The sequence below is a fragment of the Nostoc sp. genome (assembly GCF_036917395.1).
Lineage (GTDB): Bacteria > Cyanobacteriota > Cyanobacteriia > Cyanobacteriales > Nostocaceae > Nostoc.
In genome coordinates, this window is record NZ_JBALDI010000029.1 from 288,358 (window position 1) to 336,948 (window position 48,591).

Genomic DNA, 48,591 nt, shown 5'->3' on the forward strand with positions numbered 1-48,591 from the left:
TATAAGTGAAAAATAGATACTAATCAGATATGAAGTCTAGGGACTGGAGACTAGGAAAGAGTTTTCCAATACCCAATGTTGAATCCTTTCAAGCCAACTAAAATACCAATTTACTAAACCCAAAAAGATATTTTTGGAAGTAGTGTCATCTCAAGTTTTAATACTAAATTGGTGTTTTAGGAGGTTGACAGAACAACTTCCAATTATCTTACTTGCTCAAAGAAAGTAAGACTTACAACTTAAAAGCTAAAACTTACGAGGAAAATCGCAACTCATGAACAAGCCATTTCAACCACAACGCCGTACAGTCTTAAAGCGTATTGTCCAATATTCTGCATTGGGACTGTTTACTTTATCATCTTCCTTGGTGGGTAGCCTTGTGCAAAGCACCCAAGCGCAGACAGCCAAAGTAATTAACTTGGCGTATCAAAGTTCTGGTGATATTGTCAAGTCCAAAAAAGCTGTTGAGCCAGTTTTTAAAAAATTGGGTATAACCGTGAATTGGGTTGGGCCATTCGCAGCAGGGCCGCAATTGATAAAAGCGCTGGATGAAGGTAAAGTGGATATCGGTACTGTCGGAGAAACACCTCCAATATTTGACCAAGCTGCACGCCCAGGCCTCATCCCTGAAGTTGTCTATCTTACTGGACGCACGCCCACCGATGGTACAAACCAAGGTATTGTAGTGAAAGCTAATTCTCCCATTAAGAAAGTGGCTGATCTTAAAGGTAAGAAAATTGCTTTTCAGGTAGGGTCGAATGCACAGTATTTATTAGCAAAAGCGTTGAAAGAGGTAGGGTTAAAAATTAGCGATATTCAAATCGTTGCTTTGACTCCAACTGAGGCCCGCGATGCCTTTATTCAAGACAAAGCTGACGCCTGGGTGGGTGGCGATCCCCTTTTAGCTGCTGTGGAAAGTACTACCCCGATTCGGAATCTGAGAAATGCAGCAGGAATTAACATTCTCAACGGGTTTTATATTGGCAGGCGTGCATTTGTCACCCAAAATCCGCAATTGGTGCGAGTGTTTTTAGAGGAAGCAGAGAAGGTAGGAGAACAGGCTGAAAAAAACCCAAGCGATTATGCCAAAATTTTAGTTGATGAACAGAAATTAGCTCCAGCAGTTGCACTAAAGGTGGCAAGCCGTCGTACTTATAAATTGAAAAAAATTACACCTGCGATCATTGCCCTACAGCAGAGCGTTGCTAATTTTTATTTTGATGAAAAAGCCATCTCGCGTAAGATTGATATTAAACAAGGGATTCTTTCTGATCTAGTGTATAAAGCGATCATACCTGATAATATCAAGTAACGGTAAACAGGTAGAGGCAGGTTTATTCAGCTATTAACTTGGCTAGCTATTAGACTGTAGCGGAAGTTTACCTAACTTTAACAAAGGGCTTAACAAGTTGCTCAATTAACTTGTTAAGCCTATTGTCTGGTTAAGTAAAAACCGAGGAAGGAACAAGCGATCGCAAATCTTTTTACAGATATGATTTGGGACTAAAATGTTCCACTCAACGTATCAAGTAACGGTGAACAGGTAGAGGCAGGTTTATTCAGCTATTAAGTTGGCGATCGCTTCTACTAACTCGGCTGGCTCTATTGGTTTGGCAAGATGCTTGTCAAATCCGGCTCCTAGTACCTGCTTGGCGTTAATTTCTCCAGCATAGGCAGTAAGTGCGTAGTTTACCGCCGTAGGCATCGCCCGAATTTGCCCTCCCTGCTCAAATAGGATTGCTATATGCGTTGTCTTTTGAGTTTCTTGCAATCACTAAACACTCATTTGGAACCCTAGTAAGCATATTGTTAAAAGCTGGAGTATAACGACCATCTTCACCAACAACCTTGCAAAGAGTATACTCCCCAGCCCTAGAAAGTCCGCCGAACCAAACGTTCTTTCTGTGCCAGATATCTCCATTGGAAGAATTTTTGTCTTGAGACATTGTAAGATTTACAATCGATGTTGAAATTTCTATACCTAGCAAAAAAGGGATGATTTGAGCTTGCTGCAAAGTTTCATCTCTAAACTGAATTTTGTAAGTTACTTTAAACCATTGAATAAAATGTAGTAATATCCAGCCACCAATCGAGTTATGAAAAGTCCACTGCAACGGTGCAAAGACTGGTAAATTCAAGCTTCTTTGCTGTGTATCCCATTCTAAATTGTACATAGTGATGCAAGTATCTGGCAGTGGATTACCATCCAGAAAAAATACACCTTTAAGGACAGATGGTAAGTTTGTTTGTTTAATTGGAATCATCCAGGTTGCAATATTATTGAGTTGCTTTATCTCGATTAATTCAGCCATAATAATTTGTAATTCCTACTTCGTAAGTAATACACACAAAAAATAAAAATGATTACAGGCTTATAAGAGGATGTCTAAAAATTTGGCGATACACCAAACTGATGAATATTACCGTGACATCCTCTTACACTGTACTCAAAGAGTCAGTGTAGGCTTCCAAGACAATTCTCTAACTCTAAACCTGACATTTTCACTCACAGCCGTGGAGCAAAACCTTGTAGCACTAAACTATTAGGAGTAACGGCAGTCACTTTTTCAAAATCCCACTTGACTTCTGTAATTGAGTCCCATTGATAGTTCTTGAACAGATGTAAACAGAAAATCTTGATAAAGCCAATTGATAAGGTTCTACCAGGACAGGCTCGCTCATGCCCTTCGCCGTTCCAAGATAAGATATCTGAAAAATTCCGTGTTGTGTCAAAATCATCTGGATTTTGGTATCTGTTAGCATCCCGATTAGCTGTTAAAATAGAGCCAAGCAAGCGAGTACCTTTTTGGAATGGGCATTTTTTTTCTCCAATCTCAACTTCACCTGCTTCAGTGGTGAGTTGGCTAACAAATCGCACAGGTGGATAAAGACGAGCCGTTTCCAAAATTACTTGATTGAGAAATGTTGACTGTTCTAGAGCGTCTGGGTCTAAACTTTCCTTGGCATTCCAAACAGCATTGACTTCTGACAATACATCATTTCTGAGAGCATTATCCAGGCATAGAACACCAATAACAGATCCCAAAAGCCCACTTGTGCCGGCAGTACCAGCAATATGAATCATATCGAAAAGGCTATTAGCGATTTGGTGTTCGTTCAACTGATACTGAGCGCCTGTTTCAAAGTAAGATGCCCATTTGGCAGATTGTTTATATCGCTTGGTTAAATGCTTACGATGCCGAATATTTGGCGCTGTTAATATTGCCAGCAGATACTTGCTAATAAAATTTGGCAAGGATGCGAGAACTAAACCTTTAATGTAACTACTCGATGCTGTGATTTCTTCCTCAGATAAAGATATCTGAAAAACCAGTTGGTGCAAAATCGACAGCATAATCTTTGGCAAATCGTTGCCGATGTGTAATTTGCTCTCTCTAGCAGCCTCTAACAGGCTTTGCTCAACTAGATACCCTAAAAAGTCTATCTGTTCAGACGGTTCTGGTAAGGCTTGTAAGAACACAGCACGCAGTCCTGTGTGTTCGTTACCGTTAGTTCCTAAGCTCAGAGGATTATCTAGCAGGTAGCTAGGAGCTAATATTCTGATGATACCTAAATCATTTCCCCGCAACTGTGGTTGGGTTTGCATTAGTTCCTTCACCTGGGAGTGAGAGGAATGCATAATTGCTTGATCCACGGCAAAATACTTGTCTCCAATATTGTCCTTTCGGATGTAGAGAAAGTCTCGCCATGCGTTGAGCATGATTGAGGCATCCATGTAATAAAAAACTAAGCGCAGAAACTTGCTGATCGCAGTGTCATAACCTACTTTGGCTAGTATAGGTGCAAGCCAAAGCTGGCGATCGTGACCTTGTAGGACTTTATCTTTAAGTGTCATAATATTTACTTTGGAGTTTTAGTGGTCATTGTTCATAGAACATTGGGCATTAGTTATTTCCTTTTTTTCCTTATCTCCCTTCCCTGGTTCCCAGTTCCCAGTCCCTAATTCAGATATTGATGCTTTGAGGAATTTTAGAAGGAAGCAGATACTCATAAATTGGACGGTGCAAATTACGTTGCTTGATGGTATCTTCTACCCGCTGAAGATTACTCTGGAATGCCTGTAACAATGGTTTTACTTTCTGGTCTGTAAAGTGTCCTTGCTGATACTCGCCCAGCTTGTTATAGTATACAGATCCCAATAAGCTGAGTAAATTGTATTGCCGTTGCGCCTGATCTAAGGGGGGGAGCAAATTCAGGTAGTCTTGCTCAGTAACTTCTCTTTTGAGAGTTGAGGCTGGTAAATAACCTGCCATTGGGATGGCCGCGGCATAGCTCATGAAATCTTTTTGCGGAAAATTAACCGCAGCATGTTGAGCGCTGGCGGTGAAAATAATCAGCGTAATGGCATCATTCAGGTAATTGAGCGTTTTGATGCCCCCATTCTCGCCAAAATCGGGGATACGACCACCATCATAAGCTGATATTTCAGCTGCCCATGCTTGCAGGGCTGTGTCTTTCTGAATATCTTCATCGGTGAGGTAATATAAATTCAGATAGTCCCAAACCCATTGATGAATCGCATCCCAAACTAATAGTGCATCATCCCGATAAGGATAAACAGGCAATAGGTTGGGATCATCCACACCGCGCTGTTGGAATTGCTTGGGCAAGATAGCACTATTGAACCCATAACTTTGCAACCCTAGTACCGTTAAAACGCGGGAGTTATCGATTGATGCTGAGAGTAATCTATCGACACCACCGCCAGGAGCAATCAGAATCCGTTGGGCAGCATCGTTAATTGCTAAGGTACTGTCAAAATGCGGGCGCAGCAGAATTCTTAGGGGATGGATAAGTGGCAGTTGTCGATAGGTTGCGATCGCAAAAACACCAACTAACAGGTGAGTTCTTGCTAGGTGAGTAATAGGTTCGTGGAAGTTGGCATCTGCTATTTGGACAACTGTTTTGGCAAAAAGCCAAGCGTATTTACCGGAATTAGGGGTAATGATTGGATAATCTGATCCTGGGGTTTGACCGCATTGAATGGCTATCGGCCGCAATAGACGGGTGGGGTCTGAGCCTTTGGGTAAGGCAAACAGTGCTAGGGGAGCATAGACATATTTTTGCTCATGTGGGAATGTACCGTTGATCGCACCGGATAAAATTTTATAATCAGCTAAGTACAGCCTTCCTTCAAGTCCTGCGGCTGCTAATGAATCGTCAGTTCCCATCACTGCTTGGTAATGTTCGTCTGTGACTGGGAAGCGATCGCCTGGACTGGTTACTCGCTCGATCATCACGGGATTGTAGCCAGCTACTCGCATGTAGGCAAATACTTCATCTTCCTGATAAGTTTTGGCGATCGCTGGTACACCAATCACCACAAACAAATTTTCGTAGTCCTTGAGACTGGTTGCATGTCCTGTGGGTTGTCCTTCATATAGAAGGGTAATTACCTGATTTAGAGCATCTCTGAGGATCACAAGTCCGTTTTCTTTAAGAATAGAAAAGAAAAGATCGTCGAGTTCTCTAACATCCTGAGATATCTGTTTAAGCAAAAACTGGGGGATAATTTGTAGGATTCTCACCAGAATGCTGATTTGGGCTGGTATTGCTCCCTTGATTAAGGCTTCTAAAATAAACCTTTCGACATCATCACGAATCGATTCAGAACCCTGATTTCCTCTGTTAACAATCAAGGTATTCACAAAAAGAACTCGTAACTGCTGGGCTAATAAAAAATACCAATTAGTGGTGAACTCTTCCGCAGCAGAAACCTGATCCACCATAGCAATGGATGGAATATAGGTATAGTTATATTCATACTCTTGCCTAGTAATGTATAGACTATGAGTACTTGGGGAAGTTATCGAATTATCTGATGATGAAGCAGTCATTGCCCCTATTCACGTGTAGTGGTTTAGATAACTTTAACAGTTGAGGATGCACAAATTTGAGTTAGCTAAATGTATTATCGCAATCAAATTGAAGTTTTTGATTTTTCTCAAAGAAATTTTATATAATTTATCGCTCACTCCTAACTCATTTATAATAAACAAAATCCTCATATTCCCTAGTAACCAGAGATTTATAGCTTTCATTAAAGGAATTTCAACTAAAAACATATTCAAAATAATAGTGGCACGTTACAGCGTTGAGCCTTAGCCAGATTCAAATAGCGCGAGGCTTTCATGATTTCTTTAAATCCGACCTTTACGGTATTGACATAATTCAATGCCAGTCAATTATTTAATCTGACTACTTAAGGGGATAAAATTGCTCAAAAAGTTCTCAATCGGTTCAGTTTAACTGTTTAGGGAATTTGCCAACGGTATCCGTATCCCGGCTCAAACTAGAGTAATAGATGAAACCGCTACTTTTGTCAACGAAATCAAAAATTTGTGAGGGAACTGACTTTTTTGGTTGATTACTTTGTCCTGGTGTCACATACTCGATTGAGAGATTGATGGTATTTTATTTTTGCACAAACTCCTTTATTCCAATTGCAATACAAGCTATGACACTCAATTTATATTTACTGCGACATGGAGAAACTACTTTTAGTCAAAGTGGTAATTTCTGCGGTAAAACTGATGCGGAGTTGACAAAAGAAGGGATGCAGATGGCAGAGAGTTTTGCCGATGTTTATCAAAAATTGAAGTGGGAGGCTGTTTATGTTAGCCCGATGAAGCGCACAATTGCTACTGCCAAGCCATTTTGTGATACTATCGGTATGGATATGCAGTTGCGTGACGGACTTAGAGAAGGTAGTTACGGCGAATGGGAAACTAAGAGTAAATCGTTTACCCAAGAGAATTACGCAGAAAATTATGTAAATTGGTTGACAGAACCCGCTTGGAATGCACCCATTGGTGGAGAAACTGCGGTAGAGATTGCTAACCGTTCTATGACTGTAATTGCTGAAATTCAAGAAAAACATTCCCAAGGTAATGTTTTAGTAGTTTCCCATAAAGCCACGATTCGGATTATGCTTTGCAGTTTACTGGGAATTGATTTGGGACGCTATCGCTATCGGGTGAATATTTTGGTTGCGTCAGTAAGTATGGTTAAATTTGACGTTAATGGTCCTTTGTTAGAAATATTGGGCGATCGCCATCATATACCCGATCATATTCGCTTTCGTCCGGGAACATAATAGTCCCTACTAGTAGTTTGTCAAGAAACTATTGACATGATATCTGCGGAGGCGGCAACAAAATCTAACTTTCCAGCTTCAGTTTTCCCTATCTCAAAAAAACTGACATTCATTGGACTTAGGCAAGAAACCTAAGGGCAAGAAAAAGTAATTAATCTGAAGTTACCCCATCTTAGCTGGTGGTTTGTAAGGTGGTGTATCAATGTCTACTGCACTAGAGGCCCCGGTATAGGCTACCAATTTTGATATCAAAGTCGGAATTTACAGATTTAACATGACTAATGTCCCTAATGTGTTGGTACAAGCAATTATACCAATCGACACTTTATATCACGTAAAAGCATCCTGCAACAATGGCTATGAGCGTGCCAACCAACCTACTAAGTATTAATGAGTTTAAAACTTCAGCCGTTGGCCAATGGCACGCTGCTTATCTTCATTTACATTTAGATATGCACAAAGTAAAGTTATTATCTAGATTGATGTTTTTTTAACTAAAAAAACAAAACTTAACACCAGGAAAACAAGATTAAATTAAAAATTAATTTCGCTATTTTCTAAGTTTGCAACTTTAAACTTAATAATTCATATTCGTGTTTTTCCTTGTCAATAACAGGAGATAATATCACATAGTCTTGAATAGTTGCCACATACACTATTGTTTTAGTAATAGTTTCTACGTCTTTAATAGCAGAGTCCGCTATAAAACATTTGTATTTTTTTCTAGAACCTACTTCTTGTAAAGTTGTTGTTCTACTACTGTAATTAATCTGAGTCAATATTACATTTACATAAATTTCTGTTTCTGCTCTGAGCTTAGTATTTTTGATGACATCAAGAACCTTAAACATAGTTTCTAATTCTATTTCTCCGGTTTGCACCTTTTTACCAGGAGAAGCCCAGTCTATGTGTAATTTACTGATTCCAATTCTAGTTAAAGCTTTTAATAACTCAGTATACTTGAAAACAGTTTTGCTTTTTAATACATTCAATTTAGGTGGTAATTCCTCTGTGTTTGCCCCAAGATTTATTAACTGTATAAATTCTTTTAAGCATTGCCCTAAGAAAGACTCTCCTAAGCCTAAACTATCTTCTTCATATACATTACCTTGTAGGCGCATCCCAAATGAACCACTAAATACACCAGACATAACCACTTGAGTTTTTTGCTTTACTTCTTGTTGTATTATGTGGCTTTCTGATTTTCCTTGCTTTATTTGTCCTATAGCATCAATTGTTTCTTGTAATGAATATAAAATTAATCCCAAATCACCTACAGGAGCTTCTGCAATCTCTTTCTCTGGAAACTGTAAAACAAAGTCTAGAATTTCTCTTCTTCTTTGTGTAGAAACTGTTTCAATATTAGGATCATCATAATTATCTTTAGATTGAATTCTTTGACCTAATCCTGGCAAATATTCATCTTGTATTTCATTGCAATCAACAGTTTTAACAACAGCATTCAGATCATCTTCATAAGGAATTTCTACCTGATAGACAAAAGCATCTTCTGTATAAATAAATATATCTCTAAGCTCAACTCCGCCTTGGACTACGCTCTGAAATCGAGATGAAGACATGGAAGCATATAACCATATCTCCGCAAACTCCGAACTATCTACACAAAGTACAATAAAAATTAATCCAGATTTATTTTTACAGGAAAACAATACTGGCTTATCATAAAAGTCATAAACTTCTATGATTTCAAGCTGTCCTAATATTGTCCTTTCCGGCAAAAAACTCATCTTTATAACTGTTTATGTTTTAGTGGAATCTTCTTGGTTCGCATCAATTAGTTCAAAAACCTTACAAGGTTCGCTATCCTCTGGTATCCACCAAGTATGATGAGATTTTCCATTCCTCGATGGAGTATGTTTTATCCTTCCCAGTCCATCACTCAAAAGAGCCTTCGCAATTTTCATATTCTTAAAACGCGGGATTCTAAGAGATAAATTTTTGGCATCATCCAATGACGAATAAATTGATACTCCACAGGCTTGACACTCGGATAGACCCGTAGGACATTCCTTGTCTGAAAATTCTTGCCGCCAAGATATAAAATCTTTTTGGTGCGGTCTTTCATGAGCCTTTTTAATAAACCTGTAAAACTCCCCCGATGCAATATCAGATTCTGATGGAGGACAGTTATCTGGGAAGTGTTTTGAATACGTCATCCTTTGTTTTTTGGATACAAAAATAAATTTATTTGTACATTTATAAATTATTTACTAGACTACTAGCATTAATTTACTACAACTGGTAGATAAAATCTGTAAAGTTTCTGAGCCTTTACTTTTTGCAGATGAAGGTAGAGGTAGGTTTATTCAGCTATTAAGTTGGCGATCGCTTCTACTAACTCGGCTGGCTCTATTGGTTTAGCAAGATGCTTGTCAAATCCGGCTTCTAGTACCTGCTTGGCGTTAATTTCTCCAGCATAGGCGGTGAGTGCGATCGCCCGAATTTGCCCTCCCTGCTCTGGTGGCAGTGTTCTCAACTGTCGCATAAACATACATCCATCGACTTCTGGCATCCCAATGTCGCTTAAAAGTATATCTGGCAAGGATTGGGTTAAAGCGGCTAGGGCTTTATCTGCTGATGTTACTGCTGTCACATTTGCCCCATACTGCTCTAGTAAGAAGACAATAAATTCTCGCGTATCTACATCGTCATCCACTACTAAAATTTTTACCCCATTCAAATTTGCGGATGGCTCTGAGTCGCTACTTTCCTGTTTAATCTCTGATTGATTTTGGATCAGCGGTAGTCTTACAGTAAAAGTTGCCCCCTGATCTTCCCCCCTGCTTTCTACCTGGACTGTCCCGCCATGCAGTTCGACTAAGTGACGGACGATCGCTAACCCTAATCCCAGTCCACCAAATTTTCTGGTGGTGCTACTGTTCTCTTGGCGAAAATATTCAAACACGTAAGGTAGGAAATCAGGATCGATGCCTTTGCCTGTGTCGCTGACTGTGATTTGAACATAAAATATAGGGTTTAGCATCGGACTATTTTCTGTTTCCTGTGCCCTGTGCCCTATACCTTTTACGCTTTCCAATCGGATATCCACCCGTCCTTCCACAGGTGTAAACTTAATTGCGTTTGAGAGCAAGTTCCAGACGATTTGCTGCAATCGGTTGGAGTCGCCCAAAACTTGTCCCAAATTTGGTTCCAAGCTGATGTGCATCTCAATTGACTTAGCTTCTGCCGATAGCCGCACTGTCTCCATTGCTGCCGAAATCACAGATGTCAGGTCAACCGGGTAGATATTTAAGCTGAGTTTACCTTGTAAAATCCGGGAAATATCTAACAAGTCTTCAATCAGTTGAGCCTGTAACTTAGCATTTCGCTCAATAGTCTTCAGCGCTTGAGGAATTGTCTTTTCATCAAGTTTTTTGGTTTGGAGTAGCTTTGACCATCCTAAAATTGGGTTGAGTGGCGATCGCAACTCATGAGAAAGGACTGCCAGAAACTCGTCTTTAATCCGGTTGGCGTTTTCTGCTGCTTCCCGTGCGGTTTGCTCTGCCTCGTATAGACGGGCACGTTCCATCGCTTGAGCGCACTGCTGTGCTAGTGCCAGGATAAAGGTATGGTCATCCTGGTTAAACTCCTGAATTTCGGCAAAAGCTAGAGATATTCCACCTATGGCTCGTCCCTCGATAATCAATGGAATCGAAATCCAAGCCCCGTAGTTGTACTGAGCATCCTCCTGAGCAGGATGTGAGTAACGAGCCACCCTTGTTGTTGTTGGCTCTTGCCAGATCGGCTTTTTGGTTCGGACTGCTTCTGCCAGTGGTGCGGATGCATTAATAGAGAATCGACGCCATGAATCTACCGTTTCCTGTTGATAACCTACTGCCCGCACAATTTCTAGTTCAGTGCCGCTTTTAGTCATTAGTGCTACTAAAGCAGAACTAGCTGCCAAAGCTGCCATACCTTGCTCTACAATTACTTCAGCAACCTGTGTCGGAGTTAGAGATTCAGAAAGTGCAGCAGTAAGAGCTTGCAGACGGGCAGTGCGAGATGCTGCCTGTAAAGCCGCCTGTTGAGATTGCTGTGCTTCTTTGTAGAGTCGGGCATTATCAACAGCGATCGCCGCCCGACAAGCTAACTCCTCTGCTAACATCAGGCTTTTGGTGTCATAGCGACGACCTGAAGAAGATACCAAAGTTATAGCTCCCAGCACTCGTCCCCGAACTATCAGTGGTACACTCATACCAGATGTCGGATTTAGTTCTTGCAATATTTTTCGGTGAGCGGCGTTGTGGGTTGGCACTTGCATCTGTTCCTCACGAAAATGAGTAATTTGTGACTTGCCTGTGCGTATTACCTCAGCAACACCTTCTGTTTGTGTCAAATCAGGCGGATAATTTTCTAAATCTTCTACCAATTCTTGTTTCCCTTGATTGGCATGAACTGTTGCTACCCGACGGACTGATTGATTCTCACAAATAATATCAACTAAGCACCAATCAGCTATTTCAGGCACTGCTAAACGCGCCAAACTGGCTAAGGTTGTCTCATAATCCAATGATGCAGCCAAAATCCCACTAGCCTCAGCGAGAAAACGCTGCTGTTCCTCCACCTGCTTGCGCTCAGTAATATCTCGCGAAGACGTCTGCATCTCTAAAATTTCTTTAGTTTGGCGATCGCGAATAGCTCGAAGAGTTGTTTCCAACCAGATATAATGCCCGTCTTTGTGACGACCCTGGTGAGTAATAGTACAAATATCTGGTAAATTGGCATTGACTGGGTAATTCTTCGTAATCTCTGCCAGATCGTCAGGGTGAACTAACTCATAGCTGAGACGACCGACTAATTCCTCGGGTTGATACCCCAGTACTGTGTAGCAAGCTGGTGAAATGTACAGAAGAGTTCCATTTACTGTATGGCGTGAAATAATATCAGTTGAATTCTCAGCCAGCAGCCGAAAACATGCCTCACTCTCGCCCAGTTTTGCCTCTGAGAGTTTGCGTACACTAATATTACGGAAATAAAGTGATAACCCTGTGGGTGAAGGATAGGCGCGAACCGCAAACCATGCATCCAAGGGTGGGTAATAATCTTCAAGCTCAAGCGGCATTCCTAGAGTAACTGCCCTTTGATAAAGCTGACCAAAGCTAGTAGCAGCAAGTTCTGGGAACTCTGACCACAAATTTTTTCCGAGCAGATCCTCGCTGGAACGCCCCAGATTTCTGCTTGCTTCATGATTGAGGTAGGTGAAGCGCCACTCACTGTCAAAAGCAAGAAAGCCGTCAGTGATCCTCTCCAAAATTTCGGTAACTTGCTCTTTGGCGTCCTCAGCTTCAACACGAGCCGCTTGCTCCCGCTCAAATAGCTGTTCACACTCTGCTTCGGCAAGCTTACAATCGGTAATTTCTTGGCAGATTGCGCCCACCCAAGTAATTTCATCGGGTAGTTTAATCGGATAATAATTTCCCGACCAATACCGCTGCTTTCCAGGCGCGGCGGGTGTCTCCCCACTAGTATCTTGGGCAATAGATTCTCCTGTCTGGATCACATGCCGCAAAGCTTCCATCACCGCAGGATCTATCCCAGGTAGCAGTTGGGCGATGGTCTTACCGATATGCACCTCTGGGGGAAAACCGTTAATCTCAGCTAAAGCGTCATTCAACCGAACGTATCTCAATTTCTCATCCCATAGGCCAATACCTATAGGTGCGTTATTGAAGAGGGTATCAAGTAGAACGTTAGCTTTAATCAAGCGAGTCTGCTCTGTTTTCAGTAGTATCAGCAGTTGCTCACGGTCTGCCTCAGCCTGCTTGCGTTCGGTAATATCTACGCACATTCCTACCCATTCGCGGATTTCGCCTGTGTCGTCGAGTATAGGCACACCGCGTATATTCATGTAACGGTATTCGCCATCATGTCGTAGAACACGATACTCGGCAACTGCAACACTGCGTGTAGGAAATGCCTGTTTCCAAATTGCCACCATCGAGGAACGATCTTCCGGGTGCAGCGCCTCAACCCAACCCCATCCTTTATATTCTTCGGGACTTTGCCCTGTGAACGCCTCCCAGGTTGGAATATGATCAACAACGTTGCCCCAAGGTGCCGCCCTCCAGACTATCGATGCGCTAGCTTCTGCCAGTGAACGGTAGCGTGCTTCACTATCGCGCAGCGCAGCTTGCTGTTGGCTCAAATCTTGCCGCAAATCTGTAACCTCTTCAGCTTTCAGGTGATCAATTAAATCTTTAACAATGGTAAAGTCTTCCTCGCCAATTGAGACACCTGGGGTTTCAAAAATTCGGCGATATTTTTCCTCGCTTTCTTGCAGTAACAACTCGGTTTGCTTCTGCTCAATGAACTGACCAATTTGAGTGGCGATCGCACTGATCATTTGGAGTAAATTGGTGTCAGGCTGTGAAATTTGGTCGCTGAAAAATTCAATCACACCTAAGATTTTATTACCCAACCGAATCGGAAATCCGATAGCGGCAGCAAAAAAATTCTCGTCTTGGGCTTCTGAAATCCAAACGGGTTGACCACTTGCCCAAACTTGACCAGGTAAACCTTCATTAAAAGCAATTGTCTGCTGGTTGAATGGTTCTTTCTCCAAGTCAGATGAATACCAACTACTTATGCGGTGCAGAACATTAGCTTCATCGTCTCCACTCCAAATTATCCCAGCTTGCCATCCTAAACTTTCACAAAGGGATTGGAGAATAGCTGGAACCGCATTCACAAGCGTAGTCGCCTCAGAGAGGATGTGAGCGATCGCATATTGTATAGTTAGAAGCTGTTGGCTGCGTTTGCGCTCAGTAATATCTGTAATTAAGATTGATACGCCAGTTTCTGAGGGATAGACGCGGTTTTCCAACCAGCGATCCCATTTTGGATAGAAATACTCAAAATTTACTGGAACTTGTTCGGCAACAGCGCGGTGCAGTTCAGTGTAGAGTAGGCTATTAACTTTGTCAGGAAACTCCCAAATACTCTTGCCTAAGAAGTCTTCCTGATTGATCCCAGCTAGTTCAGCTAGCTTGTCATTAACGTAGGTGTAGCGCCATTCACAATCCAATCTGATAAAAGCATCGCTGATCCTAGCTAAGACCTGTTCAATGTCTTGGGTGATAGTTGCTGGAACATCAGCAGTCACAGTCTCTGCTCCTCATTTTTGAAAGTATTTGGCTAAAAGCGCCTCACCGGGTTCTTCTATCTGGTATATTAGCTAGCTTTTCAATTTCTTTCATAGCCAGTGGGGAAGGTCGTGTCCGTCCGTTTTCCCATCAGTTTATATTGTGGAACGAAACCCCTAACATCGTTGCCAGTTTTACCTGTGAAAGTTTGAGGCACTGCCAAGTCTTTCAAACAACTGTGCAATCCTTAACTGTTCGATTGCAGGCATAAGGTAAATATATTTTTATTTTTCTCCCAGATACTGGAATATAGCATCTGCGATCACTCTGACTGCATCTATCTACAGTTATAGAGGTTGTAAGTAGGGGATCTTGGCCAAGATCCTCTAAAAATGTACAAATAGTTTTGGATAATTTATAAAATCTCGTTTCCAGTCTCTGGCTGGAAATGCATACCCTGGTGGCTCTGCCGCCAGGAGAAGGAGGCGGCAGCCCCCGAACTGGTCTATTCCCAGTCGGAGACTCTTAACGAGGCAACACGAGGCAATCTCTGAAGGGTTTATCTAGAGAGGCTTTTACCTTAAGTTGACACCAATGAAGGCCAAGATCCCCTACAAATGTACAAATAATTTTGGATAATTTATTTTTTATCAGTCCCTTATGCAAACTATTTAAGCTAGTAGTAATAGAGTTGTTTCAATCCAGAGAATAAAAATATGAAAGTTTGGCTTGCCTGCTTTTTGGTGCTGTTTGCCTTGGCAGAACTGTTTGACTGGTTGCAAGAATTTAATCTACCATTACCTATCTATATTTTGGGTGGCGCTTTTTTAGCTGTTGCTTCTAACTATGATAAAATATTTGGCTCCTATTTCGATGATTCAAGCATCGAAGCATCACTCGAACAACCTCAGCTAGATTCACTAACCTCATCAACTAATCCTATTTCTTTCCCAATTGCCAGTCCTGTTGAAGATGCTCAAACTTCTCTTACAGATGATTAGCCGCATAGCGCGATGCCAAATAGCCCGCCCTTAGACATCGCTTGTCTGATTCTGTGGGTGAGGCTACACGTAGCTAAAAGTAGGAATACACCAAGGTTTCTAAGCAGCAAGTAAATTGCTACATTAATAGAGAAGCTCAGATTAATTAGCTTTTCACCTAAAGTCAGAAAATTAACTTCTGCGCCTGCAACATCTACCCAATTCAGGCTACCGTCGCAACGCCGTGATTAGTGAACTATTAGAAAAACTTCGTGTCCCCTTTGCCAAAGTTCAGGATTCCCGTAAAACTTCCAAGAACAAAAGCTGGTTGCAAATTATTTTGGTTACCAGTGTAGGAGTTACCGCCTTTATATGGGGAGTTCGGGAACTGAAATGGTTGCAGTCTTGGGAGTTAATAGTTTATGATCAAATGTTGCGATCGCGTCCGACAGAAGCACCTGATCGGCGGATTTTGCTGGTAAAAATCACTGACGAGGATCTCAAAATAGAGAAATGGACTCTCTCAGATCGTACCATAAATCAGCTGTTAAATAAAATTGAGTCTTATCAACCGCGAATTGTTGGTTTATATCTTTTCCAACCAGAAGACAACAATTTGGCAGCTAAGGAGCAAAATCAAGATAATATCATCAGCACCTGTTTGTTCAGCAGCTTGGGTAGAGATGAAATACCACCACCACCCAATTTTCCTATAGATAATGTTGGGTTTAGTGATGTAGTTGCTGACAATGAAAACGACCAAATTCTCCGCCGCAGTTTGTTATTTGCTAACTCTACAGACAAGAAATGTACAACATCATTTGCATTTGGGGCGCAAATAGCAATTAATTATCTGGAAAAACAAGGCATTGAATACCAATTTACAAATAAAGGAGAATTTCAGTTAGGTAAAACCCTCTTCCCGCGTTTACAAGCTAATTCTGGTGGCTACCAACATCTGGATGCAAATGGCTATCAAATATTATTAAATTACCATCACCCCAACAGCCTTGCCAACCAAGTAACCCTTACACAAGTCCTCAGTGGCCAAGTCAACCCCAATTTAGTCAAAGACCGTCTTGTAATTATTGGCACCACAGCAGCTAATTTTTCTTCAGGTAGCTTTTATACACCTTACAGCGCTTTGCCAGATCAACCAGCCAGAATGCCTGCTCTGTTTATTCATGCACAAATAGCAAGTCAACTCATTAGTACAGTGTTGGATGGGCGACCTCTAATTTGGTATTGGCCAGACTGGGCAGAACTTATTTGGATGTGGGGCTGGTCACTCTTAGGTGGAATTATCGCATGGCGGTGGCAAAATCCGTTGCTGTTGCTAGTGGTGGACGGGACAACTCTACTTAGCTTAATAGTAATCTGCGTTGCTTTGTTTTTTCAAGCTGGATGGGTGCCATTAATACCTTCTGCTCTTGCCTTAATAATTAGTAGTATCTGTGTGATTGCTTATACTAGCTACCAAAATCAGCGGCAAACTCAGGTGATTATTCTGCAAGTTGAAAAACAACAAGAAGCGATCGCCCAATTAAATGTACTCTTAGAAGATAAAACAGTAGCTCCCGACTCCTATGTTGACTTTCCTCCCCCAATTGATTCACCAAAAATAAAATCTGGTGATTTACTTTTGAGTGGACGCTACAAAATCTCTCAAGTTCTTGGTGCAGGTGGATTTGGTCGCACTTATTTAGCAGAGGATACTCAACGACCAGGTAATCCTACTTGTGTAGTGAAAAAGTTAATGCCAGCCCGTCAAGATACACGATTTTTGGAGATTGCTCGCAGGTTGTTTAATAGTGAAGCTGAAATATTAGAATCTTTGGGTAAACATGATCAGATTCCCGAACTACTTGCTTATTTTGAAGATGATCACGAATTCTATTTAATTCAACAATATATCGAGGGACATACCCTAAGTGAAGAATTACCACCTGTGCAGAATGTGCAGAACGAATCATTTGTGATGGAGATGCTCAAACAAGTTTTAGAAGTTTTAGAATTTGTTCACCAGCATCGAGTGATTCATCGTGATCTCAAACCGACTAATATTATTAGATGCGCTCAAGATAATCGGCTGGTGTTGATTGACTTTGGTGCTGTCAAATTGATGCAACCGCCAAATAGTGAGCAAACCGAATTAGCGACAGTGGCCATTGGGACGCGGGGTTATGCACCTCCAGAACAATTTGCCGGTCATCCCCGCTTATGCAGTGACATTTACGCTTTAGGAATGATTGGCATTCAAGCGATAACTGGGATACCACCGCAAGAACTTCATCCAGATTTAGAAACGGGGAATGTGATGTGGCGGCAAACAGCGCCAGTCAGCGAAGAACTAGCGGCAATTTTAGATAAGATGGTTTGTTATCATTTTAGCGATCGCTATCAATCAGCCGCCGCAGTTTTACAAGATTTAAAACGTTTTTCAATTAATTGAATTCAGGATTCGGGGAGATTTTTTTACGCGATAATTTTTATTAGGAAATAAGATGCGTTTCCCTTGAGCCTCATCGCTCTCTCACCTTGCTGATAATACTTGCGTTTATTAAGATCAAGTGTCAATAACTCAGCAACTAACTCAACTGAATTTATTTTCAGTGTTTACTCTCGCGATATTCTCCTGGAGATTGTCTATTTTGTCGTTTGAATGCCTTACTAAACGCTGCTTCCGATTGGTAGCCTACCTGCTCGGCGATCGTTGAGCGATGCCGACCGGGAGAAAATCGCATCCGACAACTGAGACCATCTGTGCGTCGGCGTTCGGCGCATAGCGGCGCTATGATCTGAAACGAAAGACTGCATTCTGAAGGAACCTGTGCAATGAGCGATCTCAAGCTTAAAATTGGCTGCTCTAACTACGACCACACGCGTGCGTTGTTCGATGGCACCGTAAAGATCGATGGCGTCGATGCCAGCTTCGAGAGCGCCCGCATTGTCTCGGACATTTTCGAGCGCATGGTGCGGCAGCGCGCGTTTGACGTCTCGGAACTGGGATTGACGTTCTATCTACGCACCCTCGACCTCGATGATCCGCCATTCATCGCGCTTCCGGTGTTTCCAAATCGTAATTTCCGACATTCGGCGATCTTCATCAACACATCGAGTGGCATCGAAAAGCCGGAAGACCTCGCAGGCAAGACCATCGGCGAATTCGGGATTTACGGCCACGATGCGGGCGTGTGGCCAAAGGGGATTCTCTCGGACGAGTACGGCGTGACGCCGGATCAGTGCCGCTGGATCATCGGTGCCTCTGATTGGTACATGCCACCATTTGATTTCATCCCGCAACAGCATCCTGCGAACGTCGACGTAATGCCGGTGCCAGAAGGCAAAGCGTTGGGGCCGATGCTCGAAGCTGGAGAGATCGACGCGTTCATCTCGGCCGTTGCGCCGCAGTGCGTGCTGAATAACTCACCGCAAGTCGCGCGACTGTTTCCCGACTACGAGTCGGTCGAACGCGCCTACTACCGACGTACCGGCATCTTCCCGATCATGCATACGATCATAGTTCGCAAAGAGCTTCTCACGCAGCATCCGGCTCTCATAAAGGCCATATACCGAGGCTTTTGCGACGCGAAAGACGTTGCGATGGAGCAGTATCAAAAAGGCTTAATGGAGCAACACGGGAACCTTATGATACCGTGGTTTACTCCACTCTTCGACGAAAACCGCCGCCTGTTCCCTGATGATTGGTGGCCATACGGCGTCGAAGCGAATCGCAAGACGATCGACACTTTCTTGCGCTATTTCTTTGAACAAGGTCTCTCGAAGCGGCGGCTGACGTGCGAGGACATCTTCGTGCCTGAGCTACTCGGAACGTAACGCCGGCTGCTTGTCAAAGAACCTAACTTTTCACGGTATGTAGAAAAGGTTATTTTGAGGGTTTCCCAAGCCCTGATTTTTCCGTTAGCTATTTTCATTAACTAAAAGCTATTGAGAATTAGACTGTGGAAAAAGCCACGCTTTTTCGGGGCTTGAGGACTTACCGTGAAAAGTCAGGTCAAAGAACATGGTATTGTAACAGTTGCTCTAAGAGTGTTCCAATAAATAAATGAATGATCCAAAGTCTGTCATTGCGAGTGCAACGCAGTGGAGCGTACCACTTCGTGGAAACAAGCTACGCGCAGCGTCTCCAAGAGTTGCAATCACAAAGACGAAGAGATTGCTTCATTCCGCTTTGCTACATTCGCAATCACAATTGGGCATTTTTTTACTTGGATTACTCTAAAGAAGAATTACATTCTTATTCTCCCCTCTATGAAGCTCAAACCAAAAATTACGATTGCTGACCATTTTTTGGGAATAGAAGACCTACGAATTGACCGCACTAAACGACACAATTTAATTGATATCATGACGATTGCTATCGTAAGAGTGATTTGTGGCAGAACTAGCGCTCCCTTGCTTATTGCTCCCTGCTCAAGAGCCTCTTCGGTGAAAAATCAAAGTTTTATAATGGTATTTTTACACTGATGAATTAGAGGAGACTGTGACCACTACACTACACTGGCAAGAGCGGGTTGGTAATCAAAGGGATTGGGTTTGGCGGGGCTGGCAAACTCGCTATACTTACATTCGCCCTGCCCAAAATACCCACAAGACAACACCTCTGATTCTGTTACATGGCTTTGGCGCTTCCATTGGTCATTGGCGACATAATTTAGAGGTGTTGGGTGAGCATCACACAGTTTACGCCATTGATCTGCTGGGTTTTGGCGCTTCTGAAAAAGCCGCAGCTAATTACAGCATCGAACTCTGGGTAGAGCAGGTTTACGACTTTTGGAAAACATTTATCCGTCAACCAGCAATTTTGGTGGGCAATTCCAACGGTTCACTAATTTCCATGGCCGCCGCGGCCACCCACCCCGATATGGTGTTGGGTATGGTGATGATGAGTTTACCCGACCCTTCACTAGAGCAAGAAGCAATTCCGCCTGTGCTGCAACCAGTCGTCAGAGCAATTAAAAATATTGTCGCTTCGCCGTTGATTCTAAAACCTGTGTTTAACTTCGTGCGTCGTCCAGGGGTGCTGCGTCGCTGGGCAGGTCTTGCCTACACTAAACCAGAGGCGATTACCGATGAACTCATAGAAATTTTAGCAGGGCCTCCCCAAGACAAAGGTTCAGCGAGGGCTTTTAGTGCTTTATTCAAAGCTGCCATTGGAATTAACTTTAGTCCCAGTGTCAAGGCAGTGTTACCAACCTTAACAATTCCGATGCTATTAATTTGGGGACAAAAGGATCGGTTTGTTCCCCCAGCCCTAGCCAACCAATTCGCGCAGTACAACAAAAAATTGGAAGTGCTGAATTTACCAGACGTAGGTCATTGTCCCCATGATGAATGTCCAGAAAAAGTCAACCAAGCTATTTTAGATTGGATTGAGAGATGGGTTGGCGATCGCCAACCGTTGCTTACTCCCTAAATATTATGCAATGGGAGCGATCGCGCCAGCCAGTATTTTTGCCACTATTGAATTTTCAATTGCTTGACATCTAGCCAATCGTGGCTTGGTTAGTGTCAACATCTGTAGCGCCATTCACAGAATTAGCTACAGAAATCATCTTGTTGAGAATTTCTTGACTGGGAACTTTACCTTTCAATACTACAGTGCTACCTGTCTGAGCAACCCAAAGGGTATCAACATCATCGAGTTGGGGGTCTTGATCAAATGCCAACGCTACCCGCTTTGCCAAGCCACTTTGGTCGTATTCGCCGCTTAATCCCAGACGTTCTGGGGGGATTGATTGCGTATCAGTAGAAGCAACACTACTACTAGAATCTGCCGCTATTGACTGCGGAGTAGGATTTACTTCGGCATTTTGAGGTTTTTCCATTCCAAATAATCTTTGTAACCAACCCATAAAAACTTTTCTCCTATTAGAGGCTTATCAAACCTGAGTATAAAAGCTTTTCAAAAATACCGCATCTACCAATCAAAAGAGATGCATTAAATGAAATTCCTCCTTGTACAATGATTTCTGCCCAATTTCTCTCTAGAGAATGCAATGAGTGCAGCTATTGAGTTTACAATAAAAGGTCACACTGACAATTAGTGCAGTAGTACGTCACCGTAGAAAAAAACATACATTTTACAAAATGTCAAGAGTTTAAAACTCAAGGAATTTTGAATGAGTGAATGAGTGAATTCTGCCAAACGGTACTAGTGTTACATTACTCAAATCCTGTTCTAGCCTCTGCTGGCGAAGATGAAACATACTCTTTCAGTTCTCGTAGAAGATGAGGCGGGTGTTCTTTCCCGCATTTCTAGTTTATTCGCCCGTCGCGGCTTTAATATTGAAAGCCTTGCTGTTGGCCCTGCTGAACAAGGAGGAGTCTCCCGAATTACGATGGTTATACCTGGTGACGATCGCATTATCGAGCAACTCACCAAGCAACTATACAAGTTAGTCAATGTGCTTAAGGTACAGGATATTACCGAAACTCCTTGCGTAGAGCGGGAATTGATGCTCTTAAAGGTGAATGCTACTAGCAGCAATCGCTCAGAAGTGATCGAACTGTCTCAGATTTTCCGGGCGCGAGTCGTGGATGTGGCGGAAGATTCTCTCACCCTAGAAGTTGTGGGAGATCCAGGTAAAATGGTAGCGATCGTGCAGGTGTTGCAAAAATTTGGTTTGAGAGAAATCGCCCGCACTGGTAAAATTGCTCTAACTCGTGAGTCGGGTGTGAATACCGAGTTACTCAAGTCTTTGGAAGCAAAAGTTTAGTTGGGAACTTAAGCTGATCCAATGTGGGCTGACTTTTAGTTTAGCGATCGCCAATCATAATTTGCAAAAATACGCCCAGACAAGAACTGCTCAAGTTGCAACATTCAAAGCTAGTTATCCTGAACCTGACAAGTTTATTTGGGAGGCATTTCAAGAATATTTTCAGCGCCTTGTATGCTTCCTTTTGACTAAGATTGTATCTCATCAATGACAGTAGGAATTGAACGCGCTCCCCAGATAATCTTTTCAGCATCTCCCGAAATCGATAAATGATTTAACTGGCGATCCATTTTCCTCAGTCACTCTTTGCTGAAACTGAGGAAATGGCTGAGTGGAAATAAAATTTTTGGAATCACTTGCCCTGTAAGAGTTGTGTATTCCTGATACTGCTCCCCAAATTTAAAAAAATGCAAATTGTAAACGCGACAGTTTAAAACAAAGTTAGAGAAAGAGTAGGTTAACTTATACAAGCCGATGCATTAACAATGTAAGCCGATGCATTAACAATGCAAGCCAACGCATTAACAATGTAAGCCAACGCATTAACAATGTAAGCCAACGCATTAACAATGTAAGCCGATACATTAACAAGGTGACTGACGCATTCACAATGCAAGCCGATGCATTCACAATACAAGCTAACGCATTAACAATGCAAGCCGATGCATTAACAAGGCGGCCGATGCATTAACAATGCAAGCCGATGCATTAACTTAACTTTGTCTGTAGTGCGATCACCTTCTATTTTGCCAACAAGGGATGACGGCTTGGCTGCTTTTTTGGGTAAAATGTTTGCAGGTTACAATAATAAATAACTACAACTCTCTTGCCGACAACAGTGTATGAAGTTCAATGTAACACTTGATCGTGATCAAGATGGGGTTTGGATTGTCGAGTGCCCCAGTATTCCTGGTTGTGTTAGTCGAGGTCAAACAAGAGAAGAAGCCCTGGATAAATATCAAGGACGCGTAGACGCGCAGCGGCTTGTTGCCAGACATCGCAGCTTGTCTTCAAGTTCGTGCAGAACTTGGTTTGCCGCTCACTGTAGAGACTCATCAAGTAGAAGTTACAGCGTAATCATGACTAATATCGAAATGGTTTCGTAAGATGTAAGAATAATTGGTACGGGATGCAGCCGATGATAGCGATCCACTAACCAAAACAGTCAGCCGAAATAAGCGATCGCAACTCCTAATACCATTTCACTTTAATAATGATACAAAGACGTTGGTAAGGGCATGGCATTGCCATGCCCCTACAAGAAATCTATCTGTATCAGGGTTTTCGTGAATTGGTATAAGAGGGAAAAAGAGAAGAATTAATATAAACGCAAAGGAAGGCAAAAGAAAGTGCAAAGGAGCGCAGAGAAACCCCTCTGTGTACCTCTGCGTTTAACCTCTGCGTTCCTATGCGTTTAAAAAATAATTTATCCAAGTTGCTCGATCATTCGTCGCTAATCAGTAAAACAATTTTACCTGTCACAGAACCGCTTTCAAGTAATTGGTGGACTTTAGCCGCTTCTTTCAAAGGAAACTTGTGACTAACGTGGATTTTTAACTTGCCTTCATCGATCCAGGTGGCACATTGTTCGAGAATTTCTGCATGATGCTGGAGACTCTCTTCCAATCCTAGCAACGCTGGTGCCAACATAAATTCTAAACCAATGCGGAGGTTGCGAGTTCTAGCAGTTTTCCAAACAGTATTGGCATCTGGTTCGAGAATCGTCACAATATCGCCATACACTCGCACTGCGGGGAAAGTTTTGTGAAAGGTTTCACCGCCTACGGTATCAAAAGCCAAGTCTACGCCTTCGCCGCCAGTCCAATCTAATACAGCTTGCACAAAGTCTGTTTGTTTATAGAAGATTACATGATCAGCACCGAGTTGTTTGACGAAATTAGCCTTTTCCTCAGAACTGACTGTGGTGGAAACACTAACACCTTTGAGTTTCGCCAATTGAATTGCTACATGACCGACACCACCAGCACCCGCATGAATCAAAACTTTTTCCCCAGGTTCCAATCGTCCCCGTTCGTATAAAGCTTCCCAGGCGGTGATTAACACCAAAGGCGCTGCTGCTGCTTCGGCAAAGGAGATAGACGCGGGTTTACGTGCCACAAACCGCTCATCCACAACGGTATATTCAGCATAATTGCCTTGGTGTGCGCCCAAGCCGCCATAGCAAAAATATACCTCATTGCCTGGGCGAAAACGCTGAACATTAGCACCCACTGCTTCGACTACACCTGCACCATCACATCCTAAAATTGTCGGCAAGCGATCGGGGTAGAAAGTGCCTCGGCTACGAAGTTTAGTGTCAATGGGGTTAATGCCAGCCGCCACCAAACGCACTAAAAGTTCAGCATTTCCTACAGGAACAGCAGGGTTTGCCACTTCCTCTACTTGCAGAACTTCCGGACTGCCAGCTGCTGTCATCAAGACTGCTTTCACAACTCTTTCCTCCTGGCTTTAAATGTACGTTCATTTGCAACTTTAGCGCAAGAGGGTAGACTATACTCCAGGTTTGATCATTAGCAAATTCTTGCAAGGGGATTAAAAACAGCCATTATCATAAATAAGGCATTGCTATAGAAAGCTGACTTTGTTGTCGAATTGCTTAGAATCTCTGAAAATCTTTGAAATAAGCAATACGCCAACAAAATCAACAGCTACAAAAACGTTTATCTCGGCTCTAAGCTTCGATGGGGTTAAATTTGACCCCTCTCATATGTCTTACGGCGCACTTGTGTACTTTAGAAAACCATTAATGTTTTCGATACCATTTAAAACTAGAGAAGTATTATTTGCTATACCACTTCTTCTCTTACAAGTAGCTTTTAGTAAGTTTCCATTGGAACCATTGAAACCAATGTTATCACAACTCAGCTGATAATTACTAACTTTACGAGGGTTAGTCACTTTAAGGGTGCCATCAATGTTTTCAATCCCTAATAAAACTAATGAGCTTTGATTGAATGACCCATTAATTCTGCTGCAATTAGCCATTAATATATTACCAGAAATTGTAATATTGTTACAACTTTGCTGAAAAGTGCTAGGCGCAGCATTGGCTGGGTTATTAATGTCAACAAAACTAGTGGAAACTAAAACACCAATTACACCAATTAACTTTTGTAGATTTTGTTTCATGATTTTTGTTCCATTTTTCACGACTTTGTTCCACATTTACTAGGAAATTCAATTTCCTAATACTGACTTTATTGTCTAATATTTTACTTTAATCACAAAAAATTGCTTCTTAATCAATCTTCATATATTTCTATTTGATGTAAATACTGAATAAAATTATACTAAATAGTACAAATTAAATGTTTTTTTGTGCTTGTTTTTATAGATAATTTTAAGTAGGGGCTTGAAATAAGGATGAAGTGTGCCTTGTACTTACGCATTAATGAAGCAATTACAGCGCGTGTTGTAGATTTTTGGTTAGCAAACCAGTATTTGAATTCAATTATGTCAAGTTGTTATCTCCATATCTAGGTCCTTATCCTTAAAAATTGCACAAATATATTAATTTTTTCTAACCTTGCAATAATCTGTAGGTTATTGCACTAATAATTGCAGCAGTAGGCAAAGTTATAATCCACGATAGTAGTATCTGATAAAAAACACGCATATTGTTTTTTTTGCCAATCAACCCCACGCCCAAAATAGAAGCAACTGAAACATGTGTGGTGGAAACTGGAAGCCCAAACCGACTAGCTGCAATGACTAGAATTCCAGTTACTATATTTGCTGATAAGCCTTGAGTATGATTCATTGAGGTAATTTTTTCACTCATGGTTACTGCAACTTTTTGGGAGTTGAGTAAACCGCCAAGTGCCATTGCGATCGCTATCGTGATCATTCCTCCTTGAATCGAAAAATACTCAATAATTAGAATGAGTGAGAAAATCTTGGGAGTATTATTTAATCCTCTAGTAAAACTGACAACTCCAGCACTGATAAAATGGCAATTATCAACCATTTTCTGGTTAACCGGTAGGTTCCATTTAGAATTAATATAGCCAGATAAGCTGTAAATTACTGCTCCCAAGGGAATAGCAATAATTGGACTGAATAATAGAGGCAAAATAAAGGAAGTTCCCAAAGCTGCAAAATTAACTTTGAGTCCGATCGCAACTAATCCAGCGCCAACAAGGGCACCTATTAAACTGTGAGTTGTAGAAATGGGAAACCCCATAAGGGTGGCAATCAGCACAGTTAAACCAGCAGCGATCGCTACTGCTATATGAAACTCTGGGGCGTTAGCGATCGCATCAGGCACTAGTCCTTTTCCAGAGAAGTTTTTAATTAGTGTACTTGCCAACAAAGTCGCAGTTCCTGCACCAGCCAAAGTTGTAAAAGTTGCCCACAAAATTGCTGTTTGATAGCTGCTAGTTCGGCTACCAAACAGCGTCGCTACCCCTTTAAAGTTATCATTTGCACCATTGGAATATGCTAAAAAAAGCGTGGCGATAAATAGACTAATTAACAACATTTTTGGGTTTATAAATTAATAGCAACCACCACTGCTATAGTGTCAGTGCGCCTGATAAACACAGGACAAGGGGGATAAGGAAGAATTATTGAAGAAGTCTTTCGCTTGTCTTTTCCCAATCCCCAGTCCCAAATTCAATCACGCAATGTGTAGCCGACACCACTGACAGTTTGAATGAGGCACTTTTCGTTGTTGGCCTCAAGTTTCAGACGCAGGTATCGCATGTGAAGTTCGATGATGTTAGCATCGCCCATGAAGTCGTAACTCCAGACTTCCTCTAAAATGCGATCGCAGGTAATTACCTGTCGCGGATGGACCAGTAAATATTCTAGTAAATCAAATTCCTTAACAGTTAACTCAATTAACCGCTGATCTCGGTACACTTGGCGCGTGCGACGATTTAAACTTAGGTCTTCAAATTCTAAAACATCTGCTTTGTCTGCTTGGTAGCTTCTTCGCAGGTGAGCGCCAACTCTGGCTAATAATTCATCAACACCGAAGGGTTTAACGAGGTAATCATCAGCACCAGCGTCTAAACCTGCAATGCGATCGCTCACTTCATCTTTGACGGTTAATAAGATTATCGGCACTTGATCACCAATATTTCGTAGGCGGCGGCAAATTTCCAACCCCGACAAACCCGGCAACATCGAGTCTAAAATTACTAAATCTAGATGTAACTCACGCGCTGCGGTGAGTGCAGTTAATCCATCGTAGGCGACGCTAACTTGATAACCTTCATAACTTAGCTCCAATTCGACAAATCGTGCCAGTTTGACTTCATCTTCAACCAGTAAGATGTGCGTCATGATCGTGTTAATGATTTCAGCAGGGTACGGTAAGCAATAATACGGTCTGGAAACACTTTAGTGAGGTGCCAGCTACTTAATAGCCAAACATCTAAATTAGGTGTACTTAGCTTAGTATAAATCTGAGTAAGTAACAACCGTATGTCTGCAATTCCCGATGGCTGCTTGATCAAAGAACGATCCAACTGGCTATTAGCAATAGGCTGTGACATCTTCACCGCATTCATCGGCAAGATAACAGAGCGCTTTAAAACGTAAACCAACCACTTCTTCGTATAGGGGATTTAATTTACACATCGGAGGAATGTGAAATAGCTTCCGACCAAACATTGTGATGTCTCGCTCAAAGGGACACTGAGCAGGAATAGCTTTGCACAGGAAATGAGCCAATTTTGAGTTATGAATTTTTATCCTTTCCAACCACTCGCGGACTGGGTGCAGTAGATCATTGTGTAACCAGACTTGAATAAAGCTTGTCATAATTGTTCACCTTGATAATTTCAAATTAGATTGAGTTTGTTGTATTTGAACCTCTATAAATATATACGGTTAGGTTCTATAGTTTTATGCAGTGATTGCTCGTTCTTTGGTTCTCTACAGAGATAGAATGAGTCTCTAGGCACACTGTTAATTACACATTCAATTGCTAAAATTCCGGATGATTTATACCGTCCCCAAAAATTTTTGCAACAAATGAATTGGCTGTAGGGACTTACATCTGTACATTGGTGTCAACTTAAGTGCAAACCCTTTTAAAACCTCGTTTCCAGCCAGAGGCTGGAAATGCACTTCAATTGCGGCTCTGCCGCAAGTCTTGAGGCGCAGCCTCACATTAAGCATTCCCAGTCGGAGACTTCTTTTCGAGACAACCAGACAATCTCTAAAAGCTTGTTATAGACAGGCTTTGACGTTAAGTTAACACCCATGACATCTGTACGCCCCTGGCAACGTATTTTTCACAGAATTTTGTGAAATGGTAATGTGCCAAAGGCTAGGCTAGATATTGCCAGACTGCAAAGCTATAACCAACATCTTGGAGGCGCAGCTAAACTTACCCTAAAAAAGCATCAAGCTTCAGGGAAGCTGCGAAAACTAATGACTGATGACTTTTTCAGTAACAAAAAGCTACTTTTTGACCTATGGGCATCAAGTTACGACTGGCTCTTTCCTTCAGTGTTTTATCGAGCCGTTCACAAACGGTTACTGGAGTATGTCGATTTACCAGAGTCAGCAAATATACTTGATATCGGCTGTGGTACTGGACGCTTACTTGAGCGCCTTGCTACTCAGTTTCCCGACCTACAAGGCACCGGATTGGATTTCTCTGCGAATATGTTGCGGGTAGCAAGACAGAGCAACTGCCACCGTCCACGTTTAATTTATATCGAGGGGAAAGCAGAGTCTCTTCCCTTTGCTGATGGCCAATTTGATGCTGTTTTCAGCACTATCAGCTTCTTGCACTATTTGGAACCTAAACAAGTGGTTAGTGAGATAGCACGGGTACTTTCTCCCGGTGGACGCTTTTACTTGGTTGACATTACTTCCAAAAAAGAGACAGAACCTCAATTATTGCCAGTCTCTCCCCGAGGAATTAGACTCTATAGTCCTAATCAACGACAACTTCTTGGCTCCTCTGCTGGGCTATTGTGTTTGAATCACCACTATTTACTAGGGCCTGTTTTACTAACGATTTTTGCTAAACCTCCGTTGGATTGATGGATAACTTTCTTCCCTTAAAAAGGCTTGCTCCAATTCTCTCCTTTTTAAGGAGGGTTAGGGAGGATCAAGCCTTAACTGACCTCGATATTCCATGAACACCACAGGAACTCTGAGCAGCCTTTTAGCTAATTGCGAGAATCTATATTTACCCTTGAGCGTAGACAAGCCTCTTGTCCTGGGAAATTGTGGCAAGTCTTCAAAAGATATTGGCACAAAGTCAAAGCGACTGTAAAACTGCGCCAATCGTTCACCTAAACATTCAAGATAAAGTGATTGTATTGCTGTATTAATCAAATGTTGCGTTAGCAAAGTACCCAAACCGCGACCTCTCCAACCTGATGCAACGACCAAACTACCAAGTTCTTGTGCCCCTGAGAAATTACGAAGCTGTCCACAAGCTACCAGATTGCGTAGGCAATGCCTGCCGTAGGCATCGCATTCAATTACCCAAAATTGCTGCCAATTTAATTGCGTTGGGTCGAGTTTTGCTGAGAATACCAGCAATCGAATCGACCACTGATCCCCAGAGGTTGCCTTGCGAAGGACACATCCAGATGGTAACGATAGATTGCTCTGGTTCATTAATTATACTTTGCTAATTTGTATCACAATCATCACACCATATTATTCACTCAGATCATTTGCCATTTCCTGCCAATTATCAATAAAGCAATTTCAAAAGCATCTTGGACATTAAACCCGTTCCAAGTTCTCCTTTAACGACAGCAAGCGTTCTCAGGTTAACAAATTCTATATTTATGGATTTTTGTCAGCATACCTGAGTAGTACTAAACAATACTTCCGATAGAGGTGAAATCAGCCATAACTAGATTCTAGATAGATGCACTCAAACCTCAAATTTTCTTAAGATAATGCCAAGAATAAATGATTAGGAATGTGATCATGGCTGAAGAACAAAAATCTAATAATCCAGAAACTACGCCTACTGGTTCTGGTGGTTACCAAACCACCCTTGACGAAAGTACCCGCAAAACTGGCGATGCTGAAAAGACTGATGGTAAACCCTCTGCTACACCAGAAGCACCAGAAAACGATTCTGTAGCAGGTAGCCCCAATCAGGGAACTGAGTCACGTTAATTGGTTTGAACTTTGTCTAGTTTCAATAATCTAATTGAGTTTTTTCTAATAACCTGGATTTAGTAAACTTTGAGTGGATAGTTGTGATTTATATCATGACTATCCACTTATTTTGTTGTGTGAAAATTGTTTTTAGGGAGGGTGGAGGCTGGTACCGCAAAGCGTAATTCAAAATTCAAAATTCAAAATTCAAAATTCAAAATTCAAAATTCAAAATTCAAAATTTAAGCAGGTATACAGCGTAAGCGTTTTATTAATTTGGAATGGGTGGTCGTCTTGCAAAGTTCTGATCAGCGGGAACCGCCGCTCAGACTTTGCGCTATTTACGTTGTACTGTACTAGTGTGGTAAGTGGGTAAGTGCAGCCCGTCGTAGGCATCGCTTTCATATTATGGCATTACTTTAGTGCCATATTATATTTTTATGTTTTTATTTTACTCCATATTGAAGAAATGATTTTCCTTGCACTTAGTTATATCTTTGACATTAATATTTCTAAATATAATATCTGAAGTTTGTCAGCACAGCGTTAAGCAGAAATCACCTATCCCTGAAAATCTGCTAAACTTCACGATTCTTAATCATACTAGCTTGCTTGTGTGGCTGACAGAAGTCCCACAATCCAATAGGCTGATCTTAAAGCGGTGATTTTTCACAAAGCTCATCTGCATAAAAAGGTAGGCTTCATTGTCCAGCACTTTTGGATAACCATGTGTAACATGTTACCTATCCTCTATCATAACTTAGTCGTTAATAACTACCTATACAGAAAATGCCCCTTAAAATCGTCCAAAACTTTGATGGCAGTTTCACTCTTGAAGCACAAGCTCAAGAAACTCTATTCAATTTATTGACAAGCGTTGCTTTCTTAAACCAAATTTGTCAACAGTTGCGGTGTGAACAAGTTAAATTTACACAATTACTTTTCCAACCAGTTCCTTACAGCTTAACTACCACTAAAGGAATGCCAGCAGAATTTGAAAAGTATCATGAATCTGATGAGTATGCCATCATCAATGTTCCACCAAATTTCATGTTTAGTGCTAAGATTTTTAAACCCAGTCGCCTTTGTGCAATTTACCAAAAATTGGGTAATGGGTAATTATCAAGATAATTTTTCCCTAATTAGCAATTCTCAATTCTAAAGGCAAATAGTAAGTTTGATATTTGATGTATGGTGGAAACAAATCTTTCTTCTTTGGCAACCCTGGAATACATTCCTTACATTGACGATCGCGGTCAATTACCCGAACAATTTCAGGGTAAAATCGGGGTATATGCTATTTTTGACCAAGAAAAAGTACTCCAATTTGTAGGATACTCCCGTGATGTTTATCTCAGCATCAAGCAGCATTTAGTCCGTCAGCCACAGCAATGCTATTGGGTCAAAGTTCAAACTATTGAACGCCCTAGTCGCACAATTTTAGAAAATATTGAGAATGCTTGGATTGCTGAAAATGGCAGTGTGCCTTGGGGAAATGGGGATCACAAGGAAAAATGGACTCATCCCATTGATGTGAAAGTGATAATGACACCTGAAGAACAGGCAAAATATCTAAATCCAGCTAATGATGAATTAGCACAAATAAAAATTATTAAAAATGTGGCACGGAGAGTAGAAGCAGAAATTTCAACGCAATTGCTAGAAGTGCGTGGTTTGCAAATGCAAATTCGCTTCAATCCTAAATTGAAAGAAGAAGGTTTACTAGATTTGAAATGATGTAGTTTTGGGGAAAACTATCTTAGAAATCTCGCTTGTAATCTTTCATGACAATACAGCTGCTGAACGATCGCTATCAAGTTATCCGTACACTGGGCGCTGGTGGGTTTGGTGAAACCTATCTAGCAGAAGATACCTATATGCCTTCAAAGCGCCGTTGTGTGGTTAAACAGCTAAGACCGATTCACAACAATCCCCAAATTTACCAGATAGTGCAAGAGAGGTTTCAACGGGAAGCAGCTATTTTAGAAGAACTCGGTGGCGCAAATGACCAAATTCCGGCATTGTATGCCTACTTCTCCTCAGGCGGACAATTTTACTTAGTTCAGGAGTGGATTGAAGGCGATACCTTAACTGGAAAAGTCCAGAAGCAGGGGCTATTTAGTGAAGGCGCTGTCCAGAAATTATTCATGAATTTATTACCCGTCCTGGATTACGTTCACTCTAAGCATATCGTTCACCGCGATATTAAACCGGATAACATCATTGTGCGTCATCGGGATGGTAAATCGGTGCTGATTGATTTTGGTGCTGTACGGGAATCAATGGGAACAGTGGTGAATTCTCAAGGCAATCCTACCAGTTCGATTGTGATTGGTACACCAGGCTATATGCCGAGTGAACAAGCCGCAGGTAGACCAGTTTTTTCTAGTGATTTATACAGTTTAGGAATGACGGTAATTTATTTGTTGACTGGTAGACAAGCCCAACAACTAGAAACGGATTCTCAGACGGGTGAAATTGTCTGGCGACAGTATGCTAGTCATCTTAGCCCAATCATCGCAGGAGTAATCGATAAGGCGATCGCTTATCATCCGCGCGATCGCTACCCCACAGCCAGAGCAATGCTGGATACTTTGCAGAGCATAGCAAATCCTATTCCACCGACGCAACCCCTCTTGACTCAACCGACTATAGTCTCTGCACCGCCACCTCAGACAGTGCCTGTCAAACCACAGCCTAACCCTCAAGGTAATAGTCAGAATAATATCCTTATCGGCAGTTTAATCGCAGGTGGGTTAATTGGTGCATCTGTGATTATTAGCCAGGTATTAACAAAATCTTCTCAATCTACAGCAGACAAAACGGTGTTACCTTCACAAACACCGTCAACTGTCACAAGCCCCGTCATAGAAACTCCCAAATTGATCCCAACGACCCCATCTGTTCCTACTCAATCTACACCTACCCCAACTACATCAATACCGCCAGTTGATACCACGGCTATCAACACTTATTTCTGGCTTTCCCAAAGACTTGTAACTGATGCAGATTTGGATGGTAAAAACGGTTTTGAACTAGATATTATGCGAAATTCTATTTTTGCCAGTCACGGTCGCCGTTTTGATACTCTTGAATTACAAGATTACTTTAATAAGCAACCTTGGTATCGTCCTATATATTTACCAAAGGCATTCCCACTTAAATTGCTGTCAAAATTAGAGCAACAGAATGTAGATTATATCAGCAAATATCAAGCTCGTTACGGTTTGAGATATTTTAAGAAATAAGATTTTCATAATTATACCATTTCAGGAAATACCTAATATATATCATGCTGTACGCCCTGAGAACCGATGCATTTTTTGCAAATATTTTTGAGAAATGTTATACTTTCTAAGTATATTTGCTTGGATTTATCAAAGGATTTCTTTGCTACTTATTAGATAAAATATAGGTTAGCTAGTGTAACATATTGGACAGATTATTAAATATTTAATAGTCTAAAATCGCCAAATATTAGAGGCTAATCCTAGTGAAGTCTATATGGAGTCAGAGATAAACTCTGTTCTTCTCCCCCAAAGTCCATCTTTAGATACTAGGCAGTTTCAGAACCAGGCATTTCTATTTAAGATATAAAATTGCTATATCCAAGATAAGCAATCCATAAGTTAAAAAAATGCCATGTTTATATTTTCTTTGTTATTTTGTATTTAACGGGACAGTTCTTCCTGATTTGGTGGGTTTAAATAACAATTAGTTAAACGATTTCCCCCCAAAGATGCATGTAAATTCTTTGCATTGTGCTTACTTTACTTTCCAATTTACAAGCAGAATGCAAATTGACCAGACAGATTACATGGTAATATTCCCAATCGGCAAATAGCTCATCTACACTAGGAAAACCTTGCCTACGACTATGCTTAAAACAAAAAATCGACCTATTTTTCTGCCTGCTTTTATTAACCCTTTAGAAGAAAAGGATAAAACAGTCCGTAAAAAGCAATTTGCTTTACCTAAATTAGATTTACTGCAACCATTACGTCAATCGCTGGACACATTTGAGATTCAGAATCGGAAATTAGCCAGATTTATTGCTAAACTGATTCCCGCCCAGTGTCCATTCGAGCGTGATATCATGCTTTTTGGTCGCACAATAGGCCACATTCCGCCAATGTGCAAACTCAATCCGCTTTATAACGAACTTGTCTACTTACGTTTTCGGGCTTTGTGTTATCTAGTAGATCAGTGTGGAGAGGATATTCAATCCTACTGCTGAACATAACTAGAGAAAATACAATATGGAAATTAAAATTGAGCATCAACCTACACAAAAACGCCTCAATGAATTGGGTGTTTCTAAATGGGAAATTTGGAAAAAGGAAGTTTCCAAATTTCCTTGGACTTATGATTCTCAAGAAACTTGCTACTTTTTGGAAGGTGATGTAGTTGTTACTCGTAATGGTGGACAACCAGTGGAAATGGGGAAAGGCGATTTGGTAATTTTTCCTCCTGACATGTCCTGCATATGGGAAATTACAAGCAACGTGAAAAAACATTATTACTTTGATTAGTCAATAGATAAGAGTGATCCCCTTTATCTACTTGATGATCCCAAAAACCAACGCTTCACAACATCTCATAACTTAATTTAGATTTTTACTATATGGAGGTTCGCAGCGAGTGTTGTAGGATAAAGTGGTAGAATCCGTAAATTGCTTATATCCATATTGCTCGAAACTCGTTGCGACTCCATCCCCTAAACAATATTCCTAGAAATAAATAGTCTCATTTCCTTCAAATTTGGCAGAAAGTTGTTGCCAGGTTAGTGGTTGATAACTAAAAATGTGAAAGCTATTGATCCCCGACAACTTTTAGGAAGTCGGGGATCTGGTGATAGCGATCGCCACCACTCTTAATCTTGGCAGTTCATAATCGTGTTAGTGGGAGTTTAATTACAGAAAATGCTGTGTAGCAAAAAAATGTTTCGCTCCACCGCAATTTTATTGAGGAAAATAATCAAAAATGTTACTGCATTTAAGTACTTGGCAAGAAATCGAAGCTTATTTACAGCAGTCAAAGGGGATAATTTTCCCTATTGGTTCCACAGAACAGCATGGGCCAACCGGGTTAATTGGGACTGATGCTATTTGTGCAGAAGCGATCGCAGCTGGTGTGGGAGATGCAACTGGCGCGATCGTTGGCCCTACAATCAATGTGGGGATGGCACTGCACCATACTTCCTTTCCTGGCACAATCAGCCTGCGCCCCAGCACTTTAATTCTAGTAGTGCGAGATTATGTAACTTGTTTAGTCAAAGCTGGTTTTACCAAGTTCTACTTTATTAACGGACATGGTGGTAATATCGCCACCCTGAAAGCTGCTTTTTCAGAAACTTACGCGCATTTAGAAGATTTGCAGATTAACAATGCTCAACAGGTGCAATGTCAAGTGGCAAACTGGTTTATGTGCGGTTCTGTATATAAGCTAGCTAAAGAATTATATGGGGATCAAGAAGGTTCTCATGCAACGCCAAGTGAAGTAGCCCTTACCCAGTACGTTTATCCAAATGCGATTAAGCAAGCGCCCCTTTCACCAGAAGTTGCAAGCGGACACAGGATTTATAGCGCAGCTGACTTTCGAGTGCGTTATCCAGATGGACGCATGGGATCAAATCCGGCTTTAGCAACGCCTGAACACGGTAAACAACTTTATGACTTGGCGGTGAAAGAACTTAGCAATGGGTATTTAGAATTTGTGAACGCAGAATAAAACTCATGGAAAGACATTGTAGAGATGCGAGTCAAATTGCGTCTCTGCATAAAACAGCAATCCTGAATCAAATGTGCATAAACATGATCCCCGACTTTTTCAAAAAGGTCGGGGATCAGCAATTTGAGATTCTGAACAATTGAAATAAAATTGCTAAATATCTTGAGAATAGTTATTTGATAAGTCGTAAAATGAGGCAATAGATTAATTATTAAGACTGAAAACTGCAACTGAAAAAAACATCGTGATTAACGATTACGAAAATACTTTAACTGATTTAATCAAACTTCTCGAATCATCTCGTCGTGCAGCGGCTCGTTCAGTCAATGTAATCATGACAGCTACTTACTGGGAAATTGGACGACGGATTGTAGAACTTGAGCAGGGTGGAGAGAAACGAGCCGAATATGGAGCAGCAGTCATAAAAAGGCTTTCAGAAGATTTAACAGCCAGATTTGGTAAAGGTTTTTCTCGAAGTAACCTACAGCAAATGCGTAATTTTTACCTGGAATGGCAGATTTGCCAGACACCATCTGGCAAATCTAATTTAGATACTGAAATTTCGCAAACACTGTCTGCGGAATCTAATTTATCTACTTTAGCTCAAGAATTTCCTTTGCCTTCTCGTTGAGCAAGTTAGCGATCGCTTGCTCATACTCTTGCCAAGAAGCACAAATCCATAGTATCTGTCGGTAACTGGGTCTGAGTTTCACTCATTGTCTAACTCTTATGCCAGTAATCTATATCTCTTGTAACTCAAATTTTAAGCTTCTAGCTCAACTCTTTAACCTCTGAAGCCAAATGTTCAAGTTCTGAAGGGGATGTTTGAGCTTCTGAAGTCTAAGTTTCGTGTTCAAAGGGTCAAACTTGCTGTGATGAGGGTGAAGCTTGGAGTTCAGAAGGGGAAGTTTCAGGCTTTTTGCTCCGATGTTCAAGTTCTGAGGTTGAAACTTCGAGTTCTGAGGTTGAAACTTGAGGGTTTGAGGTTGGATGATGGCGATTGGAAGGCGATCGCTCAACCTAAATAAAATTTGTGTAGAAATTTAACGATTTGTTTTACAAAGTTTCAAAAGTAGACTTTTTTGCAAGGTTGAGCTACCGTGTTATGACACTATACTTACAGATATATTTATAGTTCATAAGTACTTATTTATTTAACTTCTGTCAGAAATTGCCTACTCATGAATATCGATCAAGCAAAAGAAAAATTTGATCAAATTTACGTAGAGTTAATGGATGAGAACGTGCCACTTGACACTGAGCAAGATGCACGTTTCCAAGTCATTGATCGTATACTTGTAGAGGTTCTGGGATGGGATAGATCAGGCATTAGAACAGAACCTCATACAGATTCCGGCTATGTTGACTATCTGCTGACTGCTGGAAATCGCAACAGACTTGTTGTAGAAGCAAAACGAACTTCCAGGTTATTAATTGACACTCATCAACCGCGCATGGCTTGGTACAAAGTCAATGGTCCAGCACTTCAGTCTGCAACTGATGGTTTGGAACAAGCAAAACGCTATTGCACAGATACTGCTGTTCTGTTTTCTGCATTAACAACTGGTTTACAGTGGATTGGTTTCTGGGCTGTCCGAACTGATGGAGTGCCACCTAAAGAAGGTAAAGCAGCAGTATTTCCCAGTCTTGAGGCTATTCAGAAAAATTTTGCAGTCTTCTACGATCTCTTTTCACAAGAAGGAGTGTTAGCTAACTTATATCAAGTGCATGTACATCACTCAGAAGGCTTACAGATAAATCATAGTGAAGTTTTGGAGTCAGTTATTGAAATTTCTGAAAGGCGTTTACTCTCAAAATCTGGACTTTTAAGGGATTTAGAGAATATCTACCGAAGTTTCTTCAGTAGCATGTCAGGTGAAGATGATCCTGATATGCTAGCAAAATGCTTTGTGGAATCAAAAGAAAGCCGTGCAGCAGATGAGAGTCTTGAAAAGATAACACGGAATTTGCTCAACCAAATTGACATCGTTAATTCGGACAGAGGAACTGAGCTAGAGGATCAGATTCGCGTATCTGTAGAGTCCCAAAGGGGCGATTTTATTTTAATAATAGGTAACAAAGGTGCAGGAAAGTCTACTTTTGTTGATCGTTTCTTTCGCTTAGTTTTAGACAAGCAGTTACGTGAAAATTGTTTAACTCTTCGTGTTGATCTCGCTAATTCAGATGGTAATCAAGTTACTATTGCCAATTGGTTAACTGACAAACTAAAAATTGAGCTAGAGAAAAATTTATTTAAGGATGGATATCCTACATACGATGAACTTCAGGGAGTTTTCTTTCAAGAATATAGACGATGGAGTAATGGAGAGCATAAGTATTTATATGAAAAAGATAAAATTACATTCAAGCAGAAATTTGGAGAGTGGATGGCTGACATCGCATTGAATCAACCTCAAAAATATGTGAGGAGACTAATCGAAAATGCTGCTCATGCAAGAAGGCTGATGCCATGTATAGTATTTGACAATACCGATCATTTTCCACAAACTTTTCAAGAGTCTGTCTTTCAGTATGCACAATCTATTTATAGAGAATGTTTTTCATTTATTATATGTCCAATAACTGATCGAACAATTTGGCAGCTTTCTAAGTCTGGTCCATTACAATCTTATGAGCATCGAGGCTTCTATCTTCCAGTACCCTCAACTAAAGAAGTTATTGCGAAACGTGTTAATTTTATTAAAGAAAAAGCTAAAGGAAATGCAGAACTTAATGGAAATTATTTTACAGACAAAGGAATTAGGTTGTCAATTCCTAACATAACGGCATTTGCTTTTTCTGTAGAGGATATATTTATAAATGAGGATTATATTAGTCGTATAGTTGGATGGCTTTCTAACTTTGATATTAGAAGGAGTCTCCAAATAGTTCAGAGAGTGATCACCTCTCCTATCATAGATATTGGCGAATTGGTTAAGGCTTATGCTATTGAACAGAGATTTCGTCCCCAACGTATAAATATTAAAAAAGCGCTGTTGTTTGGAGATTATAATCACTTCAATCAACAAGATAGTAGTTTCATCTTAAATCTTTTTGAGGTTAACCCTAATAATATTACAAGTCCACTTATTAGGCTATCAATACTTCGCCTCCTCATGGATGTATATTCTGAACATTCAGATTCGGAGAAAAAATATCTTACGGCTGAAGATATTTTGAATTATTTTGAACCTGCTACTGTAAGTCGTACTATAGTCAAGGATCATCTTAAAGCTCTTCTCGACTACCGTCTCATTGAACCCTATGATCCAACTGATATTCATATTTATGAGTCACAGCGAGTAAAGATAACTCATTGTGGACGTATTCATTATGAATTTGTGATTGATGACAAGGAAGGGGTTTATATGAGTGAAATGGCTTTGATGACTCCTGTTAGTAGTCAACAGTATATTGAAGAAACCAGAAATCTTATAAATACTGCAAAATTAACCTTCCAGGATTGGCGTGCCATTACAAAATCGTTTGTTGAATATTGCCTTCAACAAGATAAAATCTATATCTCTCTTCCACAATCTAATTCTTACCAAAGTCAAAGAATTCTAAGAGAAACTCTTCGTAATACTTGGTTGTAAAATTAAATTTACTCTATCAAATCTTAAGATTAGGTCTTCAAAACACTAATAATTGAGTTTTGAACTTGATTGTTGAAATTCAAAACTAAAAACTTTGACAAAGGCCCGGCTCTTATCTCCCATCTTGGGTAAAGTCTTGCGATCATCGGAACTCAAATCAACCAAAAATGGTAGCTTTTCTTTAATCGTGGCGTAGACGCGAAGCGGCTTGTCGTAGACATCGCTTGCAACACAGCATCTCTATCTGTTTGTGCGAATGTTGCACTAATTGGGGTCGTAGACATAGAAATCACTCTCCAGTAAGTGTCTTAAATCTAGAGTGCCCACATATACAACTAAATTCAATACGCCTGCTTTGCTTAAGACTTGATCCTCCCTAACCCTCCTTAAAAAGGAGGGAATTAGAGCAATAGCAGTTCTTATAAAAACTCGTCCCCAACTTGATACTTCATTGTAAACAGTTGACAAATTAGTGGTGTTTTAGATGTGTTACTTTGCTCCTAAATTGGTAGCCCAAACTCATCTAATCACCAATCATGGATCAATTCTCATCTGTTTAACCTTATCAGTAGACATCTGGGAAAATTAATTATGCATTCACTCAAACCCTTGTAGAGACGCGAAATTTCGCGTCTCTACATTCTTTTCTGGAGATGTCTAGTTCATAACGCAAATTGATTGCAGTCCAAAAGTTCCGGGACGGGCGAGACGCCCATCCCATAAGAGTCATTCTTTTAGTTAATTAATTCCGAGCAATACCTTCTTCACGCGCTGCACGTTGCACAGCAGCAGCAACAGCAGTAACGACGCGCTCATCAAAGACTGAAGGAATAATATGTTCCCGAGCCAAATCTGAAGGTTTGACTAAAGAAGCGATCGCACTTGCGGCTTCCAGATACATTGTGGTGGTAATTGCCTGGGCCCGACAATCTAAAGCACCACGGAATACCCCAGGAAAAGCGAGGACGTTATTGATTTGATTTGGGTAATCACTGCGACCGGTAGCGATCACAGCAACATATTCACTAATTAATTCTGGCTGAATTTCTGGTATCGGATTTGCCATTGCAAACACAATTGCATCTTTCGCCATTGAATGCACCATTTCTGTTGTCAAAACTCCCGGTGCGCTGACACCAATAAAGACATCTGCCCCTTGCATTGCACCCGCTAACGTCCCCTGAGCTTTCACGGCAAATTCAAGTTTTTCTTCTGTCAAATCAGTGCGACTAGTAGAGATAATCCCTTTAGAGTCGCACATCCAGATTTTTTCTGCCCCAGCTTTGGTCAGTAACCGAGCGATCGCCACTCCAGCCGCCCCAGCACCGTTAATCACGATCCTGATTTGGGCCATTGACTTATTTACCAGCTTTAAGGCATTAAACAACGCAGCCAAGGTAACAATTGCTGTACCGTGCTGGTCATCGTGAAAAACGGGGATATCTAACTCCTGGCGCAATCTCTTTTCAATTTCAAAGCAGCGAGGTGCAGCGATATCCTCTAAATTCACGCCCCCAAAAACTGGAGCGATATTCTTAACTGTCTGGATAATCTCTTCTGTATCTTGGGTGGCGAGACAAATAGGAAAAGCATCTAGCCCAGCAAATTCTTTAAATAGCATTGCTTTGCCTTCCATGACTGGGAGAGATGCTGCTGGGCCAAGATTTCCCAAACCCAAAACGGCACTACCATCGGTAACAATGGCAACAGTGTTTTGTTTGATGGTTAATTTATAAACCTCCTCTGGATCTTGAGCGATCGCAGTACAAATTCGACCGACTCCGGGCGTGTAAGCCATTGCTAGATCGGACACACTTCTTAAGGGAATTCTGCTAGTAATGCTGATTTTGCCCCCGCGATGCAAATTAAAGGTGCGATCGTAGACACTGAGTAACTTGATGTCTGGCAATGCTTTGACTGCTTGCACAATGGTTTCAGCATGTTCGGTACTAGCAGCATCCACAGTCAGATCGCGGGTAGACTCTTTACGGGTTTGCTCGATTAAATCAATTTGACCAAGATTACCGCCAGTGGTGGCGATCGCCTGGGTTATCGACGCCAACATCCCCACACGATTGGGAATCTGCAAGCGCAGTGTCAAACTAAAACTAGAATTAGGAGTTAGGTTTGCCATGTTGATTTTGGATTTTAAGTTTTAGATTTTATATTGAATTGATACGAAAACTAAAATCTGAGATTTGTAGTCAGTGGAAACATAATGAATGTAAACTCCTGGGGGAAGCCTCAGTAGTTAGTTTACTCACTACTCACAGTTTTGATAATTATTTTTATTTATACCAATGCATTTACTAATATAAATGAGTAACAATTTAGTAATTGTACCCAAATACACCAGATATTTTTTTAATGTTTTATCTGTGTAAATATTTGTATAACTATAGTTTCATCAAAAAAGCGCCCTCTAAATAGAGAGCGTGAATTACAGGTGCGTAGGCGTAGCCCGTCGTAGACATCCTTGCCACAGGTACTGTCTCACCAGCAACCAAATCCAGGGAAAAGTTGTAAGCATTGCGCTTGTGCATTATTTCTATACCCAAATTGGCGCGGTTAGACATGAACACACTACATGACGATGATTAGACTAGTACAGCACGGCGGAAGTCAAAAGAATTGTATTCCGGGCTTTTGCACCATTTAAAATCTCTAAAAAGCCCATTCCATAATACTTTTGACTTCCGCCTTGCCCTTGGCTCCCAACCTCTGCTTGAGTAAAAGTAGTAGTGCAGACATCTTTCTAGAGTCTTATATTAAAGAGCTTGAAAGAGACTTAAAAAATCAAAGGGGCAGCTATTTTGCTTACCTCATGCAGGGAAACAAATTTGTGCTGGTCTTTTTTCGGAAGTTAGAGTCAGGCGATCGCTAGACACATCCCCGACATCTCAAAGATGTCGGGGATGTGTCTGTCGCTTTCAATTAATTCTGCTTTTTTATTGGGCATTGCTGTATAACGACGCTCGAATTCGTGGCGGGTTAAGCGATCGCCACTTTCTAAAGTCGGGATGGAAGCGCTATTATTTAAGCCATGTTCCCCAGAAGCCGCCATTACCTGATTCCTCATCCGCAGGAGTGTAGCTTGAATCTAACATAGTGGAGCGCGATGTCTTCCACAAGCCGCCCAGAGGGCATTTACGTAAAAGCATCATTTATTCTTGCCTAAAAATTCAGTACAAAAACTAATTTATTACTCACAACTTTAGCAAAGTTTCAGCATTATTACTAATTGACAAAAGTGATTTTATTTCAAAATCTCACTAATGGTGCCAACCAGACGCTGTTCGCGTTCGCTTAGAGCGACGCAGGAGCGTCACCCGTAGGGCTTGCTGTAGACATCACTCTCCCTAATAATAGATACTTTTCTCAATAAGCAGTTGAGAGTATTACCATGACCATTCGTATAACTGGGACAGAGGACTTTGGAGAATTTTGCCAGGATGTACAGTTGTTTAATGACTATGAAGGAAAAGAGCAATTGTCTACTTGGTTTGGTAAATACAGCTTTCACTGGACTGGGCTTCGCCATAATCTTGGGCTAGGAATTCATACCAATGAGTATTCTCAACCAGTAATTTTTGAGCAAAAACATGATGACTCGCCTTTGCTGACATCTAAATTTTTTCTGTCTAGTGGTGTGAGAACTGTTACACCAAATGTGCCCGGAGTCAGTGACGATTATGAAGAAGTTGCGGGTTATAACTACTTATTTTGCTTGCCTGATGTTCAAGAGTTTGAACATTTTAATGCAAACCAACGCACTCAGTGCATCAGTATTTACTGGTATCCTGACTTACTTGACAGTTTCCAGGGAAGCTTTGAACAGTTGCCTACTTTGCTTGAGCAGTTGAGAGAAAATCCAATAAAAGAGCGCTTCCATCAGCCGTTAGAAGCAACCACACCTGCAATGTGGTTAGTACTCAAACAAATATTGCAGTGTCCGTTTCGAGAAAAACTTAGACAAATGTATTTAGAAGCAAAAGTGCTAGAACTACTGACACTTCAGATTGCACAATGGGGGGAAAATAATCTCTTATTGCAGCGATCACTTTATTTCCGTGCTGATGAAATTGAACGTTTGCATCACGCCAAAGCTATTTTAAATCAAAGGCTGCCACATCCACCTTCTCTACTAAATTTAGCCAAAGAAATCGGACTCAATGACTTTAAGCTCAAACGCGGATTTCGAGAAGTGTTTGGGACTACGGTTTTGGGATATGTGCAATCCCTGCGGCTAGAGCAGGCAAAACAGCTACTCCGAGGCACTAATTTGCTGATCGCACAAATTGCTTATCAAGTGGGATACGAAAGTACCAGTCATTTTAGCTATCTGTTTAAGCGGCAATTTGGCATGACTCCTAGAGAATATCGTCAGCCAAAAGGCTTGTAGTAAAAAGGACATCCCGATTCAGATAAAAAAAAATCCCGATTCCGATATTTGCGCTTACCTTAATTTCGTATTCTCATAAACAGAGTTATATAAAATAATTCTCAAGTATCGACTCTGTTTTGAGAAATCCGGTTGGGTGTGTGGAATGATGAAACTGTTGCGTAGGCGTAGCCCGTCGTGGACATCGCTATTTATTTCCTGTTTTTTTATTGCTGTGGTCATACAACCAACTCAGGCAAAGCAAGTAACTGAAATTCCTAGCGTACAAGAACTAGACCGTTCCGCAAGAACAGTCAAAGAATGGTTCGCTCAAATAGAACAGCAGAACCCAGCAGCCCAAAGTCAGGAAGCTGAAGTTGTACAAGTGACTTCAGTGAAGGCAAACCCCACCTCTTCGGGTGTGGAGGTGATTTTGCAGACATTAAAAGGGCAACAATTGCAAGTAGTGAATCGCTCTTCGGGCAATAACTTTATTGCTGATATTCCCAACGCTCAACTGCGTTTACCATCAGGTGATGCATTCACGTTTCGCTCTACTAAACCAATTGCAGGTGTTAGTGAGATAACGGTAACAAACTTTGATGCCAATACTATCCGTGTGAGCGTTACAGGGGAAGCAGGTGTACCACAGGTTGAGTTGTTTGACAGTCCAGATGAAGGTATCATCCTCTCTGTTGCAACTGCTGCATCAAGAGCACAGCAACCTCAAAGGCAACCAACTCAACCACAACAGCCAGGGAGTCAAACACAGCCTAGTCTTCCATCGCCAGCAAGTAATCAACCAATTGAACTCGTGGTGACAGGTGAGCAAGACCAGGGCTACAACCCCTCACAAACGAGCGTTGGCACCCGCACTGATACGCCTTTGCGAGATATTCCAAATACTATTCAAATTGTACCGCAACAGGTAATCAAAGATCGTAATGTTACCAATGTGAATAGTGCGTTGGAGAACGTCAGCGGTGTTCAACAGAGCTTTGGAAACATTTCAGTTCGTGGCTTCACGGCACAACAAACAGTTGATGGTGGTTTATCAGGCGCGGCAGATTTTTCTAACGTTGAACAGGTTGAAGTGCTGCGCGGTCCAGCAGCAGTTTTGTTCGGAGCGGGCGGACTCGGAGGCATAATCAACATTACGACCAAACAACCTTTGTTTGAGCCTTACTATGAGTTGGGCTTGAATGCTGGCAACGATAGTGTCTACCGGGGGACGGCTGATCTTTCAGGACCACTGACTTCAAACAGAAATCTGCGCTATCGCCTGAACATTGCGCTCCAGGATGCTCACGACTCGCGAAACTTTTCAAGTTCACAGGAATTGTTTATTGCACCGACCATTGCCTGGGATATCAGTAATGATACAAAGCTCACCGTAAACCTTGAATACATCAATACTCCATCAAAATCTTATGGAGTCCGAGCTTTGAATGGCTCATTTTTGGGGCGAGATCCTAATTATGATTATCCTGATGATACTTACACTGACAGTGCAGGAGTGCAAGGAGGCTATCGTTTTGAACATCGGTTCAATAAAAATCTTCAGCTTCGCAATTCGCTAGCCTTCAGTTCAGGACCTGGACATGGAAGAGGAATTAACTATGGCACGTTGTCTGATCAGCAATTTATTGACAGAACATACGCTGATGATAAATACGTGTATGAAACCTATACGACGCAAACTGGGCTGCTAGCAAACTTTAATACCGGATCAATCGCTCATCAAGCGCTGTTTGGTGTTGATACAAAACTTGATAGGCAAAGATTTTTTGGTTTCGGTATATCCTTGCGATCGCTAGACATTTCCAACCCGGACTATGATATTGCACGACCATCCGCTGATACACCCCACACCTCTGATTATAATCAACAATACAACACTGACTCCTATGGGGTTTTCCTGCAAGATCAGATTAAGTTTCTAGATAACCTCATCCTGGTGGTGGCTGGACGATTGGATTGGGTGACAATCACGGCGAGTGACTATGTTGCAGGTACTGCTGATACCAACTACTCAGCGACATTTAGTCCCCGCATTGGCATCGTCTATCAACCGATCAAGCCGCTTTCGCTCTACGCCAACTACAGCCGTGCCCTTGACACTGCCGATATCACTGGTCGTCGGACTCGAATGGGTGAAACCTTTGCTCCTTCTCTCAGTACTCAATATGAAGCGGGTATCAAGACCGATTTTCTAGATGGTAAACTCTCAGCAGTTTTAGCCGCTTACCAAATCACAAGAACCAACGTGTTGACACCTGATCCCCTCAATAATGCGGACGAGGACTTTAACATTCAGATTGGGGAACAGCGCAGTCGCGGCATTGACTTCAGCGTGACGGGTGAAATTTTACCGGGTTGGAATTTGACAGCAGGGTATTCTTACATTAATGCGATCATCACTAAAGATGAAGTCTATGGAGTGGGCAGTCCGGTAGTATTTACGCCACATAATTCTGCTAATTTGTGGACAACTTATCGAATTCAAAGCGGCAATTTGCAAGGTTTGGGCTTTGGGTTAGGCGTATATTTTGTCGATGAGCGCCCGGGTGGTGAATTTATTTCACGCGACTACAAGATACCTGCTTATACTCGACTTGATGCGGCTCTGTTTTACCGACGCAACAACTGGGAGGCTGCGCTCAACTTTGAGAACTTGTTTGATTCGGATTATATTGTCAATTCGCGCGGTCCTGGGTCAGAGACTTTTGGTCCGCCCTTTACAATTCGTGGTTCAGTCAAAGTGCGGTTTTAATCCTCTCAATTTCTGCGCCTGAATCCACTTTAATGATAATGACATTACCCTACCCATATTGGGTCTGCCCCTTGGTCACCCGCTCGTTTTGAGTCAGGAGAAATTTTAACCATGAGCAAATCTAAAAAATTCCGCGATGTGATTTTCAATCTACACCGCTATCTTGGTTTAGTGGTTGGCTTAATCGCAATCATCGCTGGCTTAACGGGTAGCTTACTGGTGTTTATGCGCGATATCGATAACTTCGCTTTCGCTCATAAGTATGGAGCAGTAACACCCCAAGGCGTTCACGGAGTGTCTCTGCAAGAGAATCGCCTGCCTTTATCTGTGTTAGTGGACAAGGTAAAAGCTGCCCATCTCAACGAGCCAGATTTTCAGATCAGTGGGATTTTTCCTTACGGACTTTACTTTGATTCAACACCAAAACCTGATGTACCTGCAATTATCGGCGATTTTTTGGTAGATCCTTACACGGGCAAGTTTTTAGCCCAAAATCCCTCCTGGTTTGGCAGCGAATTCTTCGGTAAAGTGTACGAAATTCACACTGCCTTAATGATCGGCGATGTGGGTGCCTACATCCTTGGGGTAGCGGCTACGTTAATGGTGATTCTGAGTGGAACGGGGATCGTCCTTTGGCCGGGATGGAGAAAACTCAGTAGCGGATTCAAAATCAAACTTGATGCTCATGCCAAACGACTGAACTTTGATATTCATAAAGTGGTTGGGATCATTTTAGGTGTAGTGTTGCTTTTGCCTGTCGGAACAGGTGCTTGGTGGGATTTTCCACTTTTTGGTTCCACTCTTGAGATCATTTTTATGCCTGTTGATGCCGTTGCTAGCATTTTCACGCCTCAAACACCTCAGACAGTAGACTCTCCGGCTACTGCTTCTACTCCGACTCCAGGTCAGAAGCCTTTTCCCTTAGATGCGATCGTGCAAAAAGCTCAAGCCGCCTTACCGAACTTCTCCATATTTAGCATAGACGTGCCCAGTGAATCGAAAGCAGGAATATACGACTTTCGTATGGTTTCGCCACGAACGCAATCCTGGGACAGTGAGGTGCATATCGATCAATATACGGGTGAGATTTTACAAGTTGTTGATGGAACTAAAACAAAGTCCTTATTAGGTCGTTTGTCCAACTATTCAACACCCTTACATTATGGCGTTTTTGGTGGGTTATTTACCAAAATTTTGTACGTATTCGTAGGAATATCTCCTGCTATTTTGTTGGTCACAGGTTTGAATATGTTTCGTCTTCGTCGTCAGAGAGTTTCTCGAAAGAATCCGGTCGATCTCTCCAATGAGTCTCAATCTTAAATATTTAGCTGGATTCAATTGATTCTGTTTAGCAATCCAAATGGCAGTACATTAGAAGAAAAAATGACTGTTGCAGGGGTTGCAGCCAGAGTGGGTTATGCCAGCCCCCACAGCTTTTCGACAGCAGGTAGAACCTTACTGGCTTAAGCTTTCATAACTTTAACTAGATTTCGACTTCGTGCGATCGCCATATCGTAGCAGCTTTTCAGTAGCCATTTGATCGTGAATTGGCAAAGTTATTCATCTATAAACAGTCCGGCTTAAAGAGAAAAAAGTCTGGGTTGAAGAGAAAATCATCACCTAAATCCCATATACTACTTGCAAACAACTTTTAATTGTCTTTAAAAAAATCAGGCACTATTGCCAGTCAGATTAATAAGTGTGTGGGACGACAATGTTTAAACAACAACTTTTGACGGTGGATGTACTTTCTGTGCTGTTAACTCCACCTGCTTTTGCACAAGCAATTGAGCAGATACCTCAAGGAAATCAAAATAAGAGAGGATCAGTAGTAACTAAAATTCCCCGATTGAGTGAGATTGATAGACCTGCAACCAATATTAAAGATTGGCTATCTCAATCCTCAACGCTCCCCCAAGAGCGGGAGGAATACGGCATGAGCAATGTCTATCTCGATCAATACAGTGCAGGACTTACGCAACTGTCACAAGCAATGGCACGGTGTAGCCGCACCGCGCGCCAAACAACTAGGCGATAAACATGGAAATATCTGGACATTTTA

The 48,591-nt window shown here is 41.5% G+C and carries 41 protein-coding genes and 3 pseudogenes (1 of these 44 only partly in view); 25 read left to right on the forward strand and 19 right to left on the reverse strand.

Annotated elements, in window-relative coordinates; genetic code table 11:
* Positions 1-16, forward strand: partial view of a sulfonate ABC transporter substrate-binding protein gene (locus tag V7K46_RS12200; RefSeq protein WP_335113351.1) — the 3' portion only. Its footprint begins 1,073 nt before the window's first position; 16 of the gene's 1,089 nt are visible here — the last part of the coding sequence; its start codon lies beyond the left edge, outside the window; it ends in the stop codon at positions 14-16.
* A 258-nt stretch (positions 17-274) separates the two neighbouring features.
* Positions 275-1,312: an aliphatic sulfonate ABC transporter substrate-binding protein gene (locus V7K46_RS12205; RefSeq protein ID WP_335113353.1), complete on the forward strand. Its 1,038-nt coding sequence runs from the start codon at positions 275-277 to the stop codon at positions 1,310-1,312.
* 243 nt (positions 1,313-1,555) lie between these two features.
* Here the strand turns inward: V7K46_RS12205 and V7K46_RS12210 are convergent, their stop codons facing one another.
* From V7K46_RS12210 to V7K46_RS12225, 4 genes are all read right to left on the reverse strand, one after another.
* Positions 1,556-1,705, reverse strand: coding sequence for a hypothetical protein (locus V7K46_RS12210; RefSeq protein WP_335113355.1), 150 nt, complete (start codon positions 1,703-1,705; stop codon positions 1,556-1,558).
* Between the two features lie 22 nt (positions 1,706-1,727).
* Complete coding sequence (locus tag V7K46_RS12215) at positions 1,728-2,312, reverse strand: hypothetical protein (protein ID WP_335113357.1); 585 nt, start codon at positions 2,310-2,312, stop codon at positions 1,728-1,730.
* A 194-nt stretch (positions 2,313-2,506) separates the two neighbouring features.
* A complete protein-coding gene (locus V7K46_RS12220; protein ID WP_335113359.1) occupies positions 2,507-3,856 on the reverse strand; it encodes a cytochrome P450 in 1,350 nt (449 codons plus the stop codon).
* Positions 3,857-3,965: 109 nt separating this feature from the next.
* Complete coding sequence (locus V7K46_RS12225; protein ID WP_335113361.1) at positions 3,966-5,858, reverse strand: lipoxygenase family protein; 1,893 nt, start codon at positions 5,856-5,858, stop codon at positions 3,966-3,968.
* Positions 5,859-6,478: 620 nt separating this feature from the next.
* Between V7K46_RS12225 and V7K46_RS12230 the strand changes: the two genes are divergently transcribed.
* Entirely contained in the window at positions 6,479-7,117 is a 639-nt protein-coding gene (locus V7K46_RS12230) for a histidine phosphatase family protein (RefSeq protein WP_335113363.1), read from the forward strand.
* 557 nt (positions 7,118-7,674) lie between these two features.
* Here the strand turns inward: V7K46_RS12230 and V7K46_RS12235 are convergent.
* The 3 genes from V7K46_RS12235 to V7K46_RS12245 form a co-directional block, all read right to left on the reverse strand.
* Positions 7,675-8,865, reverse strand: coding sequence for a DUF6575 domain-containing protein (locus V7K46_RS12235; protein WP_335113365.1), 1,191 nt, complete (start codon positions 8,863-8,865; stop codon positions 7,675-7,677).
* A 12-nt stretch (positions 8,866-8,877) separates the two neighbouring features.
* Positions 8,878-9,294, reverse strand: a complete 417-nt coding sequence (locus tag V7K46_RS12240; protein ID WP_335113367.1) for a hypothetical protein — start codon at positions 9,292-9,294, stop codon at positions 8,878-8,880.
* A 146-nt stretch (positions 9,295-9,440) separates the two neighbouring features.
* Complete coding sequence (locus tag V7K46_RS12245; RefSeq protein WP_335113369.1) at positions 9,441-14,240, reverse strand: PAS domain S-box protein; 4,800 nt, start codon at positions 14,238-14,240, stop codon at positions 9,441-9,443.
* Positions 14,241-14,936: 696 nt separating this feature from the next.
* Here V7K46_RS12245 and V7K46_RS12250 point away from each other — a divergent pair.
* Both V7K46_RS12250 and V7K46_RS12255 read left to right on the forward strand, forming a co-directional pair.
* Positions 14,937-15,221, forward strand: coding sequence for a hypothetical protein (locus V7K46_RS12250; protein ID WP_335113371.1), 285 nt, complete (start codon positions 14,937-14,939; stop codon positions 15,219-15,221).
* Positions 15,222-15,444: 223 nt separating this feature from the next.
* The gene (locus V7K46_RS12255; protein ID WP_335113373.1) at positions 15,445-17,652 is read left to right on the forward strand and encodes a CHASE2 domain-containing protein; all 2,208 of its coding nucleotides are present in this window, start codon (positions 15,445-15,447) and stop codon (positions 17,650-17,652) included.
* Positions 17,653-17,809: 157 nt separating this feature from the next.
* Here the strand turns inward: V7K46_RS12255 and V7K46_RS12260 are convergent, their stop codons facing one another.
* Entirely contained in the window at positions 17,810-18,049 is a 240-nt protein-coding gene (locus V7K46_RS12260; RefSeq protein ID WP_335113375.1) for a hypothetical protein, read from the reverse strand.
* On the opposite strand from V7K46_RS12260, the gene V7K46_RS12265 reads away from it, so the two are divergent.
* From V7K46_RS12265 to V7K46_RS12275, 3 genes and pseudogenes are all read left to right on the forward strand, one after another.
* The gene (locus V7K46_RS12265) at positions 18,036-19,037 is read left to right on the forward strand and encodes a hypothetical protein (RefSeq protein ID WP_335113377.1); all 1,002 of its coding nucleotides are present in this window, start codon (positions 18,036-18,038) and stop codon (positions 19,035-19,037) included. The two genes, V7K46_RS12260 and V7K46_RS12265, sit on opposite strands and share 14 nt — an antisense overlap.
* A 435-nt stretch (positions 19,038-19,472) precedes the next feature.
* A pseudogene (locus V7K46_RS12270) lies at positions 19,473-19,610 on the forward strand (transposase family protein); the annotation flags it as partial.
* 94 nt (positions 19,611-19,704) lie between these two features.
* On the forward strand, positions 19,705-20,637 hold the full coding sequence (locus V7K46_RS12275; RefSeq protein WP_335113379.1) for an alpha/beta fold hydrolase: 933 nt from the start codon (positions 19,705-19,707) through the stop codon (positions 20,635-20,637).
* 70 nt (positions 20,638-20,707) lie between these two features.
* On the opposite strand, the gene V7K46_RS12280 is transcribed toward V7K46_RS12275, so the two are convergent.
* Positions 20,708-21,076: a BON domain-containing protein gene (locus V7K46_RS12280; protein WP_335113381.1), complete on the reverse strand. Its 369-nt coding sequence runs from the start codon at positions 21,074-21,076 to the stop codon at positions 20,708-20,710.
* 345 nt (positions 21,077-21,421) lie between these two features.
* Here V7K46_RS12280 and ilvN point away from each other — a divergent pair, with 345 nt between their 5' ends.
* Positions 21,422-21,940 carry an acetolactate synthase small subunit gene (gene ilvN, locus V7K46_RS12285; protein WP_335027396.1) on the forward strand — a complete coding sequence of 173 codons (519 nt, stop codon included), beginning with the start codon at positions 21,422-21,424 and terminating at the stop codon, positions 21,938-21,940.
* 1,443 nt (positions 21,941-23,383) lie between these two features.
* On the opposite strand, the gene V7K46_RS12295 is transcribed toward ilvN, so the two are convergent.
* The 5 genes from V7K46_RS12295 to V7K46_RS12315 all read right to left on the reverse strand — a co-directional run bounded on the left by V7K46_RS12295 (position 23,384) and on the right by V7K46_RS12315 (position 27,730).
* The gene (locus V7K46_RS12295; RefSeq protein WP_335113383.1) at positions 23,384-24,391 is read right to left on the reverse strand and encodes a zinc-dependent alcohol dehydrogenase family protein; all 1,008 of its coding nucleotides are present in this window, start codon (positions 24,389-24,391) and stop codon (positions 23,384-23,386) included.
* A gap of 282 nt (positions 24,392-24,673) precedes the next feature.
* Entirely contained in the window at positions 24,674-25,111 is a 438-nt protein-coding gene (locus V7K46_RS12300) for a CVNH domain-containing protein (protein WP_335113385.1), read from the reverse strand.
* A gap of 370 nt (positions 25,112-25,481) precedes the next feature.
* Positions 25,482-26,441, reverse strand: coding sequence for an inorganic phosphate transporter (locus V7K46_RS12305; RefSeq protein WP_335113387.1), 960 nt, complete (start codon positions 26,439-26,441; stop codon positions 25,482-25,484).
* Positions 26,442-26,575: 134 nt separating this feature from the next.
* Positions 26,576-27,250, reverse strand: coding sequence for a response regulator transcription factor (locus tag V7K46_RS12310; protein ID WP_335113389.1), 675 nt, complete (start codon positions 27,248-27,250; stop codon positions 26,576-26,578).
* Between the two features lie 192 nt (positions 27,251-27,442).
* Positions 27,443-27,730, reverse strand: coding sequence for a Mo-dependent nitrogenase C-terminal domain-containing protein (locus V7K46_RS12315; protein ID WP_335113391.1), 288 nt, complete (start codon positions 27,728-27,730; stop codon positions 27,443-27,445).
* A gap of 615 nt (positions 27,731-28,345) precedes the next feature.
* On the opposite strand from V7K46_RS12315, the gene V7K46_RS12320 reads away from it, so the two are divergent.
* On the forward strand, positions 28,346-28,966 hold the full coding sequence (locus V7K46_RS12320) for a class I SAM-dependent methyltransferase (protein WP_335113444.1): 621 nt from the start codon (positions 28,346-28,348) through the stop codon (positions 28,964-28,966).
* A 57-nt stretch (positions 28,967-29,023) separates the two neighbouring features.
* Here V7K46_RS12320 and V7K46_RS12325 read toward each other — a convergent pair whose 3' ends face one another.
* Entirely contained in the window at positions 29,024-29,551 is a 528-nt protein-coding gene (locus tag V7K46_RS12325) for a GNAT family N-acetyltransferase (RefSeq protein WP_335113393.1), read from the reverse strand.
* Positions 29,552-29,872: 321 nt separating this feature from the next.
* On the opposite strand from V7K46_RS12325, the gene V7K46_RS12330 reads away from it, so the two are divergent.
* The 10 genes from V7K46_RS12330 (at position 29,873) to V7K46_RS12375 (ending at position 39,375) form a co-directional block, all read left to right on the forward strand.
* Positions 29,873-30,067, forward strand: a complete 195-nt coding sequence (locus V7K46_RS12330; RefSeq protein WP_335113396.1) for a hypothetical protein — start codon at positions 29,873-29,875, stop codon at positions 30,065-30,067.
* Positions 30,068-30,838: 771 nt separating this feature from the next.
* Complete coding sequence (locus V7K46_RS12335) at positions 30,839-31,168, forward strand: hypothetical protein (protein WP_335113398.1); 330 nt, start codon at positions 30,839-30,841, stop codon at positions 31,166-31,168.
* 72 nt (positions 31,169-31,240) lie between these two features.
* Entirely contained in the window at positions 31,241-31,786 is a 546-nt protein-coding gene (locus V7K46_RS12340; RefSeq protein ID WP_335113400.1) for a GIY-YIG nuclease family protein, read from the forward strand.
* 47 nt (positions 31,787-31,833) lie between these two features.
* Positions 31,834-33,297, forward strand: coding sequence for a protein kinase domain-containing protein (locus V7K46_RS12345; RefSeq protein WP_335113402.1), 1,464 nt, complete (start codon positions 31,834-31,836; stop codon positions 33,295-33,297).
* 629 nt (positions 33,298-33,926) lie between these two features.
* A complete protein-coding gene (locus tag V7K46_RS12350) occupies positions 33,927-34,286 on the forward strand; it encodes a Mo-dependent nitrogenase C-terminal domain-containing protein (protein ID WP_335113404.1) in 360 nt (119 codons plus the stop codon).
* A gap of 22 nt (positions 34,287-34,308) precedes the next feature.
* Positions 34,309-34,581, forward strand: a complete 273-nt coding sequence (locus V7K46_RS12355) for a cupin domain-containing protein (RefSeq protein ID WP_335113406.1) — start codon at positions 34,309-34,311, stop codon at positions 34,579-34,581.
* Between the two features lie 451 nt (positions 34,582-35,032).
* Positions 35,033-35,779 carry a creatininase family protein gene (locus tag V7K46_RS12360; protein WP_335113408.1) on the forward strand — a complete coding sequence of 249 codons (747 nt, stop codon included), beginning with the start codon at positions 35,033-35,035 and terminating at the stop codon, positions 35,777-35,779.
* A 244-nt stretch (positions 35,780-36,023) separates the two neighbouring features.
* The gene (locus V7K46_RS12365; RefSeq protein ID WP_335113411.1) at positions 36,024-36,410 is read left to right on the forward strand and encodes a DUF1016 N-terminal domain-containing protein; all 387 of its coding nucleotides are present in this window, start codon (positions 36,024-36,026) and stop codon (positions 36,408-36,410) included.
* A 250-nt stretch (positions 36,411-36,660) separates the two neighbouring features.
* Positions 36,661-36,807 (forward strand): hypothetical protein, encoded by a 147-nt coding sequence (locus V7K46_RS12370; protein WP_335113413.1) that lies wholly within the window; start codon positions 36,661-36,663, stop codon positions 36,805-36,807.
* A gap of 153 nt (positions 36,808-36,960) precedes the next feature.
* Entirely contained in the window at positions 36,961-39,375 is a 2,415-nt protein-coding gene (locus V7K46_RS12375; RefSeq protein WP_335113415.1) for an AAA family ATPase, read from the forward strand.
* Between the two features lie 96 nt (positions 39,376-39,471).
* Here V7K46_RS12375 and V7K46_RS12380 read toward each other — a convergent pair.
* The 4 genes and pseudogenes from V7K46_RS12380 to V7K46_RS12395 all read right to left on the reverse strand — a co-directional run.
* Positions 39,472-39,659 (reverse strand): annotated as a pseudogene (locus tag V7K46_RS12380) (hypothetical protein); the annotation flags it as partial.
* Between the two features lie 458 nt (positions 39,660-40,117).
* Positions 40,118-41,509 carry a malic enzyme-like NAD(P)-binding protein gene (locus V7K46_RS12385; RefSeq protein ID WP_335113417.1) on the reverse strand — a complete coding sequence of 464 codons (1,392 nt, stop codon included), beginning with the start codon at positions 41,507-41,509 and terminating at the stop codon, positions 40,118-40,120.
* A 262-nt stretch (positions 41,510-41,771) separates the two neighbouring features.
* A complete protein-coding gene (locus tag V7K46_RS12390) occupies positions 41,772-41,951 on the reverse strand; it encodes a hypothetical protein (protein ID WP_335113448.1) in 180 nt (59 codons plus the stop codon).
* 353 nt (positions 41,952-42,304) lie between these two features.
* A pseudogene (locus V7K46_RS12395) lies at positions 42,305-42,439 on the reverse strand (Uma2 family endonuclease); the annotation flags it as partial.
* A gap of 339 nt (positions 42,440-42,778) precedes the next feature.
* Between V7K46_RS12395 and V7K46_RS12400 the strand changes: the two are divergent.
* From V7K46_RS12400 to V7K46_RS12420, 5 genes are all read left to right on the forward strand, one after another.
* On the forward strand, positions 42,779-43,777 hold the full coding sequence (locus tag V7K46_RS12400) for a helix-turn-helix transcriptional regulator (protein WP_335113419.1): 999 nt from the start codon (positions 42,779-42,781) through the stop codon (positions 43,775-43,777).
* A gap of 145 nt (positions 43,778-43,922) precedes the next feature.
* Complete coding sequence (locus V7K46_RS12405) at positions 43,923-46,529, forward strand: TonB-dependent siderophore receptor (protein ID WP_335113421.1); 2,607 nt, start codon at positions 43,923-43,925, stop codon at positions 46,527-46,529.
* A 111-nt stretch (positions 46,530-46,640) separates the two neighbouring features.
* Entirely contained in the window at positions 46,641-47,849 is a 1,209-nt protein-coding gene (locus V7K46_RS12410) for a PepSY-associated TM helix domain-containing protein (RefSeq protein ID WP_335113423.1), read from the forward strand.
* An 18-nt stretch (positions 47,850-47,867) separates the two neighbouring features.
* Positions 47,868-47,996, forward strand: coding sequence for a hypothetical protein (locus tag V7K46_RS12415; RefSeq protein WP_335113425.1), 129 nt, complete (start codon positions 47,868-47,870; stop codon positions 47,994-47,996).
* A 247-nt stretch (positions 47,997-48,243) separates the two neighbouring features.
* Positions 48,244-48,567, forward strand: coding sequence for a hypothetical protein (locus tag V7K46_RS12420; protein ID WP_335113427.1), 324 nt, complete (start codon positions 48,244-48,246; stop codon positions 48,565-48,567).
* Positions 48,568-48,591: the final 24 nt, after the last annotated feature.

Excerpts from the sequence above, each read along its gene's own strand:
- V7K46_RS12390 (WP_335113448.1), bottom strand. The coding sequence starts at position 41,951 with ATGTCTAACCGCGCCAATTTGGGTATAGAAATAATGCACAAGCGCAAT.
- V7K46_RS12205 (WP_335113353.1), top strand. The coding sequence starts at position 275 with ATGAACAAGCCATTTCAACCACAACGCCGTACAGTCTTAAAGCGTATT.
- V7K46_RS12350 (WP_335113404.1), top strand. The coding sequence starts at position 33,927 with ATGCTTAAAACAAAAAATCGACCTATTTTTCTGCCTGCTTTTATTAAC.
- V7K46_RS12225 (WP_335113361.1), bottom strand. The coding sequence starts at position 5,858 with ATGACTGCTTCATCATCAGATAATTCGATAACTTCCCCAAGTACTCAT.
- V7K46_RS12215 (WP_335113357.1), bottom strand. The coding sequence starts at position 2,312 with ATGGCTGAATTAATCGAGATAAAGCAACTCAATAATATTGCAACCTGG.
- V7K46_RS12305 (WP_335113387.1), bottom strand. The coding sequence starts at position 26,441 with ATGTTGTTAATTAGTCTATTTATCGCCACGCTTTTTTTAGCATATTCC.
- V7K46_RS12360 (WP_335113408.1), top strand. The coding sequence starts at position 35,033 with ATGTTACTGCATTTAAGTACTTGGCAAGAAATCGAAGCTTATTTACAG.
- V7K46_RS12320 (WP_335113444.1), top strand. The coding sequence starts at position 28,346 with ATGACTGATGACTTTTTCAGTAACAAAAAGCTACTTTTTGACCTATGG.
- V7K46_RS12385 (WP_335113417.1), bottom strand. The coding sequence starts at position 41,509 with ATGGCAAACCTAACTCCTAATTCTAGTTTTAGTTTGACACTGCGCTTG.
- V7K46_RS12310 (WP_335113389.1), bottom strand. The coding sequence starts at position 27,250 with ATGACGCACATCTTACTGGTTGAAGATGAAGTCAAACTGGCACGATTT.
- V7K46_RS12375 (WP_335113415.1), top strand. The coding sequence starts at position 36,961 with ATGAATATCGATCAAGCAAAAGAAAAATTTGATCAAATTTACGTAGAG.
- V7K46_RS12335 (WP_335113398.1), top strand. The coding sequence starts at position 30,839 with ATGCCCCTTAAAATCGTCCAAAACTTTGATGGCAGTTTCACTCTTGAA.
- V7K46_RS12210 (WP_335113355.1), bottom strand. The coding sequence starts at position 1,705 with ATGCCTACGGCGGTAAACTACGCACTTACTGCCTATGCTGGAGAAATT.
- ilvN (WP_335027396.1), top strand. The coding sequence starts at position 21,422 with ATGAAACATACTCTTTCAGTTCTCGTAGAAGATGAGGCGGGTGTTCTT.
- V7K46_RS12280 (WP_335113381.1), bottom strand. The coding sequence starts at position 21,076 with ATGGGTTGGTTACAAAGATTATTTGGAATGGAAAAACCTCAAAATGCC.
- V7K46_RS12230 (WP_335113363.1), top strand. The coding sequence starts at position 6,479 with ATGACACTCAATTTATATTTACTGCGACATGGAGAAACTACTTTTAGT.
- V7K46_RS12330 (WP_335113396.1), top strand. The coding sequence starts at position 29,873 with ATGGCTGAAGAACAAAAATCTAATAATCCAGAAACTACGCCTACTGGT.
- V7K46_RS12325 (WP_335113393.1), bottom strand. The coding sequence starts at position 29,551 with ATGAACCAGAGCAATCTATCGTTACCATCTGGATGTGTCCTTCGCAAG.
- V7K46_RS12250 (WP_335113371.1), top strand. The coding sequence starts at position 14,937 with ATGAAAGTTTGGCTTGCCTGCTTTTTGGTGCTGTTTGCCTTGGCAGAA.
- V7K46_RS12355 (WP_335113406.1), top strand. The coding sequence starts at position 34,309 with ATGGAAATTAAAATTGAGCATCAACCTACACAAAAACGCCTCAATGAA.
- V7K46_RS12400 (WP_335113419.1), top strand. The coding sequence starts at position 42,779 with ATGACCATTCGTATAACTGGGACAGAGGACTTTGGAGAATTTTGCCAG.
- V7K46_RS12315 (WP_335113391.1), bottom strand. The coding sequence starts at position 27,730 with ATGACAAGCTTTATTCAAGTCTGGTTACACAATGATCTACTGCACCCA.
- V7K46_RS12405 (WP_335113421.1), top strand. The coding sequence starts at position 43,923 with ATGATGAAACTGTTGCGTAGGCGTAGCCCGTCGTGGACATCGCTATTT.
- V7K46_RS12240 (WP_335113367.1), bottom strand. The coding sequence starts at position 9,294 with ATGACGTATTCAAAACACTTCCCAGATAACTGTCCTCCATCAGAATCT.
- V7K46_RS12340 (WP_335113400.1), top strand. The coding sequence starts at position 31,241 with ATGGTGGAAACAAATCTTTCTTCTTTGGCAACCCTGGAATACATTCCT.
- V7K46_RS12235 (WP_335113365.1), bottom strand. The coding sequence starts at position 8,865 with ATGAGTTTTTTGCCGGAAAGGACAATATTAGGACAGCTTGAAATCATA.
- V7K46_RS12345 (WP_335113402.1), top strand. The coding sequence starts at position 31,834 with ATGACAATACAGCTGCTGAACGATCGCTATCAAGTTATCCGTACACTG.
- V7K46_RS12265 (WP_335113377.1), top strand. The coding sequence starts at position 18,036 with ATGAGCGATCTCAAGCTTAAAATTGGCTGCTCTAACTACGACCACACG.
- V7K46_RS12410 (WP_335113423.1), top strand. The coding sequence starts at position 46,641 with ATGAGCAAATCTAAAAAATTCCGCGATGTGATTTTCAATCTACACCGC.
- V7K46_RS12420 (WP_335113427.1), top strand. The coding sequence starts at position 48,244 with ATGTTTAAACAACAACTTTTGACGGTGGATGTACTTTCTGTGCTGTTA.
- V7K46_RS12220 (WP_335113359.1), bottom strand. The coding sequence starts at position 3,856 with ATGACACTTAAAGATAAAGTCCTACAAGGTCACGATCGCCAGCTTTGG.